Origin of the sequence: Microbacterium sp. VKM Ac-2870 (assembly GCF_015350795.1) — a bacterium.
Classification (GTDB): Bacteria; Actinomycetota; Actinomycetes; order Actinomycetales; family Microbacteriaceae; genus Microbacterium.
In genome coordinates this window covers 399,548-457,218 of sequence record NZ_JADKSH010000002.1, presented here as the reverse complement: position 1 = coordinate 457,218, position 57,671 = coordinate 399,548, and the positions used below count along the sequence as shown (strand labels likewise).

The 57,671-nt window shown below is 67.0% G+C and carries 50 protein-coding genes (2 of these 50 running past the window's edge); 15 read left to right on the top strand and 35 right to left on the bottom strand.

The genetic code is table 11. From position 1 onward, the window contains the following. Window positions 1–151, bottom strand: the start of a protein-coding gene (manA, locus tag ITJ43_RS06045; RefSeq protein WP_194582918.1) for a mannose-6-phosphate isomerase, class I. The gene continues 1,007 nt to the left of window position 1, outside the view; only the first 151 of its 1,158 coding nucleotides appear in the window; it begins with the start codon at window positions 149–151; the stop codon falls past the left edge of the window. A 42-nt stretch (window positions 152–193) separates the two neighbouring features. On the opposite strand from manA, the gene ITJ43_RS06040 reads away from it, so the two are divergent. Together ITJ43_RS06040 and ITJ43_RS06035 are read left to right on the top strand one after the other, a co-directional pair. Further along, window positions 194–1,597 carry an O-antigen ligase family protein gene (locus ITJ43_RS06040; protein WP_194582917.1) on the top strand — a complete coding sequence of 468 codons (1,404 nt, stop codon included), beginning with the start codon at window positions 194–196 and terminating at the stop codon, window positions 1,595–1,597. Window positions 1,598–1,630: 33 nt separating this feature from the next. Continuing rightward, complete coding sequence (locus ITJ43_RS06035; protein WP_194582916.1) at window positions 1,631–2,623, top strand: glycosyltransferase family 2 protein; 993 nt, start codon at window positions 1,631–1,633, stop codon at window positions 2,621–2,623. Window positions 2,624–2,647: 24 nt separating this feature from the next. On the opposite strand, the gene ITJ43_RS06030 is transcribed toward ITJ43_RS06035, so the two are convergent. Next, a complete protein-coding gene (locus ITJ43_RS06030; protein ID WP_194582915.1) occupies window positions 2,648–4,516 on the bottom strand; it encodes a hypothetical protein in 1,869 nt (622 codons plus the stop codon). Then, window positions 4,513–5,649, bottom strand: coding sequence for a UDP-galactopyranose mutase (gene glf / locus ITJ43_RS06025; protein ID WP_194582914.1), 1,137 nt, complete (start codon window positions 5,647–5,649; stop codon window positions 4,513–4,515). The genes ITJ43_RS06030 and glf overlap by 4 nt, the downstream gene beginning before the upstream one ends. A 97-nt stretch (window positions 5,650–5,746) precedes the next feature. Here glf and ITJ43_RS06020 point away from each other — a divergent pair, with 97 nt between their 5' ends. Continuing rightward, entirely contained in the window at window positions 5,747–6,622 is an 876-nt protein-coding gene (locus ITJ43_RS06020; RefSeq protein WP_194582913.1) for a glycosyltransferase family 2 protein, read from the top strand. Here the strand turns inward: ITJ43_RS06020 and ITJ43_RS06015 are convergent. The 3 genes from ITJ43_RS06015 to ITJ43_RS06005 are packed head-to-tail and all read right to left on the bottom strand — an operon-like array spanning window position 6,602 to window position 9,013. Next, complete coding sequence (locus ITJ43_RS06015; protein WP_194582912.1) at window positions 6,602–7,861, bottom strand: hypothetical protein; 1,260 nt, start codon at window positions 7,859–7,861, stop codon at window positions 6,602–6,604. The genes ITJ43_RS06020 and ITJ43_RS06015 overlap by 21 nt on opposite strands. Beyond that, window positions 7,845–8,321, bottom strand: coding sequence for a DUF2304 domain-containing protein (locus ITJ43_RS06010; protein WP_194582911.1), 477 nt, complete (start codon window positions 8,319–8,321; stop codon window positions 7,845–7,847). Before ITJ43_RS06010 ends, ITJ43_RS06015 begins: the two co-directional genes overlap by 17 nt. Beyond that, window positions 8,318–9,013: a glycosyltransferase family 2 protein gene (locus ITJ43_RS06005; RefSeq protein ID WP_323741140.1), complete on the bottom strand. Its 696-nt coding sequence runs from the start codon at window positions 9,011–9,013 to the stop codon at window positions 8,318–8,320. The genes ITJ43_RS06010 and ITJ43_RS06005 overlap by 4 nt, the downstream gene beginning before the upstream one ends. A 115-nt stretch (window positions 9,014–9,128) precedes the next feature. On the opposite strand from ITJ43_RS06005, the gene ITJ43_RS06000 reads away from it, so the two are divergent. Then, window positions 9,129–10,661, top strand: a complete 1,533-nt coding sequence (locus ITJ43_RS06000) for a DUF2142 domain-containing protein (RefSeq protein ID WP_194582909.1) — start codon at window positions 9,129–9,131, stop codon at window positions 10,659–10,661. Here the strand turns inward: ITJ43_RS06000 and ITJ43_RS05995 are convergent. The 7 genes from ITJ43_RS05995 to rfbB all read right to left on the bottom strand — a co-directional run bounded on the left by ITJ43_RS05995 (window position 10,625) and on the right by rfbB (window position 18,222). Next, window positions 10,625–11,863, bottom strand: a complete 1,239-nt coding sequence (locus ITJ43_RS05995; protein WP_194582908.1) for an ABC transporter ATP-binding protein — start codon at window positions 11,861–11,863, stop codon at window positions 10,625–10,627. The two genes, ITJ43_RS06000 and ITJ43_RS05995, sit on opposite strands and share 37 nt — an antisense overlap. After that, complete coding sequence (locus ITJ43_RS05990; protein ID WP_194582907.1) at window positions 11,863–12,777, bottom strand: ABC transporter permease; 915 nt, start codon at window positions 12,775–12,777, stop codon at window positions 11,863–11,865. The genes ITJ43_RS05995 and ITJ43_RS05990 overlap by 1 nt, the downstream gene beginning before the upstream one ends. A 111-nt stretch (window positions 12,778–12,888) precedes the next feature. Further along, on the bottom strand, window positions 12,889–13,794 hold the full coding sequence (locus ITJ43_RS05985; protein ID WP_194582906.1) for a glycosyltransferase: 906 nt from the start codon (window positions 13,792–13,794) through the stop codon (window positions 12,889–12,891). Continuing rightward, window positions 13,794–14,711: an NAD-dependent epimerase/dehydratase family protein gene (locus ITJ43_RS05980; RefSeq protein WP_194582905.1), complete on the bottom strand. Its 918-nt coding sequence runs from the start codon at window positions 14,709–14,711 to the stop codon at window positions 13,794–13,796. Before ITJ43_RS05980 ends, ITJ43_RS05985 begins: the two co-directional genes overlap by 1 nt. Next, window positions 14,708–15,712, bottom strand: coding sequence for a GDP-mannose 4,6-dehydratase (locus ITJ43_RS05975; RefSeq protein WP_194582904.1), 1,005 nt, complete (start codon window positions 15,710–15,712; stop codon window positions 14,708–14,710). The genes ITJ43_RS05980 and ITJ43_RS05975 overlap by 4 nt, the downstream gene beginning before the upstream one ends. Before the next feature lie 89 nt (window positions 15,713–15,801). After that, entirely contained in the window at window positions 15,802–17,223 is a 1,422-nt protein-coding gene (locus tag ITJ43_RS05970) for a sugar nucleotide-binding protein (protein WP_194582903.1), read from the bottom strand. Next, window positions 17,224–18,222, bottom strand: coding sequence for a dTDP-glucose 4,6-dehydratase (gene rfbB / locus ITJ43_RS05965; RefSeq protein ID WP_194582902.1), 999 nt, complete (start codon window positions 18,220–18,222; stop codon window positions 17,224–17,226). It lies immediately after the preceding gene. Between the two features lie 125 nt (window positions 18,223–18,347). Between rfbB and ITJ43_RS05960 the strand changes: the two genes are divergently transcribed. The 3 genes from ITJ43_RS05960 to ITJ43_RS05950 are packed head-to-tail and all read left to right on the top strand — an operon-like array spanning window position 18,348 to window position 22,236. After that, complete coding sequence (locus tag ITJ43_RS05960; RefSeq protein ID WP_194582901.1) at window positions 18,348–19,280, top strand: FkbM family methyltransferase; 933 nt, start codon at window positions 18,348–18,350, stop codon at window positions 19,278–19,280. Window positions 19,281–19,318: 38 nt separating this feature from the next. Then, window positions 19,319–20,779: a glycosyltransferase family 4 protein gene (locus tag ITJ43_RS15300; RefSeq protein WP_194582900.1), complete on the top strand. Its 1,461-nt coding sequence runs from the start codon at window positions 19,319–19,321 to the stop codon at window positions 20,777–20,779. Continuing rightward, window positions 20,776–22,236 carry a glycosyltransferase family 4 protein gene (locus ITJ43_RS05950; RefSeq protein WP_194582899.1) on the top strand — a complete coding sequence of 487 codons (1,461 nt, stop codon included), beginning with the start codon at window positions 20,776–20,778 and terminating at the stop codon, window positions 22,234–22,236. The genes ITJ43_RS15300 and ITJ43_RS05950 overlap by 4 nt, the downstream gene beginning before the upstream one ends. A gap of 23 nt (window positions 22,237–22,259) precedes the next feature. Here the strand turns inward: ITJ43_RS05950 and ITJ43_RS05945 are convergent, their stop codons facing one another. The 9 genes from ITJ43_RS05945 to rfbF form a co-directional block, all read right to left on the bottom strand. Continuing rightward, window positions 22,260–24,596 carry a glycosyltransferase family 4 protein gene (locus ITJ43_RS05945; RefSeq protein WP_194582898.1) on the bottom strand — a complete coding sequence of 779 codons (2,337 nt, stop codon included), beginning with the start codon at window positions 24,594–24,596 and terminating at the stop codon, window positions 22,260–22,262. A gap of 1 nt (window position 24,597) precedes the next feature. Beyond that, entirely contained in the window at window positions 24,598–26,424 is a 1,827-nt protein-coding gene (locus ITJ43_RS05940; RefSeq protein ID WP_194582897.1) for a rhamnan synthesis F family protein, read from the bottom strand. 74 nt (window positions 26,425–26,498) lie between these two features. After that, a complete protein-coding gene (locus ITJ43_RS05935) occupies window positions 26,499–28,409 on the bottom strand; it encodes a rhamnan synthesis F family protein (RefSeq protein WP_194582896.1) in 1,911 nt (636 codons plus the stop codon). Beyond that, entirely contained in the window at window positions 28,406–29,278 is an 873-nt protein-coding gene (gene rfbA, locus ITJ43_RS05930; RefSeq protein ID WP_194582895.1) for a glucose-1-phosphate thymidylyltransferase RfbA, read from the bottom strand. Before rfbA ends, ITJ43_RS05935 begins: the two co-directional genes overlap by 4 nt. A gap of 86 nt (window positions 29,279–29,364) precedes the next feature. Next, window positions 29,365–31,461 carry a hypothetical protein gene (locus tag ITJ43_RS05925; protein WP_194582894.1) on the bottom strand — a complete coding sequence of 699 codons (2,097 nt, stop codon included), beginning with the start codon at window positions 31,459–31,461 and terminating at the stop codon, window positions 29,365–29,367. Window positions 31,462–31,778: 317 nt separating this feature from the next. Continuing rightward, window positions 31,779–32,741 carry a PDR/VanB family oxidoreductase gene (locus ITJ43_RS05920; RefSeq protein WP_194582893.1) on the bottom strand — a complete coding sequence of 321 codons (963 nt, stop codon included), beginning with the start codon at window positions 32,739–32,741 and terminating at the stop codon, window positions 31,779–31,781. A gap of 12 nt (window positions 32,742–32,753) precedes the next feature. Then, complete coding sequence (gene rfbG / locus ITJ43_RS05915; RefSeq protein WP_194582892.1) at window positions 32,754–33,797, bottom strand: CDP-glucose 4,6-dehydratase; 1,044 nt, start codon at window positions 33,795–33,797, stop codon at window positions 32,754–32,756. A gap of 2 nt (window positions 33,798–33,799) precedes the next feature. Next, complete coding sequence (gene rfbH, locus ITJ43_RS05910) at window positions 33,800–35,101, bottom strand: lipopolysaccharide biosynthesis protein RfbH (RefSeq protein WP_323741139.1); 1,302 nt, start codon at window positions 35,099–35,101, stop codon at window positions 33,800–33,802. 118 nt (window positions 35,102–35,219) lie between these two features. Next, on the bottom strand, window positions 35,220–35,993 hold the full coding sequence (rfbF, locus tag ITJ43_RS05905; RefSeq protein ID WP_194582891.1) for a glucose-1-phosphate cytidylyltransferase: 774 nt from the start codon (window positions 35,991–35,993) through the stop codon (window positions 35,220–35,222). A gap of 127 nt (window positions 35,994–36,120) precedes the next feature. Here rfbF and ITJ43_RS05900 point away from each other — a divergent pair, with 127 nt between their 5' ends. Both ITJ43_RS05900 and ITJ43_RS05895 read left to right on the top strand, forming a co-directional pair. Next, window positions 36,121–36,657, top strand: a complete 537-nt coding sequence (locus ITJ43_RS05900; protein WP_194582890.1) for a dTDP-4-dehydrorhamnose 3,5-epimerase family protein — start codon at window positions 36,121–36,123, stop codon at window positions 36,655–36,657. After that, window positions 36,654–37,532, top strand: coding sequence for an NAD-dependent epimerase/dehydratase family protein (locus ITJ43_RS05895; protein WP_194582889.1), 879 nt, complete (start codon window positions 36,654–36,656; stop codon window positions 37,530–37,532). The genes ITJ43_RS05900 and ITJ43_RS05895 overlap by 4 nt, the downstream gene beginning before the upstream one ends. Window positions 37,533–37,538: 6 nt before the next feature. Here the strand turns inward: ITJ43_RS05895 and ITJ43_RS05890 are convergent, their stop codons facing one another. Then, entirely contained in the window at window positions 37,539–38,387 is an 849-nt protein-coding gene (locus ITJ43_RS05890; protein WP_194582888.1) for a glycosyltransferase family 2 protein, read from the bottom strand. Then, window positions 38,384–38,908 carry a GtrA family protein gene (locus tag ITJ43_RS05885; protein WP_323741138.1) on the bottom strand — a complete coding sequence of 175 codons (525 nt, stop codon included), beginning with the start codon at window positions 38,906–38,908 and terminating at the stop codon, window positions 38,384–38,386. The genes ITJ43_RS05890 and ITJ43_RS05885 overlap by 4 nt, the downstream gene beginning before the upstream one ends. 140 nt (window positions 38,909–39,048) lie before the next feature. Between ITJ43_RS05885 and ITJ43_RS05880 the strand changes: the two genes are divergently transcribed. After that, the gene (locus ITJ43_RS05880) at window positions 39,049–40,095 is read left to right on the top strand and encodes a glycosyltransferase (RefSeq protein WP_194582887.1); all 1,047 of its coding nucleotides are present in this window, start codon (window positions 39,049–39,051) and stop codon (window positions 40,093–40,095) included. Further along, window positions 40,088–41,008, top strand: coding sequence for an NAD-dependent epimerase/dehydratase family protein (locus tag ITJ43_RS05875; protein ID WP_194582886.1), 921 nt, complete (start codon window positions 40,088–40,090; stop codon window positions 41,006–41,008). The genes ITJ43_RS05880 and ITJ43_RS05875 overlap by 8 nt, the downstream gene beginning before the upstream one ends. On the opposite strand, the gene ITJ43_RS05870 is transcribed toward ITJ43_RS05875, so the two are convergent. The 7 genes from ITJ43_RS05870 to ITJ43_RS05840 form a co-directional block, all read right to left on the bottom strand. Then, window positions 41,001–43,346 (bottom strand): hypothetical protein, encoded by a 2,346-nt coding sequence (locus ITJ43_RS05870; protein ID WP_194582885.1) that lies wholly within the window; start codon window positions 43,344–43,346, stop codon window positions 41,001–41,003. The two genes, ITJ43_RS05875 and ITJ43_RS05870, sit on opposite strands and share 8 nt — an antisense overlap. Window positions 43,347–43,477: 131 nt before the next feature. Next, window positions 43,478–44,596 (bottom strand): glycosyltransferase, encoded by a 1,119-nt coding sequence (locus ITJ43_RS05865; RefSeq protein ID WP_194582884.1) that lies wholly within the window; start codon window positions 44,594–44,596, stop codon window positions 43,478–43,480. Between the two features lie 2 nt (window positions 44,597–44,598). Beyond that, complete coding sequence (locus tag ITJ43_RS05860) at window positions 44,599–46,062, bottom strand: LCP family protein (protein ID WP_194582883.1); 1,464 nt, start codon at window positions 46,060–46,062, stop codon at window positions 44,599–44,601. Then, window positions 46,059–46,526, bottom strand: coding sequence for a 5-(carboxyamino)imidazole ribonucleotide mutase (gene purE / locus ITJ43_RS05855; protein WP_194583192.1), 468 nt, complete (start codon window positions 46,524–46,526; stop codon window positions 46,059–46,061). Before purE ends, ITJ43_RS05860 begins: the two co-directional genes overlap by 4 nt. Before the next feature lie 129 nt (window positions 46,527–46,655). Further along, the gene (locus ITJ43_RS05850; protein ID WP_194582882.1) at window positions 46,656–47,795 is read right to left on the bottom strand and encodes a 5-(carboxyamino)imidazole ribonucleotide synthase; all 1,140 of its coding nucleotides are present in this window, start codon (window positions 47,793–47,795) and stop codon (window positions 46,656–46,658) included. 75 nt (window positions 47,796–47,870) lie between these two features. Further along, entirely contained in the window at window positions 47,871–48,446 is a 576-nt protein-coding gene (locus tag ITJ43_RS05845; protein WP_323741137.1) for a PH domain-containing protein, read from the bottom strand. A gap of 89 nt (window positions 48,447–48,535) precedes the next feature. Then, window positions 48,536–49,315, bottom strand: a complete 780-nt coding sequence (locus tag ITJ43_RS05840) for a biotin--[acetyl-CoA-carboxylase] ligase (protein WP_194582881.1) — start codon at window positions 49,313–49,315, stop codon at window positions 48,536–48,538. 150 nt (window positions 49,316–49,465) lie between these two features. On the opposite strand from ITJ43_RS05840, the gene ITJ43_RS05835 reads away from it, so the two are divergent. Next, complete coding sequence (locus tag ITJ43_RS05835) at window positions 49,466–51,067, top strand: acyl-CoA carboxylase subunit beta (RefSeq protein ID WP_194583190.1); 1,602 nt, start codon at window positions 49,466–49,468, stop codon at window positions 51,065–51,067. Then, complete coding sequence (locus ITJ43_RS05830; RefSeq protein WP_194582880.1) at window positions 51,064–51,324, top strand: acyl-CoA carboxylase subunit epsilon; 261 nt, start codon at window positions 51,064–51,066, stop codon at window positions 51,322–51,324. The genes ITJ43_RS05835 and ITJ43_RS05830 overlap by 4 nt, the downstream gene beginning before the upstream one ends. A gap of 255 nt (window positions 51,325–51,579) precedes the next feature. Here the strand turns inward: ITJ43_RS05830 and ITJ43_RS05825 are convergent, their stop codons facing one another. From ITJ43_RS05825 to ITJ43_RS05810, 4 genes are all read right to left on the bottom strand, one after another. Then, window positions 51,580–52,611 carry a hypothetical protein gene (locus ITJ43_RS05825; RefSeq protein ID WP_323741136.1) on the bottom strand — a complete coding sequence of 344 codons (1,032 nt, stop codon included), beginning with the start codon at window positions 52,609–52,611 and terminating at the stop codon, window positions 51,580–51,582. Between the two features lie 8 nt (window positions 52,612–52,619). Further along, window positions 52,620–53,858, bottom strand: a complete 1,239-nt coding sequence (locus ITJ43_RS05820; RefSeq protein ID WP_194582878.1) for an ATP-binding protein — start codon at window positions 53,856–53,858, stop codon at window positions 52,620–52,622. Further along, the gene (locus ITJ43_RS05815; RefSeq protein ID WP_194582877.1) at window positions 53,848–54,516 is read right to left on the bottom strand and encodes a response regulator transcription factor; all 669 of its coding nucleotides are present in this window, start codon (window positions 54,514–54,516) and stop codon (window positions 53,848–53,850) included. Before ITJ43_RS05815 ends, ITJ43_RS05820 begins: the two co-directional genes overlap by 11 nt. Before the next feature lie 81 nt (window positions 54,517–54,597). After that, complete coding sequence (locus tag ITJ43_RS05810; protein ID WP_194582876.1) at window positions 54,598–55,929, bottom strand: class I SAM-dependent RNA methyltransferase; 1,332 nt, start codon at window positions 55,927–55,929, stop codon at window positions 54,598–54,600. 59 nt (window positions 55,930–55,988) lie between these two features. Between ITJ43_RS05810 and ITJ43_RS05805 the strand changes: the two genes are divergently transcribed. Both ITJ43_RS05805 and ITJ43_RS05800 read left to right on the top strand, forming a co-directional pair. Next, entirely contained in the window at window positions 55,989–56,666 is a 678-nt protein-coding gene (locus ITJ43_RS05805) for a Maf family protein (RefSeq protein WP_194582875.1), read from the top strand. Between the two features lie 78 nt (window positions 56,667–56,744). After that, window positions 56,745–57,671, top strand: the 5' portion of a protein-coding gene (locus ITJ43_RS05800) for an acetyl/propionyl/methylcrotonyl-CoA carboxylase subunit alpha (protein ID WP_194582874.1). It continues 870 nt past the right edge of the window; the window shows 927 of its 1,797 coding nt (coding positions 1–927); its start codon is at window positions 56,745–56,747; its stop codon lies beyond the right edge, outside the window.

Below are 57,671 nucleotides of genomic sequence, written 5' to 3'. Positions count from 1 at the left end.
CGTCCGGCGTACGAGACGGCGAGCCCGGGTGGTCGCCGTACCAGATCTCCGCTTCCGGAGTGCCGGTCGGAATGCGGCCTTCCAGGGTGGCGATGAGCGTCGTGGAGCCCCAGGAGTAGTCGCGTGGTTCGTTGGCGATCGGCGTCAGCATGCCCCCAGCCTAGGACTGCTCCCGCGCTACTCTGATCAGACCATGGCCGTCCACACGAAGCACCCCGTCGGGGCGCCGCCGACCGCCCCGATCCGTGCCACGTCGGGTCATCTCCTTCTGCGCGGATGGTGCATCTTCGTCATCGCCGCTGCCCTCGCCGGCGGGTCATGGCTGATGGTCGCGGGCGTCGTCGGGACCGCCGTGACGGTCGTGGCGGCGGGCGTCGCGTCGGGAGTGTTGTGGATCACCCTCCGACCGCCGGTCCAGTGGCGACGACTGCCCTGGTTCGCCGTCTCGTATGTGATCTTCGCGATCGCCTCGCTCCTGTGGAGCGCACACCCGATGGCGACCGCGGTGACGCTGGTGCTGCTGGTCGTCACGACCGTGCAGGCGATGTTCGTGGGCTCCGTGCTGACGTGGCGAGAACTCGTGCGGGCGATCGCATCGGCTCTGAAGTGGGTGCTGGCACTCTCGGTTCTGTTCGAGCTGTGGGTCTCGCTGGTGTGGAGAGGGCCGGTCCTTCCGGGCTTCCTGCGCCCCGGCCCGTCGACCGGCGATTCGTCCGCCGTCTGGTCGGGCGACCACCTGTTCGACGGCGGCCGCGTGCAAGGGATCTTCGGTGACCCCACGGCCCTCGCCTACGTCGCGCTGCTCGCGATGGTGGTCTTCGCGATCCGCTTCGCATCGGGGGCCCCGCGGCGCTCGCTGCTCGCCGCGTGGTTCGTGCTCGCGGCCCTCCTGTTCGTGCGCGCGGGGTCGGCGACCGGGTGGCTGGCCGCCGCCACCGTACTCGTCGTGCTCGCGACCGTGCTCGCCATGCGTACGACGCGGCGGGCGGGTGAGCGCACCCGGTACTACGTCGTGTACGCCGTGGTGGCCGCGGGCGGCCTCGTCGCGTTCTGGCTGTCACGCGGGCCACTGTTCTCGGTGCTGGGGCGCTCCGCCGAGCTCACCGGCCGCGAGGGGATCTGGGCCATCGTCGCGGCGACGGCAGCGCAGCGGCCGTTCGCCGGGTGGGGCTTCGCGTCGCCGTGGCTGCCGGACGACCCGGCATTCGACGGGTGGATCGTCGAGCAGGGACAGACCGTCGTGCAGGCGCACAACATGTGGCTGGACGCGTTCTTCCAGCTCGGTGCGATCGGGCTGGCCCTTCTGACACTCACCTTCTTCGCGTATGTCTGGCGTTCCTGGTTCTTCGCCGTCGACCGCCCGCGATGGGACCTGGTCGCCGATCGCCCCTACTCCGCCGTCACGCTGCTGCCGACCCTCGCCGGGGCGATCCTGCTCGTTCAAGGTCTCGCCGAGTCCTCCCCCCTGATCGGATGGGGATGGCTGATGATCGTCCTGCTCGCCTTCAAGATCAAGCAGGCGCCGCTGCTCGGCCGGGGCGCGTCGGAGCAGCGGCTGGTCGGTGAACAGGGCGAGCCCGAGCGCGCGCCACGGTGAGCGCGAAGGTCGCCGGGTTACACTGCTGAGGCCATGGCCTCCACTTTTTCGCGCCCCGACGCGGCGCCGAACGATACCTTCACGCCTGCCAGCGCAACGATCGCAATCGTCACCTACAACCGCTCCGCTCTGCTCACGAAGCTCCTCGAGAGCATCACGGCGATGGACCCGAAGCCGGGCCACGTCGTCATCGTCGACAACGCCTCCACCGACAACACGACCGAGGTCGTCGAGTCCTACCGCGAGCGCCTCGGCGCCGAACTCGTCTACCGTCGGCTCGACGAGAACACCGGCGGCTCCGGCGGGTTCAGCGAAGGCATGCGAGTGGCGTACGAGCTCGGTTCGACGTGGATCTGGCTGATGGACGACGACGTCGAGGTTCTGCCGGACGGGCTCGCCAAGATGGGGGCGTGGGCGCCGCGGTTCAAGTCGATCCAGGGACGACGCTACGACTTCGACGGCAGCGAGTTCTACTGGCAGTACCGGGTCGCCGAGGCCCTGGCCATCCCGATTCCGTTCGCTCCGAGCGGCTTCGACGAGTCGGGCTACAAGGAGATGAACTCCGGCTGCTTCGAGGGCATGTTCATCCACCGCGACATCGTCGGTCAGATCGGACTGCCCGATCCGCGCTTCTTCATCTACTGGGATGACCAGACGTACGGCTGGCTCGCGTCGCGCCTGACGACGTCCGTGATCGTCAACGAGTTCGTGCTGCGCCGCACGCGTGAGATCAAACAGTGGGACATGGGCATCCGACACATGAACGCGTCGAGCAACGCCTACCGGTACTACATCATGCGAAACCGCGCGATCATCAAGCGCTACTACCGCTCCGCCGGCGTCTACAACCCGGTGCTCTTCGGGCTGGGCACGACCCTGACCTTCGGCAAAGAGCTGATCCGGCTGCTGCTGGTCGAACGCACCGTCCGCGGCACCTCGAACCTCTTCCGGGGGCTCCGCGACGGACGCAAGATCGCGCGGGATGCCGCGTGGCAGCCGATGCCGCCGCTGGTTGCTGCGGGGTAGACCGCTCCCGGGCAGCGCCGGCGGTCACCCTCCGCCCGGCGCCGCCGTGTCACGGAGATCGAAGCTCAGATCGGCGCCGGCGCAGAGGGCGCTGAAGCGGTCGGGCATTGCGGGATCGCTGGAGACGATGCGCACCGGCGCGTTCCAGGCTCGCACCGCTTCGCATGCCTGCGCCTCGTTGCGCGGATCCATGATGTACGAGTAGGTCCGGATCGGATCGGCCGACGAGGTCGACTCGAGTTGAAGGAGCCAACTGTTGAGGAAGGCGTCTCCGGACGGGCTGAGATAGGACAGCGCCATCGTGCGCACGCCGGGTTCGGCGAGATCGAAGAGCCGCTGTGCGGCAGGATTCCCTGCGGCGACGCCGGTGTTGGTGACGATGGCGATGGGAGTAAACACCGAAGCGATGCGGTCTGACGTCGGTGGCACCTGCGCCATGAGGACGAACGGGGTGGCAACGGAGATCGCGGCGACCCCGATGGCGGTCCATCGGCGTCCCCTCGTGCTCGCCAGCTCGGAAAGCAACGCGGCGGTCAGGATCACAATGAGCATCGATGAGATGAGCCAGGCGAACTTCGCGGGGTAGTACCCCCACCAATGTGCCGCGCCCGCGCGCTGAGCGACGAGGTAGGCGCCGACGACCGCCGAGACGGCGAGAACGATCAGAAGGCCATTCATCGGGTGACGTTGGTGCAGATGTAGGGCGGTCAGAACCGTCACGACGAGCGTCGCAACGACGATGACGGCGACATGCACGGGAAGCAGCTGCATGATCCCGCCGTCCACCGCGAGGGCGGCTCCCTCCCGTCGAAGATCGGGCAGCGTCACCGCGACGATGTAGATCGGCACGGGGAGAACTGCGAGCACCAGCAGAGAGACCTCTCGCAAGCGAAACCCCTCACGAGCAAGAGAGGCGGCACGGGAGCCGAGTGCGAAGACCGCGAGAGCGAAGGGCACCGCGGCGACCGGCGCCCAGGTCGCGAGCAAGGCAACGGCCGCAAGGCTGAGCACCGCCGCGCCCACCACCGGAGTGACACGCGTCTCAAGCCAGGCTAGCCACGAGGCGAGCAACAACAACAGCGTCAAGGTCGCGTTGTAGAAGCCGAACTGCGCCGCAAAGCCGAAGACAAACCACGTGAAAGGGATCGCGGCGACGATCGCCGCTGCGATGACGCGCAAGGTCCGTGCACCTCCGTGCACGCTGCGGGCGCCGATGAGAGCGCCGAGGAGTGCTGTCGTCGAGGTCGCGATGAGCCAGAAAGCAGCGAACGCGCCGACATCGTGCCGGAGGAGATTCTGCGGGAGCACGGAATCGCGACCGACCGCGGCGGCGATAGCCAACAGTCCGGGAGTGAGCGGCGACGCGTTCGGGTGCGCGATCGCGTTGAGCCCGCCGTCGGCGATCAGCATTCTGGTGGTCACCAGATTCCACACGGCGTCGTTGTGCATCGCCCATTCGAGGTCGCCGGTGCCGACCGTGGTCATCCCCACCAGCACAAGGGCCAGCGTGGGAACAGCCAGCAGGGGGACGACGATGCGCAACTCACGGCGGCCCACCAGGCGCAGGGTTCCGGATCGGGTCGTGGCCACGACAGCGACCAATCCGAGAATCGCGAACATGAGCGAGGCCACGCCGACCAGGGTGAGGCCCGAGTCTGGCATGAAGCGGAGCATCAGAGCGAGCAGCGCGATCTCCACGATCATCGCCGCCGCGAGAGCGAAGGGCCACGACGTTCGCTGGCCGATCGCGAGCGTCAGTGCAATCAGCACGGCGAAGGGCGCCGCCCACGGCGTCACACCGGTATACATCAGCAGCACGCCCACCAGAACAGCGGCTGCGGTGGCGCCGACCCAGATCGCGCGCACGCGGCGCGAGGGAGCCGCAGGTTTCATGCGAGCCGGTTGTTCCACAGGGAGAGTGCGGATCCGATGGCCATATGCATGTCAAGGTACTGGTAGGTCCCCAGACGTCCGCCGAAGTGCACGTCCCTCTGCCCCTTCATCAAATCTCGATACGCGAGCAGTCCGGCGCGATCGCCGGGTGTGTTGACGGGATAGTAGGGTTCGTCGTCTCGCGTCGCGAAGCGCGAGAACTCCCGCATGATCACCGTCTTGTCGGTCGGGTAGCGGTCGGCGCGCTCCGGGTGGAAGTGCTTGAACTCGTGGATCCGGGTATACGGGACATCGGCATCCGCGTAGTTCATGACGCTGGTGCCCTGGAAGTCGCCGACGTCGAGCACCTCCTCCTCGAAGTCCAGAGTCCGCCACGAGAGCTCGCCCTCGGCGTAGTCGAAGTAGCGGTCCACGGGGCCGGTGTACACGACCGGCAGTTGTCCGACCGTCGCCCGCTTATTCAGCGGCTGAGACTCGTCGAAGTAGTCGGTGGAGAGCTTGACCTCGATCTTCGGGTGGTCGGCCATTCGCTCCAGCCACGCCGTGTACCCGTCGATCGGCAGACCCTCCCACGTGTCGTTGAAGTACCGGTTGTCATACGTGTACCGCACGGGAAGGCGGCTGATGATCTCCGCCGGCAGGTCTTTCGGATCCGTCTGCCACTGCTTCGCGGTGTAGTCCCGGATAAAGGCCTCGTACAGCGGGCGTCCGATGAGACCGATGCCGCGCTCCTCGAGGTTCCGAGCCGAGGTCGGGTCAAACTCCCCCGCGAGCTCGAGCACCCGTGCGCGCGCCTCATCGGGCGAGTACGCAGCTTGGAAGAACTGATTGATCGTGCCAAGGTTGATCGGCAGCGGGAACACGACCCCCCTGTGGTTCGTGTATACGCGGTGAACATAGTCGGTGAATGTCGTGAACCGGTTCACGTACTGCCATACGGTCGCGTTCGATGTGTGGAACAGATGGGCTCCGTACCGGTGTACCTCGATGCCGGTTGTCGCTTCGTCCTCGCTGTACGCGTTGCCACCGATGTGGTGGCGTCGGTCGATGACCGTCACTTTGCGACCGGACGCCGCAGCCCGCTCGGCAATCGTGAGGCCGAAGAAGCCGGAGCCGACGATGAGGAGATCCATGTGAACCGATCTGAAGGTCGCTGGGCCCGACCCGCACGGGCTCCGCCATCGATCTTATCGGGCGCTGCCGAACGCGCTCATAAGCGAGGATGGGGACATGGACCTGGACATCTGCGTGCCGTACTGGGGCGACCCGGACCAGTTCTTGTCGACCATCGCGTCTGTTCAGGCCCAGACCGACCCGCGGTGGCGTCTGACGATCATCGACGACTGCTACCCCGGCACACGCGTGGCCGACTACGTCGCCACTGTGAACGATCCTCGAATCCGCTATCGCCGAAATGAACGCAATGTCGGCATCACAGAGAACTTCCGCCGTGCCGTCGATGCGGCGGAGGGATCGCATGTCGTCGTCCTCGGATCAGACGATCTGCTGCTGCCCGACTATGTCGCGCACGTGCGCGAGACGATCGCCGCCTTCCCCGACGTGGACGTCATCCAACCCGGTGTCCGTGTGATCGACGGAGGTGGTGCGCCGGCGCGCACACTCGTCGACACGATCAAGCAGCGGCTGCTTACCCCGCGCCGAGCGGCGACTTTTCGAGGCGAGCGCATGGCGGCGACTCTTCTTCGGGGCAACTGGCTGTATTGGCCGTCGCTGGTGCTCCGCGTCGATGTGGTGCGCTCGATCGGCTTCCGCGACGGTTTGCCGATCATCCTCGATCTTGCGCTCCTGGTCGACATCGCCTTCTCCGATGGCACTCTTCGCTACACCCGAGTCCCCTGTTTCGCCTATCGGCGCCACAGCGAGAGCTTGTCCCAGACGTCCCTGCGTGACGGTTCACGATTCGAGGACGAACGACGCTTCTACCGCGATACGGCCATCGCAGCACGCGCACGCGGATGGAAGCGAGCCGAACGGGCCGCGCGTCTGCGACTCATGTCACGCTTGCACGCACTGTCGCAACTGTGGCCGCTGGGCGCGTCGGACACTGCCCGACGCGCTGCGTGGCTACTCGCTGTCGGGCGCTGACTTCCGGACCGCCGGCCGATGCCCCCACCGCACCGCCGCCAGGTGGACGATCAGCCCGATCGCCGGGGCGAGCACAAGGGCGGTCACGACACGCGGTTGCGCGGCGAGTGGCAGAAGAGCCAGGAGGACGATCGTCGAGACGGCTGCCCACAGCCAGCCCGCGGCGTAGGCACGGTGTTGCTTCCTCGCCAACAGAAGAGGTCCGGTCACGCAGAGGCTTCCCACGAGCACGGCGCTCACGACGATGATCGATGACGTCCACGGCGAGACCGCATAGCGGCCGACCGAGATGAGCTCGATCGCCCACGGCACGACGAGCCACGCCAGAGCGCCCGCGGCGACCGCGGCCGCCGCGGCGACGGCGAGGTAACGGAGCATCCGCGGTTCCGCCCGTGCGGGGGCGTCGCGATAGACGACGGTCAGATAACTCTGTAGTGCCATCAGGGGAATGATGAAGGGCGCTCGAGTGAGGGTGATCACGAGCGTGAGCGCCGCTACCGTCGAGACGGTCGCGTCGGCGAGGGACAGACGCAGCAGTAGAGGCATCCCGGTGACCATGACACCCGTCGCAGCCGCCGCGGCGACGGTGTGGGCGGTGTTGCACGCGAGTCGCACCGGGCTGACATCCAGGGCGTACATGCCACGGACACGAGGGCGGACCATCACCCACACCACGAGCACAGCGATACCGAAGGGCATCGCCACGGCCAACGCGACCACGTCGGGCGGCGCGCTGAGCGCGAGGGCAAGAGTCACCGCTGCAGCGCGCAGAACGGCATCGACGACGATGAGGGCGGCGACGGACGGCAGACGGTGCAACCCATACAGCAGGCCGGTGAGCACGGAAGTGGCGACGTACCCGAGCAGCCCGACGGCGAGCGCGCCAGCCATGCCCGCGCCAGTGCCTGCGAAGGCGATGGGAGCAACACTCACGCCGACGAGTACCGCGACAGCCACCACCACCACACTCGCCGCCGCAACGAATCCCCTGAGCGCGCCGGGGGGCGCTTCCGGCAGTACGGGCGCCGCCGCGCGGGCCACCTCCTGCTGGATGCCGCCGACCGCCGAGCCGATCAGGTACATGGTCGACCAGAAGACCGAGAACGACAAGTAGTCGTGTGGGTCGGCGAGAAGACGCGCAGCCAGCAACTGGATCGCGTAGCCACTGGCCCCCGCGATCGCCGTCGCTCCGAGAACGGCGACGAGGCCTCTCGCAGCCGGTTCAGGCGGTCGAACCATCGGCGTCCCGCACGTCGAGGTGTCCGGGGGCCGGCGAACGTAGATCAAGTGAAGCGGCGTCCGCGCGGCCGGGAAGCACCGGATCGGAGCTCGCAGCCGTGGAAACCGATGCGGCGGTGAGCAACGTGTCAAGTCGCTCGGTCTCGGCTCGCAGAATCGCGACTTCCTCCGCGACGCGACGGATCTCGTCCTCGGCCGTCGAAAGCTCGAACGATTGGTGCAGAGTGACGCCGATGAGTAGCGCGAGGGCGAGGATGAACAGCAGGTTGGCGGGAAGTTCGACCCCGACAAGGTCTGCGAGGCCGTTCAGTACGCCCGGAAAAACCGTCAACACAAGCATTGCGACGCCGATCAGCAACCACAGAAGTGCGTACTTCTCGCGCAGCTTGCGCGTCAGCAAGAGCCAGAAGATCACCGCGAGGATGATGAGCGCGAAACCGAGGCCGAGCCAGACGATCATGACCGTAGCCCTTTCCTGAGTCCGCCGCGCAGAAGCGCGAGTCCCAAGGCGAAGACGGACCTGAAGAGGTAGAGGGTCGATCCCAGGGGACCCTGGCTGGGACGGCCGTATCTGCGCGGGCGCATCGCAACGGGCACCTGAGCGACCGTGAGCCCGGTGTGTAGCGCCGCGACGAGCGAGTCGATCGTGTCCCCGAGGTATTCGGCCGGGTAGTAGTGCACGTACTGATCGATCGCTCGGCGATTGGCGGCACGGAACCCACTCGTGACGTCCGTCAACCGCGTGCCCGCAACGCGAGACAGCACAGCAGCGAGGAAGGTCATCGCCCAGCGGCGCGGCCCTCGAGCTTCGTAGCTGCCCACCTCGGCGAAGCGTGCGCCGATCGAGATGTCTGCGCGCTCCAGTCCGGACAGGACGAGAGCGATGTCGTCCGGATTGTGCTGGCCATCGGCATCCACCTGCACAGCGCGGTCGTAGCCGTGCCGCTGCGCGTATGTGAAGCCGGTCTTCATGGCCCCACCGACACCCATGTTGAACGGGAGGGAGACCACCGCGGCACCGGCTTGGCGGGCGATGTCCGCCGTGTCGTCCGTCGACCCGTCGTCGACGACAACGACGTCGTAGTCGCCGTCTGCCGTCCGAATCTCACGAACGGTCTGGCCGACGTTCTTCTCCTCGTTCCACGCTGGCACGATGACCAGAACAGATTCTCTTTGTGGCGCCACAGTCTCGTAGTCTACTGCCGCGCGATTCCGGGACCCGGGGATGGCGCCCGGCCGTCGCAGCGGCGAGCACTACGATGGCGAGGTGAGTTCTGCCGTTCGCCCCGTCCGTTCCTGGATAGCGATCGTCGCCGTCCCCCTTTTCGCCTTCCTCACCCTGTGCGCGTGGTCTTTCGCGTCCCCGGTCGGTTCGAGCCCCGACGACGACTTCCACCTCGCCTCAATCTGGTGCGGCCTCGGGGAGCGTCCCGGTCTGTGCGAGACCGCGCCCGACTCCGCCGATGCCGCGCCCACCGCGCGGATGATCCCGGCCGCACTGGTGAATGCGCCCTGCTTCGCTTTCCGGCCGGAGCAGAGCGCGGGTTGCTGGGATCCCGCGGCCAGCGGAATGGCGCTCGTCGCACGCGCCAATGTCGATGGCCTGTATCCACGGCTGTTCTATACGGCGGCGTCCGTGTTCGCAAGCACAGACCCTCAGTTTTCGGTCATCGCGATCCGCCTCGCGAACTCGGCGTTCGCGGTGGGGCTCCTCACCGCGGTCTTCTTCGCCCTCCCGCGCAGAGTGAGACCGGCGCTGCTCATATCGGTCATCGCCACGAGCGTGCCGTTGGGCGTGTTCGTCTTTGCATCGACCAACCCGTCATCGTGGGCGATGCTGTCTGCCGCGACAGTGTGGACGTCGCTGTACGGCGCGACGAGGGCGACCGGCAGGCGACGATGGGTCCTGTGCGCACTGGCGATCTTCGGTGCCATCGTCGGAGCCGGAGCGCGAGCAGACGCGGCGATCTTCGCCGTGTACGCAGTCGCGCTCGCACTGATCCTCGGCGTACGGAGTCTGCGCCAGCAACGCTGGCCTATCTCGACCGCGCTCGTGATCTGCGTGATCAGCGCCGCTTTCTATATGAGTGCGCGGCAGGGCGGAGCAGCCTTCGGGGGGCTCGACCCCTCAGCGCACGCTTTAACGCTGTCCCAGCACATCTCGAATATGTTCGAAATCCCTTCGCTCTGGACGGGAGCTCTCGGAGGTTCCAATCTCGGGTGGTTCGACACACGCATGCCCGCGATCGTCTGGGTTCCGGCGACCGTCGTCTTCGCCGGCGCTCTGTTCGTCGGCATCCACCGCCCGACGCGTCGACGGATGACCGCGGTGACACTGGCGCTGCTGGCACTGTGGGCGGTGCCGTTCGTCATGCTCGCGCAGTCGAACGCTATGGTCGGAAGCACAGTTCAGCCCCGCTACCTCCTGCCGTTGATGCTCATCGCCGTAGGCGTCGCAAGCCTCCGACCCGATGCGGAACGCGCATGGGATGGACCCCGCTATGCCGTTGCGGCGGTCGGCCTGTGGGTCGCGATGACGGTAGGGCTGCATCAGAACCTGTCCCGCTACATCTCCGGGGGCGGCGGCCGGATCGATGCGGGTGCTCCCGGCAGCTGGTGGTGGCCGGGTGTGCCCGACCCCCTTTTCATCTGGATGGCAGGCTCCGCTGCGTTCGCGGGGATGCTCCTGACGATCTGGATCGCCACGAGAGGGCGGGGACGACGCGCTCCCGACGCAGCGTTGTTGCGCGCGCCGCGCGGCTCTCAGCCGACCGAGATCACCGGGTCGGCCAGCACATAGCCGGTCTGCGTCGGCGAAGCAGGGACCAAGAACGTCGCGCCCTGCCACTGAATGTCGAACGGGCTGCCATCCGCAGCGAGCACCTCTGCGTTGACGAAGTACTTGCCCCCGGCGAACGGAAGTCGCGGGAACGTGTAGTTCACGGTGACGACTCCCGCTGACGTCGGCCCGTGGCTCGTCTCATGCCGACGGGTGCTGGTACCGAACACCTGCTGGCCGTTCGGAGTGTCGATGCTGAGGCTCGAGTGCCACTGGTCCAGTCCTTGCGGGAGGTCGACGGCGACTTCGATGGTCAATTGCTCCCCGGGCTGCACGCCGTCCACGATCTCGCCAGCGGCATTGCGCACGGTGATTCCCGCGATCTGCGGAACAGAAGCCGGCGCGCCCGCCGCTGCTGCCGCCTCCGCCTCCGCCTCGGCGTTCGACCGCCGCTTCCCCTCGAGGATTTCGCGGTGCACACGCGTAGCGTCGGCAGCTGACCCGATGAAAGCCACCTCACCGTGGTTGAGGACGAGTCCACGATCGCACACTTCCATCACCTGCTCGGCGGAGTGAGAAACGAGCACGATGGTGCGCCCCTCGCGCTGGAACTGCCGGATCTTGTCCATGCACTTGCGCTGGAATGCCTCATCACCGACGGCCAACACCTCGTCGACCAGGAGAACGTCGGGGTTGGTGTGCACGGCGACGGCGAAAGCCAACCGCACGTACATGCCGGAAGAGTAGAACTTCACCTGGGTGTCGATGAAGTCGCCGATCTCGGAGAACGCGAGGATGCTGTCGAACTCCGCCGCCGTCTCATCCTTCGACAGACCCAGGATCGCTGCATTGAGATAGACGTTCTCACGTCCCGAAAGATCGGGGTGGAACCCGGCTCCCAGCTCGAGGAGGGCGGCGAGACGGCCTCGTCGCTGCACCGTTCCCGACGAGGGATCGATGATGCCTCCGATGACCTTGAGCAGTGTGCTCTTTCCCGAGCCGTTCGACCCCAGCAGGCCCAGTGACGACCCGGCACGGATCGAGAACGAAACGTCTTTCAGGGCGGAGAACGACTCCTGGTGCACACGACCGCGCCGCCCGAACGTGACGACCCGCTCTTTGAGCGAGTTGTCCTTGCGGATCACGAACGACTTCGAGACACCCTCGACGCGGATGACTTCCGGTCCCTCGGTGTTCGGACGGGGACTGACAGACGACACCATTACAGCTCCTGCGCGAAGTTTCCCTGCAAGCGTGCGAACACGCGCTGGCAGATCCAAAGGACGATCAGACCGACCACGAGCGCCGCAAGCATTCGAAGACCGAGCTCGGGGGGATAGTCGGCCACGGTGCCGGACGTCCAGAAGGCACGGTGGAAACCGAGGACGGCCAGGGTGAGCGGGTTGTTCGTGTAGACCTCGAGCAACCAACTGGGCAGGTTGAACCTCTTGAAGACGTCGGCCACCATTGTCCAGCCGTAGACGATCGGCGACGCCCAGATCGACAGTGTGAGCAGGATCTGGACGAGGTACTGCACATCTCGGAGATAAACGTTGATAGCCGAGAAGAGGATGCCGAACGCAGCCCCGTAGAGCACGATGAGTGCGACGGAGGGGAAGAAGTAGAGGAGCCCGGGCGTCCAGGGCGGCGACTCGAGGATGAAGCATCCGACGACGAGCACCAGGACCTGGACGGTGAAGGTGAACAGTGCGGAGCCCATCGCCGCGAGGGGGAAGACCTCTCGCGGGACGTAGACCTTCTTGACAAGCCCTGCGTTCGCGATGATCGAGGCCGTCGTACCGGTGAGCGATTCCGACAGCAGGCCGAAGATCGTCAAGCCCGAGAAGACATAGATGGCAAAGTTGTCGATGCCCCGGGCCGCGCCCAGAATCTGACCCATCACGACGTAGTAGACGGCCAGCTGCACAATCGGGTTGATCAGAGTCCACAACACTCCAAGCGCACTGTCTTTGTAGCGCGCCTTGATGTCTCGTCGCACGAGAAGACTGAGCAACTGACGGTGGTCGAACACCGCCTTCAGCGAGCCCCACGTTCCCGTGATCCCGACCTTGCCCAGGGGCGCGGAGAACGGTTGGGAGTCGAGTCGCTGAAACCGGGCAACCGCACTATCGGTCAATGGACACCTTGACTTTCTTGCTGAGACCAGCGACTCACTATACCTGCATGGGGGTGCGAGTCCCCCGGACTCGCGAGCGACGCGACGCGCCCCCGGCGCGTCGCCGACCGATCACCATCGACGTTCGCGAGCCGGGTATCTGAGTCCGGCCCACATGCCACGCAGCGCAGCTGCAATCTTGGCGCCCCGGTCCTTTTCGAGGAGCAGAAGTTTGACCCACGCCTTCCACGTGAACCAGGCGTCCTCCCAGAACCAACGGCCGAAACCATATCGACGCACAACGATGAGCCGATTGCGCGCGGCGTGAAAGTGACGCATGGTCGAGTAGTTGGCGAGGTACACCCGACGGCCGAGAAGTCGGACGGCGTCGGCGTCTCCAAAGCTGTGATCGAGGATCGCGTCATACACCTTGAGGTTGCGAAATCCGCGCGCCCGGGCACGCAGGCAGATGTCGTGATCGACGTAGTCGATGAACAACGGCTGATCATGCAGCCCGATCGCGTCCAGGAGCGCGCGCGAGAACAGCGACCCCGAACTGATCAGCACCTCTGCCCCACGGGCGCCGGTGCCGGACTCCCGTGCATAGATGATGCCCGTGGCATTGGAGCGCAACGCCGGCCCGACGACGCCGACCAGCTCTCCCGAGGCCTCGCGGGCGACGCGCGCTTCGAGCAGCTGGCGCAGCGAGCCCGGCGTCACTCGGCTGTCCTGATCGAAGATCCAGACATCGTCGAATCCTGCGGCCAGAGCGGCCCTGATTCCTGCGTTGAACCCCGTCGCGACGCCGACGTTGCCCGCCTGGTCGAGGACGACGACGTCGTCACGCTCCGCGGCGAACGCGAGGATCCGGGCGGAATGCTCGTCGGGCGAGTTGTTCACGACGTACACACGCCCGACCTGTGCCGCGACGGCATCGACGTTCACGACGACCTCTGGGTCGGGGTGGTAGGTCAGCACGACGGCCGCGACGCGAGTATTCGGCGCGGCGTCGAGAGGAACATCGCTGGAGATCGTCATCAGAGTCCCGCGGCGACGGTATCGGCGATCGTCGACCGGAAGGACACTGCCGGAAACCAGCCCGTGTCGGACCGAAGGCGCGAAGAGTTGCCCACGATCAGCGCGGGGTCGGTGACCCGGATTCGCGAATCGTCCACCTCCAGAGGAGGGACCGGCTGTCCGAGCGCCTCGTACAGAGCCTCAAGGATCTCGCGTCCGGAGCGAGCCGTTCCTGACGCGACGTTGTACACATCGTGTGCGAGTCGGGGCGCGGTCGCGAGCGCGAGATATGCCCTCGCGACGTCGCGGACATCGGTGTAATCCCGACGCGTGTCGAGGTTGCCTACGCGCAGAGGTCGCTCGGGAGCCGACGCGAGGTGCTGCCGCAACAGATCGGGCAGCAGAAACCCCGGCCCCTGGTTCGGGCCGATGTGGTTGAACGGGCGCGCCACGACGGTGCGCAGGCCACGGCGCGCATAGTAGGCGAGTTGATTCTCCGTGAGGACCTTGCTCACGACGTACGGTGATGTGTAGGCGACCGGATCGGTCTCGATCCGGGCGACCTCTTCCTCCTGGGCGTAGACGGCCCCCGTCGATACACCGACAACGCGCCCCGTGAACCCGGCCGACAGGAGAGCCTCGCACATGCTCGTCACCATGGCGCTGTTGCCGTCGATGTACTCCTGTGGGCTATCGAACGATGGCCCGACGGCCGCGAGCCCGGCAAGATGCACCACGTCGGCGTCGAGCGGAACGCCGACCGGCCACCCCCGACGCAGATCCGCGGATGCATAGCCCGTCAAACTCGCGAGTGCCTCGGCATCCGGCTGCGCGTTGCGCGAAATACCGAAGACCTCGAATCCAGACTGAGCGGCGACGCGGGCGAGATGTCTCCCGACGAACCCATCGACCCCGGTGACGACCAGGCGGCGCGTCATGCCGACGGTCGTTGCGCTTCGGCGAGGGTCAGGTCGTGTGCGACCATCCGAGCCACGAGGCCCGGGAAGTCGACCTTGCGCTCCCATCCGAGCACCCGCTCCGCCTTGGACGGGTCGCCGAGGAGGATGTCGACCTCCGCCGGACGCATGAAGGCCGGATTCTGCGTGACGTACGGACGCCAGTCGTCGATGCCGATCTCGGCGAAGGCGAGCGTCAGGAATTCCTCGATCGAGTGCGTCTCTCCGGTGGCGAGCACGAAGTCGTCCGGCTCACTGTGCTGCAGCATCCGCCACATTCCCTCGACGAAGTCACCGGCGTATCCCCAGTCGCGCTTGGGCCACAAGTCTCCGAGCTCGATGTGCGTCTGCAGGCCCAGCTTGATGCGCGCCACGGCGTGCGTGATCTTGCGGGTGACGAACTCGACTCCTCGACGCTCGCCTTCGTGGTTGAAGAGGATGCCGCACGAGACGAACATGTCGTAGCTCTCGCGATAGTTCTTCGCTATCCAATGGCCGTAGAGCTTCGCAACGCCGTAGGGGCTGCGCGGGTGAAAGAGCGAGTTCTCGTTGTAGCCCGCACCGGGACGGTTGTAGTCCAGACCACCGAACATCTCGGAGGTGGATGCCTGGTAGACGCGCGTCGATTGTGCGCGACCGGTGACACGCACCGCTTCCAGCACGTTGAGCACACCCTTCGCCGTCACATCGGCGGTCAGGGACGGATTCTTGAACGAGTAGCCGACGTGGCTGACGGCAGCCAGGTTGTAGAGCTCGCCGGCGTCACTGACCTCAACAGCGCGCACGAGCGAGGTCGGGTCGGTGAGATCACCCTCGATGAGCTGGACAAAGGGCATTTCGGCCTCGACCTCTGCCCGTCGCGGGTTGTGCTGTCCACGGATGAGTCCGAAGACCTCGTATCCCTTGTCGTGGAGCAGCTGCGCAAGGTGCCCGCCGTCCTGTCCCGTGATGCCGGTGATCAGCGCGCGAGGTGTCTGTGCCATGGGTATGTCTCCGAACTCGAATCTGCAGGAATAATCCTAGCCGTGGCGGGCTGAGCGCCCCGTGGGCGGCCGGCACGGCCCGGTCTCCGTCACTCCGCGCGTCGGGCGAGAAGTGTATCCTCCAGTGCGGCCAGGTGATCGCTCGGGACGAATCCGGATGCCTCGATCTTGGCGAGGTCGAGCACGCTGTTGCCGGGGCGAGGCGCCACCGGCCCGTCAGCTGTCGCGAAGTACTCCTGCGTGGCCACTCCGTGAACGCGACTGGGGTCGTTGCCCGTCAGGACGAAGACCCGACGCGCGATCTCCGCCCACGACAGCGGCTCTCCCGAACCGGTCAGGTTGTACACCCCGGGTGCCGCGCCGGAAGACAGAAGATGGCGGATGCCGCGGGCGATGTCGCTCGCAAACGTGAGTCGCCCGGTCTGGTCGGCGACCACACTCGGATCGACGCCACGTTCGGCGAGCGAGGCCATCGTGGCGACGAAGTTCTTTCCTTCGCCGATGACCCACGACGTCCGCACGATGAAGTGGCGCGGAACCGTCGCAACGACGGTGTCTCCCGCCGCCTTCGTCTGACCGTAGACACCGAGGGGCGATAGCGGCTCGTCCTCAGGGTGCGGCAGATCGGACTGCCCATCGAAGACGTAGTCGCTCGATACGTGGACCAGAGTGAGATCGTTCGCTGCAGCGACCCGTGCGAGAGCGGCCACGGCGACGACGTTGACCCGCCACGCGGCTTCGCGCCCCGGCGACGCCTCCGCCGCATCGACGGCCGTGTACGCCGCAGCGTTGATGATCGTGTCGTAGTCGCGCCACCGACGCGCGGAATCCAAGCGGTCCGAGGTGAGATCGAGTTCCCCGCGCGACGCAAACTCAACGTGTGCGACGTCGGCGTACTCGGCGCGAAGCGCACGTCCCAGCTGGCCGTTGGCGCCCAGCACCAGCGTCTTCCGTGGCGTCATCGGCGAGACGTCTGCCAGCCGCGGATGTGCGAGATCCTTCGCCGAGATCTCCACGCGATCCAAGGGAATGGGCCATTCGATCGCGACGGTCTCGTCTGCCAGATTCAGAAAGGTGTACTCCGCGTCCGCAGACCAATGGTCGTTGACGAGATAGGTGTAGGCCGTATCGGCTTCGAGGGTCTGGTAGGCGTTGCCCACGCCTCGAGGCACGAAGATCGCGCGGGACGGGTCGATCTGCGTCGTGAACACGGCCCCGAAACTGGGCCCTTCGCGCAAATCGACCCAGGCTCCGAAGATCCGTCCGGTCGCGACCGAGACGTACTTGTCCCAGGGCTCCGCATGGATGCCGCGGGTCGTTCCCACCTCGTCGTTGAACGAGACGTTGTTCTGGACCGGGCCGAAGTCGGGCAAACCCAGCGCCGTCATCTTCTCGCGCTGCCAGTTCTCCTTGAACCAGCCCCGTGCGTCGCCGTGAACAGGCAGATCCCACACCATGAGGCCGGGAATGGGCGTCGGTGTCGCGGAAAGAGCCTTGCTGAACTCGACCACCTACTGACCCTTCGCCGAGTAGAACGCCTCGACGCCATCCTTCGAGCCCGCCCACCACGACTCGTTGTCGCGGTACCACCGGACGGTGTCGGCGAGGCCGGCTTCGAAGTCCTGGAATTTCGGCGCCCATCCGAGTTCGGAACGCAATTTCGAGGAGTCGATCGCGTACCGAAGGTCGTGGCCGGCGCGGTCTACGACGTGGTCGTACGCGTCCGAAGGCTGCCCCATGAGGTCCAAGATGAGCTCGACGACCGACTTGTTGTCCTTCTCCCCGTCGGCCCCGATCAGGTACGTCTCGCCGATGGCGCCCCCGTCGAGGATCGCCAGCACTGCGGACGAGTGGTCCTCCGCGTGAATCCAATCGCGGACGTTCTCGCCCGTCCCGTAGAGCTTCGGTCGGATGCCGCGGATCACGTTGGTGATCTGTCGCGGAATGAACTTCTCGACGTGCTGGTACGGCCCGTAGTTGTTCGAGCAGTTCGAGATGGTCGCCGGCACGCCGAACGACCTGACCCACGCGCGCACGAGCAGGTCACTGCCCGCCTTCGTGGACGAGTAGGGGCTCGAGGGGTTGTACGGGGTGGACTCCGTGAAGCGCTGCGGATCGTCGAGCTCGAGATCGCCGTAGACCTCGTCGGTGGAGATGTGATGGAAGCGAGTGCCGTGGCGTCGCGCGGCTTCGAGCAGCGTGTAGGTACCGATGATGTTCGTGTCGAGGAAGGGGCGCGGGTCGTGCAGAGAGTTGTCGTTGTGGGATTCCGCGGCGAAGTGGACGATCGCGTCGGCCTCACTCACGAGCGCATCAACGACCTCGGCGTCGGCGATGTCGCCCTCAACGAGGTCGACACGGCTCCCGGAGAGCCCTTCGAGCGAGGCGCGGTTTCCGGCGTAGGTGAGCTTGTCCAGCACGGTCACGTGGTCGTCGGTGTTCTCGATGACATGGCGGACGAAGTTGGAGCCGATGAACCCGGCCCCTCCGGTGACGACGAGATTGCGCATCGCCCCAGACTACCGAGGTCATCTACGGAGCGCGTGCGCGCGAGGTCTCTCACGACAAGGAGAGGACCACCCGGTGCGACCGCGCACCGTCAGAGCTCACAACCGCGGCGGATAAGATCGAGGTCATGTCCGACGGTCAGTTTGTCTCATACGCGCAGAATGCGGAAGACGTCGTGCTCTGGCGAGCCCTGGGCCATGTCAAGGACGGACGTTACGTCGACGTGGGCGCGAACCACCCCCGCGTCGACTCGATTTCGCGCGCGTTCTACGAACGCGGTTGGAAAGGCATCACCGTCGAGCCGGTCGCCAGCCTGATCGAGCTGCATCGCAGCGAGAGGCCGCGAGACATCCAGGTCGAGGCCGCCGCCGCCGAAGCCGACGACGTATCGGTCACCCTTCACTCCGTTCCGGGAACCGGCCTGTCGACGCTCGACAGCGACGTCGACGAACGCAACCGCAAGGAAGGGCGCGTCGTCGAAGACGTAGAGGTCGACGCATCAACACTGACGCGGATACTCGAGGATGCCGGCGACGAGGTCCACGAGATCCACTTCATGGTGATCGATCTCGAGGGTGCCGAGGAGCGGGCGATCGAGGGGCTCGATCTTCAGCGTTGGAGACCGTGGGTGCTCGTCGTCGAAGCGACCAGGCCCAACTCGACGATCCCTTCGCACCAGGCATGGGAGCAGTCGGTGATCGATGCGGGCTACTCTCTCTGCCTCTTCGACGGGCTGTCGAGGTTCTACGTCGCCCGTGAGCATCGCGAGGCCCTCGAAGCGTCGCTGTCGTATCCGGCCGGCGTTTTCGACGACTACGTCCCCCTGGCACAGGTGCAACTCCTCGACGAGATCGCCGCGCTGCGAGAGCAGCTTCACGATGCCGAGCGGCAGACCATTCAGTGGCGCCATCGCGCGCTCGTCGAATGGGCGGAGATCACCGTGTCCTCGACCGACAGCGAAGGCCTCGCCCGCGAACTCAAAGCCATTCAGGAAAGCCTGTCGTGGCGTGTCACCGAACCCCTGCGCTCGGCGCGCCGAGTGATCGGCCGCGTGCTTTGACGTCGAGACCGTCCGCGGCAGAACGCCTTCTTGTCGCGGTGGATCAGCGCGTCGCGGCGGCATCCGCTGTGCTGTTGCCCGCGGTGCCGGCCATGGGGGCAGACTCCCCCGGTCTTGCGACCGCGACCCTCTTGCCCAGACTGCTGGAGCACGCGCGCGACGCGGCAAGCCAACCGGCGATGTGGCTGATTCTCACGGCGGTCGGCGGCCGATTCCCCACCGTAGACATGGTGCAGCGGGTGCGCCGGTCGTTGCAGCTCGACCCGATCGAAGAGGTGGAGCGCATCGTGCTCACCCTTGCGACCGAGACCGCGAGCCAGAGCCGGATCGATCTTCCCATGCGAGTCGTCACCTGTCCTGTGATCGACGTCGACACGTCGGGTCGAACGGACTACCAGTCCGGAATCCACCGCGTCGTTCGCGAAACAGTGTCACGGTGGGCTCACGATCACACGGTCGAGTTGGCGATCTGGGACGACAGGCAACAGGTCATGCGCTCCGCAGCCCCGCGCGAGATCGGGCGGGTCACCCGCTTCGGCGCGGACTTCATCGTCGGGGTCGACGACGCCCCGTACGAGCAGGAGCTGATCGTGCCGTGGAATACGGTCGTCGTTCTGCCCGATGTGCCGATGGGGGGACCGGCTGAGGTCCTCACCGCAATCGCACAATGCTCCGGCAATCTGCTCACCGCGATCGGCTACGACCTGATCCCGATCACGAGTGCCGAGACGAGGCCGCTGCACGACTCGGCAGCGGCGGGAGAGTGGCTCGTGCCGCTGAAAAGCGCGCGGCGGGTCGCGGGAATCTCGAGTTCCGCAACCGCCGAGTTCGCGGGCTTCGCCAGTGCTCTGGCCGCCCAAGGATTGCGGGGGCCGGATGTCGAGGAGATCTCGATTCCCGCCATCACGCCGCCGAACTGGTTCACACCAGCCGAGCGCACTGGCCGTACCCGCCCGCACATCGTCGTATCCGGCACACGCGAACCGCACAAGAACCACGACGCCGTGCTCTACGCCGCAGAACGCCTGTGGAGCGAGGGGCTGGACTTCGAACTGCGCTTCGTTGGAGGTAACGGATGGACAGATCGCCACCTCCACGAAACACTCGCCCGCATCAAGGAGCGCGGTCGGCCGCTCGTCGATCTCGGACGTGTGACAGAGGAGCAGTTGTGGAACGAGCTCGCCGACGCAGATGCCGTCGTCTTCGTCTCGCTTCACGAAGGCTACGGGCTCCCCGTCGTCGAAGCGCTCGCGGTCGGCACTCCGGTGCTCACCGCTTCATACGGTAGCCAGGAGGAGATCGCCCGCGACGGCGGCTGTCTGCTCGCCAACCCACGGGACGAGGAGACGATAGTGGAGGCTCTGCGGCGTCTGGTCTCGGACGACGATCTGCGGCGCTCTCTCGCGCAAGAAGCACGGGAACGTCCTCTGGGCTCGTGGGATCAGTACGCGGCGCAACTGTGGGACTTCCTGGTCGCGGATGTCGAGGTATCGGCATGAGCGGTCGTAGCGTTCCCGCGACGACGACCGCGGCGTGGATATCGCGCGTGTCGACGCTTGCCGACGCGTTGGGGCGACCCCGTCCGTCCGACGTCGACAAGCGCTCCCTCGCAGCCGCGATCGGCGAACTGGTCAATGCACGAGATCGCGAAGAGATATGGCTCGCGCTCGCGGTGCTCACGGGACGGTTCCCCAACGAAGAACTGGTGCTGCAGACCGCCCGCTCTTCGGAGTTCGATCCCACAGCACTCTTCCGCGCCATCCGAGACGAGACAACTCCCGAAAGCGCGGAGTGGACAGTAGTCGTCGAGCGCAACAAGATCCTGGTAGACGTCGCCGATACGTCGACATCGACAGTGTCCACCGGCATCCAACGGGTCGTTCGCGAGGTAGCCAAGCGCTGGATCGCCAATGACACCGTGAGGTTTGCCGGGTGGACGCCCGGCTGGCAGTCATTGCGCGAGCTCCAGCCGGCCGAACTCTCCCGCGTGAAGCAGGGAGTTGCGCGGGCCAGGGACGAAGAGGACCCGGCGGCGAATGCCGTCGTCGTCGTCCCCTGGCGTACGACCTACCTCCTCCTCGAGGTTTCGGCCGAGCCGCCGCGCGCGGAGCGAGTGCGCGCGCTCGCCCGCTTCAGCGGATGTCACACGGCGGCGCTGTGCTACGACGTGATCCCGATCACGTCGAGTGAGACGTCGTCGCCGGGTATGACCGGCGTCTTCGCGCACTACATGGCAGCCCTCAAGTTCTTCGACCGGGTATCGACCATCTCTCGCGCCACCGCGGTGGAGTACCTCGGCTGGCGAAAGATGCTCCCCGCGGCCGGTCTGACGGGGCCAGAAATCGTGCCCGTGCTGCTGCCGGCATCGGTGGGCGAGTCCGACGAGAACGCGTTCGCAGCAGCCCGAGACAGGCTCACAATCGGGCAGATGCCCCTCGTTATCGTCGTCGGAAGCCACGAACCGCGCAAAAACCATCTGGCGATCCTCCACGCTGCCGAGGTCCTGTGGCGAGAAGGCCACGTCTTCTCACTCAGCTTCATCGGGAGCCGCTCGTGGAGGAGTGAGCAGTACCACGATCGCATCCGGCAGCTGCAGGATCGAGGGCGCCCCGTCGAATCCGTGTCGCAGGCCGACGACACCCTGCTGTGGGCCGCCTACCGGCTCGCCCGGTTCACTGTGTTCCCGTCGCTCAACGAGGGTTTCGGACTGCCCGTCGCCGAATCGTTGGCGGTGGGAACGCCCGTGATCACGTCGCAGTTCGGTAGCACGGCGGAGATCGCCGAGCATGGTGGTGCTCTGCTCATCGACCCCCGCGACGACGACGATCTCACCGCGGCCATGCGCACGTTGCTCACCGACGAGGACACTCTGGGCCGCCTGCGCGCCGAAGCCCGTGCACGTCCGCAGACCAGCTGGGATCAGTACGCGCGCGACGTGTGGGAAGCGCTCGTCTAGCGCCGCATCGGCACGCCGGGTTGTCAGCGGTGCAGGCGAGACCAGGCTCTTCTGGGGAGTGAGCGCACGCGGCTGAGCGCTGTGTGAACGCGAAGCGCGCTCTGGCGGCGCCACGCGTCCTCGAGTGCCTCGCGGACGCGTTCACCCGAGGCGGCCGGGGAATGAAGAACGCGGATATCTTCTGCCGCGCGTTGTCCCACGGCCCTCGCGGTGTCGGGATCGGCGAGGATCCGGCGCAATGCCGAGGCCGCTTCATCGAGGTCGGGATCTGCCCACGGAGTTCCCGCCGGGTAGGGGTCGGCGCCGACCGGGATGGGGATCTTCGCGCACGGGACGAGGAACGCATTGCGCTCATTGGTGAACTGCATGCTGCCCGAGTATGCGCTCACCACGACCGGTCGACCCCACGCCATAGCCTCGGCGATGGTCAGACCGAGCCCCTCCGCGCGATGGAGTGACACGTATGCCGTGCATCTCGCCATGAGTGCGGTGAGCTCGTCGGATTCCAGGTAGTCGTCGATGATAAGGACGTCGGTCCTCGCCGAAGCGACGATACGAAGACGCTCGGCGTCTGCCACTCTCAGATCGGCGTTGAGCGTCTTGATGACGAGAATCGGACCGTCATCGTGGTTCGCGGGGAAGGCTCGTGCGAACGCCTCGATGAGACCCAGCGGGTTCTTTCGTTCCATCGTGCTCAGATAGTCGAAGGCGAAGAAGAACCATGGTCTCCCCGCCGGAATCCCCACGCGGGCGGGAACGTCGGCAGCCTCGCCCGCTGACCTCTGCGGGAGGGGCGGCATAACGGTGCGCACGGGGACCGGGGCTCGCTGAGCAACGGCATCGCGGATGAAATCGGTGGCCACCCAGACCTCGTCGACGACGGCGTAGGCACCATCGCTCGACGCGGGGAAGGACTCGACCTCCCAGTACCACATTCCGATGCGGTAGCTTCGGGCGACCACATCCGCCATCGACTCCGTCACGGCTTTGGCCTGATCGGCATTGACGGCGATCACCGATGTGTCATAGCGGGTCGCAGTCGACCGCCGAAAGCTCGCCGTCGCTCGGGACTGGAGGTCGACGCTGGCCGCGAATGTGCTCGTCGGAATGCGTGCCGCGACGAGCGCGGCATCCATCAGGCGAGCCGATGTACCGATACCCAACGCGCCCGAGAGGTATCCCACGAGGTTGACTCCGCGAGGGCGTCGTCCGGCGCGCTGCGGGGACGGCGGCTGAGCGGCGATCGTGACCGCCGCGGCTCTGCGCACCAGTTCGCAGTCGTAGCGCGCGTCGTTGACTCCATATTCCAGAGCCCAGTGCGCAAGGGCGTCTGAGTCGCGACCGGGAACCTGCGGAAAGACGTGAGCGAGATCGGTGCGCGAGCGATGTATGCCGGCGAGATAGCGGGCGACCGGAGTCCGAGCCCCGCTGGGGAGCAGTTCGACGAGCCAGTCGTCGAGGTCGGCCACCGCCGCCTCGAGGGAGTCCCCCCGCTCAGAAGCGAACCTGGCGATCTCGCGGACGAGGCCCGCGTCCGCACGAACAACGAATGCCGGCGCGACGATGGCGCGCTCCCGTTCGGCGACGTCGCGCACGTATTGCGCGAGGGCGCGGTTGCGGCTGAGGAGCGGACCAGAAGACGGCCCCTTCCGCGCGTCGAACAACGAGGGAGCGTCAGGATCGAGGCCCACGAGGTCGAATGCCACGACCGGCTTACCATCCACGGCGAAATGACCGTCTTCGATAGGGATGAGGGTGTCCGGGCCCGCGTTGGCACGCGAGACGAGCGCAGCGTCATCCACAATGATGCGGTGCGGCACGCGCGCGATGAAGAGGTCGAGCCAGCGACCGGCAGTCCGCCAATCGGTGACGAGTTCGTGGAGGCTCCTGCGGTGCGCGGTCACATCGGTGCCCAGAAGGTACAGCTCGGTCGCGAGAACAGACGTGTCGGGGTCAAGGGGGCGCACCGGCGCCGCCGCGCGCACCACCGCGACGGTGGTGCGCGGGTCCTCGACCGGCTGCAGCGGCGTGTGGAGGGCAATACCGGCCACGAGTGCGAGGACCGGCTCACCGTGATCGAGAAGATGAGCGCCCCACAGCGCCGTGAGCGCGGTGAGCATCGTCGAGTCGTCGTGCGTGAGCCGGATTTCGTCGATGAGAAGGTCCGCCTCGGACGCCGTCCGCACCTTCTCAGTCCCGCAGGGCAGGTACACGCCGTCCACATCGAGGACTTCGCACCGAACCCCCGGCATCACGCTGTGAACCGATCGCACCGTTTCCCGGGCGGCACCGGCACACGACGCCGTCGCCACCACCGCGATGATCACGCGTCCTCCCGACCCCACGGAGGATTCCACCATGTCAGCCTCTTCTCGACAGGATGCGGCGCACGGCGCTGCGTCCGCGAATAGCCCAATCGACGCTCCAGCCGAGGAGGCGTCCGACGCGTGGATGCAGTCCGAAGTACATCCGCACGAAGTCGCCCACGCGACCAGTCCCGGTGTACCCGGCCTGCTTGAGCAACATGATCCGGTCCACGGCGTCACCGGGAACGGTGGCCGAGAGATGGTCGAAGTTGAACTCCATCGACGTGTAGCTGATCGACAAATACTCCGTGGTGGAGACGGTGCGCGTATGGTAGCCGAGCTCGCCCGCCGCATACGAGGGCATCCGTTCCAGGACATGCGCCAGGCCACCGTCGCGATACGCCTCCACTCCCCCGAAGTCGGCGTATGACCACTCGTGTTGAACGAGAAGGCGCAACGCTTCCGGGCGCGCGATATACATCGAGCCGTAGGGCGCCAGCGGAGAGATCTCGTCGAGCGGAACCTGGATGCCGAGTCGATCACAGTATCGTGCGAAGTCTTCCTTGTTCGCCCACCAGGCCCTCCCCATCGTCGGGTAACCGATATGGATCATCGGCGGATAGACGAGTCCGAGTCCCGGTTCGTTCTCGAACAACTCCAGCAATTGAGCGACATGACCGCGGCTGGCGAGGAGGTTCTCGAACTGCTGCCTGCGGAAGTGCCGTCCGATGTTGAACCCGTCTTGGGGGGTCTTCTTGGAATGCAGTTTGACGACGAGGTCATAGTCATCGCTCATGAGGATGTCGCGACAACCGATGAGGAATGCACTTTGGTCTCGGCCATCGTTGGAAGGCAGGACGCGGATCTCGAACCTTCCGCGCGCGTGCCGGTGCGACATGATTCCGGAGATCTCAGCTGCCCGCTCGGCATCCGACGTGGTGATCACGAGATCGTAGTCACCGGGAAGATTGTCCACCAGGTCGACCATCTCGTTCGTCATCTCCGGATAGAAGATGTGTAGGAGCGCCACGATGCGCAACGCAGACGCGGGTGCCTTCGGTGGAGCTGGCTCGATGTCCGCCCCATCAAGGACGTTGTGGAGGGCGGCATTGGTATTGAGTACCCGCGGTTCGACCGTGCGGGCGAGGTTTCGGAGGATCAGTTCGACGGGGTATCCGTACCGCTCGGCCTGCGCGATGAGCCATCGGCCTATGACGGCATGCCGCACGAGAAAGGGTGGCCAGTGGAAGAGAGGTCGCCGCTTGAGTGTCGGGCACCCGTCTCGCATGAGCAGGTCGGGGTTGAACAACGCGGGGTGACCAGTGGGGTAGTCAGCCGAGGGGAACGCGACATCCGCCGTGAATCCGCGGCCGGTGAAGTGCTCGGTGAACAACGCTTCGTGACTCAGCACGGCATCGAAGTAGCTCGGCATGGCCGGAAGATCGCGCCAATACGATGCCCAGGCATCGGAGCGGAGCATGCGCTGCCGGACAGCGATCCAGTACGACTGCAGGTGATACGGCAGTACACCGTTCGACGTGAAGGGGTTCGGAACTTCGCGCGGGTGGTCGGTCATGCCCCAGAAGTCCGCGGAGCTGCCATCCATCCGATCGAATAGGGCATCGAAAGGTCGCACAGGGCCGAACCACGTGTCATTCGTGAAGATCACTTCGTCGAAGTCGCCCAGTTCGGGTCCGAGGTGATCTATGACGTGCTTGTGTGCCCAGATGTCGTAGCCGACGTTGGCCCGGACGAGCACCTCGTCCGACACCTCCCGCACCTTCGCTCGTCCCTCTTCGGTGAGCGATCCGTTCACGACGACGACGATCCGCTCGGCATGCGGACGCAAATTTTCCAGCGCGTAGGGGACGAAATCCTCCATGCCGCCGCGGCTATCCCAAACGGCATAGACGACGAGGCGCCGAGGCCGGGTCTGAAGCTGATCGGTCATGTCGGTCAGGTGCTCCGGTGTCGACGAGCGAACATCTTCAGGCGTCGAGTCGCCGTGTGAGCGAACGAGATGAGCCGCCGCGTCGCCGTCGGGTGGTTGAGTCGCATGTACATCCGGACGAAGTCGAGTGCGCTGGCGTTGCCGATACGGCCCACTCGATGCAGGAACTGAATCTGCTCGACCGGATATCCCGGGGTTGTCGACGAGAGCTGATCGAGAGTGAACTCAAGGGCGGGGTGATTGATGTCGGCGTGTTCGCTCGTGAGAACGGTTCTGCAGTGGAAACCCAGCTCCCCCATCGCGTAGGAGACCATCCGCTCCTGTGTGTCCCCGAGCGGGGCGTCCGGATGGGCGGCGTCAGGACGCGTGTAGTCGCCCTCGGTCCAGGCGCGCTCCGCCATCACTCGCAGAGCCTCGGGCCGGAAGACCATCATGCCGCCGTACGGTGCGAGCGGTGAGACGTCATCTAGCGGGACCCGGATGCCCAGACTCTCGGCAAGCGCCTCGGCGCGCCCCCGCGTCGAACCCCATCCGGCGCCCAGCGGAGAGCTGCCGAACAGGTTCGTCGGCGGAAACACCGCCCCCAGACCCTCCTCTCGATCGAAAAGGGCGAGGAGGTTGGCGACCGATCCGGGCGAGCCCAGCAGATTGTCGAGCTGGTATCGCACGAAGTGACGGTCCGCGTTGAACGAGTCGCGGCGAGGGTGCGCCGCGACGACCCTGAAGATCAGGTCGTACGTGCCGTCCAGCAGGGTGTCTCGACAGCCGATGAAGAGCGCACACATGGCATCCGCCCCACCCACGGACAACACGCGAACGTCTGCCCGCTCGATCCTCGCATCACGCTGGTGTGCGATCAGCGCCCGCACACGCGACGAATCCGCCTCCGATGTCACGGTGACGATCAGGTCCGTCGGCTGCGGGAGATTTCGCGCGTATTCCAGCACCTCGCCGAGTGCGTCGACGTCGGCGCAATGCACGACGACGGCCAGGCGCCGTGGTTCGCGAACCGCATCGACCGGCCACGGCCGGTCCGGGAGTACCTCAAGCGCGGCGGTGTTCGCGTTCGCAACCCGCGGCGCGACGTTTCGTGCGATGTCTTCCCAGATCAGCGGAGTGGGATAGCCATGGCGTTCCACCTCGCGCAGGATCTCGCGTCCGATGACCGCGTGGCGATCGAGAAAGGGCGGATAGTGGAAGAACGGCCGACGCTTGAGGAGCGGGCATCCGTCCTCGAGAAGAAGGTCGGGGTTGAAGAGTGCCGGGTGGTCGGTCGGGTAGTCCTCCGAGGGGAAGGCCACGTCATGACGGAAGCCGGCGTCGGCGAAGTGCTGGGTGAACACGGCCTCGTGTTGGAGGACGGCATCGAAATAATCCGGCATGGCGGGCAGGTCTCGCCAGTACGCCTCCCACGCCTGAGACGAGAACATGCGGCGTCTGACCGCAATCCAGAACGACTGCAGGTGGTAGTGGAGCACGCCCACCCCGGTGAAGGGGTTCGGCTCTTCGCGGGCGTGGTCGGTCATGCCCCAGAAATCCGCCGGGCTCGCCTCCATCCGCGCGAAGACCGGTCCGTACGGGCGCACCGGTCCGAACCACGTGTCGTTCGTCAGAAGTACTTCATCGAACTCGTCGATCCGATCGCCAAGATGATCGAGTGCGTCCTTGTGCCCCCAGATGTCGAATCCGCGGTTCTCGCGGACGAGGATCTCGTCGGCGAGAGGCTCGAGTGTCGCCCTACCCGCGTCGGTCAACGAACCGTTGACCACGACCATAAGCTGTGCGGCGTGCTCGCGAAGCCCCTCCAGCGCGTGAGCGACGTAGCGTTCGACGTCCCCGCGACGATCCCAGACGACGTAGACGATCAGCCTGCGAGTGGCGACCGCGGCGGGCTCGTCGTTCGGCCGCGCCGTCACACCCGACCTTGTTCGAGCGCCTTCAACAGGTACTGACCGTATCCGCTCTTCACGAGCGGCTCGGCACGCTCGCGCAGTTCGTCGTCCGTGAGGAAGCCCATGCGCCACGCGACTTCCTCCGGGCATCCGATGGAGAGACCCTGGCGCTTCTCGACGGTGCGGATGAAGTCTGTCGCTTCACTCAACGAGTCGAAGGTGCCCGTATCGAGCCACGCGGTGCCACGCGGCAACAGCTCAACCTTCAAATCCCCGCGGTGAAGGTATGCGAGGTTGACATCGGTGATCTCGAGCTCGCCACGAGGAGACGGCTTGAGGCTCTTCGCGATCTCGATCACGTCGTTGTCGTAGAAGTAAAGCCCCGGAACGGCGTAGTTGCTCTTAGGCTGCGCGGGCTTCTCGGCGAGCGACACCACTCGACCGTCGCTGTCGAACTCGACGACTCCATACGCCGTGGGGTCGTCGACCCAGTACCCGAACACCACGCCTCCCGAAAGGGAGGTGTACTGCCGTAGCCGCGAACCCATGCCTTGACCATAGAAGATGTTGTCGCCGAGGACGAGGGCGACCGCGTCGGAGCCGATGTGGTCTTCGCCGAGGATGAATGCTTGGGCGAGCCCGTCCGGCGACGGCTGCGTCTGGAAGGTGATCGACACCCCGAACTGCGACCCATCGCCCAACAGGCGCTGGAACTGGTCGGCATCCTGGGGAGTGGTGATGATCAGGATGTCACGGATACCCGCCAGGATCAGCGTCGAGAGCGGGTAGTAGATCATCGGCTTGTCGTAGACGGGCACCAACTGCTTGGAGATAGCCCGCGTGATCGGGTGAAGTCGCGAGCCGGTTCCACCGGCGAGGATGATTCCGCGCATCTCTCTAGTGTCGATGATCGACGCGGCATCACCAAACCCGGATCACCCGCGACGCACGCGTCACCGTGGTGATTGCGCGATGCCAATCACCGAGTGGACTGCACCACAGTGGGTGCCCATTTCGGCCCCTGCAGACCCAGCCACACAGGACTCGGCTCGCCGCCGATCGTGCACGACGTAGACGAGGCGGTGATCGCTATGGATCCCTTACCGTCGGCGTCGAGCTGGACGTCGGTGTCGTACGTCTGCGATCCGGTCACGGTGACGGGCGCGCCATCGATAGACGCCGTCACGGGTCCGCACGGCGGGGCGGACAGCGTCAGAGAGGCACGTACCCGAGCCCCCGGAGTCCCCTCGACGCGCAACGTCGACTGCTCGCTGAGCATCCACCACGACACCGGCAGCGAAGCAGTCTGTGTCGCCACCGTGAATCCCGTCTCCGGCGAGACCACGTCATCGGCCGGCTGCGGACCGTCGAGATCGAAGAACGCCCAGCGCCCCGAGCTCGAAACGATCTCTGGGCTGCCGAACGCGCGCTGAGCGCCGACGGCCTCCGCCAAATTGCCGTACGCCCACGTATCCACTTGGATGCCGCAGAACCCGGCTGCTCGGGCGCGCTCGAGCAGCTGCTGCGGATCGTCCTTGACGTCCATCCCCCAGTCCCCCAAGGAGGTGCCCTTCATCGCTCCGTAGCTCCATCGCAGGGTATCGCTGTAGATGTAGGTCCAGAGGTGGCTGTAGTCACCCATGCGGTTGATCGGCGGCGCCTCGGGGTAGAGCATCAGCGGAAGCTCCAGAACCGCGCAGCCGTCCGGCACGTGCTCCTCGACGGCGTCGACGTAACCGCGAAGCTCCGAGTCCATCGCGCGGCCCCAGCCGATCGGCAGACGCTGCCCGCCTGCCGACAGATCGACGACAGCGGACAGGGCCATCACAATACCCAGTGCGACCGCCCCGATGCGGACGAGTTTCTTCGCGCTCGAACGCCAACCGCTGAGCATGAGCCCCATCACCAGGAACGCCGATCCCGCGACGAAGACGGAGAACCGCCCCCAGGCCCGGATGTCGTTGCTGATCCAGAACGAGAACAAGGCGCCGAGGCCGCCCATGACGAAGAACGCTGTGGTCAGCAGGAAGATCCCCGGCCAGAAGGAAGCCCGGCCGACGGCACCGTTCAGGTCGCCCCGCGATCGCGCCGCCCATCTGAGAGCCACGACGACGCATGTCACCAGGATCGCCAAGACGCCCGCGGACGAGAGCAGCGCGCTTCCTTCGAAGGTGCCGTTGGTCGGGAAGTCGAGATCCAGGAAGCGGTCCGCGATCCGGCCGGAACGCGTCGTCAGGGCAGGAAAGAACAGGGTGGCCGGATTGCCGCCGTAGAGATAGGACTCGGCCGGGTAGCGGACGACGCTGACACCCGTTGACGGAGACGAGATCGACAGTGCGTTGATCAGCACCGCGACGAGAGTCGTCAACGGCACGAGCGCGATCACGAGGAGCGTGCGCCACCCCGGCCAGGATCGCCGTGGCCACAGTCGCGTCACGACGAGCACAACCATCATCAGGATCGTCGTCATCAGCGCGTAGTACACGCCGTTCGCACCGATGATGACCGCCGCGACGACCGCGATCGGCAGCACCCAGCGGGGGCGAGGACGTTCGAGACGACGGCGCGCGATGAGGCTCACCAGGAACAGCGCAAGCGGTACGGACACGTAGCTCGCGAGGAAGACGTGGCTGGAGGCGCGGACGAAGTGCCAGGGAAGCACAGCGAAAGCGATGGCCATCGACGCGGCGAACACACGGTCCACCGACTCCCATCGGAACACCAGGTAGGTGGCCACGGCAACGGTGAAGAAGGTGCCCAACGCGAACACATTCACGGCGGCGATCGCCGACGGCGTGAGGTGGGCGAGCACGGCGATCTGAAGCATCGAGAGCAGGTCGGTGACCGGGAAGTGTCCGTGATCCTGGAAGCCCGGGAACCCCAGATCAGGGTTGATCAGGAACCAGTGCCCGCGGCGGAGGCTCTCCGCGTAGGAATAAACCGGGATGAGATCCCCGTCGCCCCAGGGCACGTCGAGGCTCCCGAGACGCACACCCGTCGCCCACATCGCAATGGCGACGGAGACGAAGCCGATGATGACCGCCAGCACCGGGTCGAGCCAGCGCGCCCGACTCACCCTGTGCCACATCGTCGAGGCGCGTGCGCCTCGTGGCACGCTATCCGCTTGCAGTGCGGTCACGATCCCTCAACCCGATGTTCCACGCCCACTCCCGTCGACCGTCGACCGTCGACCGTCGACCGTCGAAGATCGAGTCGCGACTGTCCGCTCCGTGCGTCCGACACTCCCGCGGTCGCAGCCCGGTGCCGGAAGAGCCCGACACACGAGCATCCATCCTACGGTGAAGTCCCGGCACCCCCAACAAGGGAGGCGCCTGCGCGCCGCACTCACCCTTCGTGGACCACCGGAGGGTGATTTGGTTCGGTCAGGTCAGGTCAGAGATCCAGCTCGAGACGGTCACACCCGGGCTTCGCTCGCGACACGCAGATCATCATGGTGCGAGAAGACAGCCGGTCCTGCGGCCGGAGGATCGAGTCGCGATGCTCGACGTCGCCGAGCAGGACACGCGTCTCGCACGAGCCGCAGGTCCCCTCCATACAGTCGCCGGGCACCACGACTCCCGCGAAATCGGCCGCCATCAGGATGCTCTCGTCGGTCGGCACGACGAACTCGATGTCGGAGGCCGCCGCATAGACCGTGAACTCCTCGTTCTCTGTCGAAGCCGCATCCTTCGGGTGAAAATGCTCCAGATGAAGGAACGGAAGACGATCCGGCCCCGACATCTCCGCTTCCACCGCCGCCATGAGGCGGTCGGGACCGCAGCAGTACACGCGCGTTCCCGCATCGAGGCTCGCGAGAGCTTCGTCAACGTCGAACCGCTGCCCATCGCTGGACGCGTAGACCTCGACGTGTTCGGGGAACTCGGCCTGCAGCTGAGCAACATACGCCATCGTCTCGCGTGAACGCCCCAGGTAGACGAGTCGCCACGGCACTCCTCGTCGTTCCGCCGCGCGGCACATCCCGATCATCGGCGTCACCCCAATGCCGCCCGCAACGAAGAGATAGGAGTCCGCGTCGACGACGGGGAAGTGATTGCGCGGACCGCTGGCGTTCACCGACGCCCCGACCTGCAGGTTCTTCTCGATCAGTTTGGAGCCGCCGCGTCCGTCCTGCTCGATGAGCACGGCGACGACCCACTCGGTCGATTCCGCATCGGGCTCCACGAGGGAGTACTGGCGGACCATGTCGGCACCGAGACGCAGATCGATGTGTGCGCCGGCCTGCCACGGGGGCAGGGCAGTACCGTCGGACGACGCGAGCCGCAGCTCGATGATCGCCGGCGTCAGCTGCCTGCGTGCCGTGACACGGAGTGAACGGATCGGCTCAGTCGACGACATGTCGCGGTCTCCTCAGAACCGTCGCGTCCACGACGCGTCACCCGCGCGCTCGGTGAAGCGCTCGATCTGCGCCAGCGTCACATCGCGAGCGTCGGCGCCGCCCCGCACTGCGCGCTCCCACTCGATCGTCCACTCGAGACCACCGGGGAAGGGGAGCGTGTTGTGCCAACCGAGCTCTCGCTTCGCCTTCGACGAGTCGAGCGTCAGCAGAGCAGCCTCGTGCAGGTGGCCACCACTCTCGTCGACCCAACGTGCCCCGTCACCCCACAGCTCGGCGCCGGCATCGGCGATCTGTCGCACGGTCTGGAAGCTGTCCGGGTCGGGGCCGAAGTTCCATGCTCCCGTGCCGGCCCCTGCGAGCAGGGCGTCAGCAAGGGTCAGGTAACCGCTCAAACAGTCCAGCACGTGCTGCCACGGGCGCACGGCGTCGGGGTACCGGATACTCACAGGTGTGGCGGCTTCGAACCCGGCCACGAGGTCGACGAGAAGGCGGTCCTTGCTCACGTCGCCGCCTCCGATCACATTCCCCGCGCGCGCGATGGCTGTCGGGGCTCCGGGGAAGCTCGTCATCCACGAATGGGTGAGGATGTCCGCCATCGCCTTGGACGCGCTGTAGGGATCGTCGCCGCCCAGAGCATCCGTCTCCACGTACCCTGCCCGCTGACCGATGTTGCGGTAGACCTTGTCGGTCGTCACGATGACTGCTGCCTTCGTCGCGGGCGTCGCGGCGATCGCCTCCAGCACGTTCAGAGTCCCGTCGACGTTCGTCTCGAATGTCGTGCGGGGATCGCTGTACGACTCGCGGACGAGCGGCTGCGCAGCGAGGTGCATGACGAGGTCAGCCCCCGTTGCGCCCACGGCATATTCGAGGCCCGCGCGGTCTCGAATGTCGAGGCGAATATCGTCCCGCAACAGCGAGGCAATGTCCGCACGCTCGAACAGGCCGCCCGGGAGCGGATCGAGCGCGATCCCACTCACGTCGTGTCCACGAGACGCCAGGATCAAGCTGAGCCACGCGCCCTTGAAACCGGTGTGCCCCGTGACGAGGATGTGCATACTTACGCGCTCTTCGCCGTCATGAACTCGCGGATCGACTCAGCGACGAAGTCGAGCATCGGGCGCGTCAGACCGGGGTAGGTACCCACCCAGAACGTGCGGTTCATGACGATGTCGGTGTTGGTCAGGTCGCCCACGACACGGAAGTCGACGTTGCGGTAGGCGGGCTGCTTGGTCAGGTTGCCGGCGAAGAGCAGACGCGTACCGATCTTGCGCGCACCGAGGAACGCCATGAGCTCTTCGCGGTCGGCGGGGTGCGCCGGATCCAAAGTGATCGGAAACCCGAACCACGACGGGTCGGAGTTCGGGGTGGCGACGGGGAGGATGAGTCCCTCCGTGCCCGCGAGCTTCGATGTCAGGTAGCGGAAGTTGTCCCTGCGAGCGTCCGAGAACCGGTCGATCTTGTCGAGCTGCGAGACACCGAGCGCCGCCTGGATGTCGGTGGCCTTGAGGTTGTAGCCGATGTGGCTGTACGTGTACTTGTGGTCGTAGCCGAAGGGAAGATCACCCAGCTGCCATCCGAAGCGCTTACCGCAGGTGTCGTCCTGACCGGTTTCGCAGTAGCAGTCTCGACCCCAGTCACGGAACGACTCGACCTGCTTGCGAACGAGGGGTGACTTTACGAACACCGCGCCGCCTTCGCCCGTTGTGATGTGGTGGGCGGGGTAGAAGCTGACGGTCGCGGTGTCGCCGAAGCTGCCCGTCCGCTGTCCGCGGTAGGTCGATCCGAGGGCGTCGCAAGAGTCCTCGACGAGCCACAGTCGGTGCTCCTTGCAGAGTTCCTGGACGGTGTCGAGGTCGAAGGGGTTACCCAGGGTGTGCGCCATCATGATCGCGCGCGTCTTGGGTCCGATCGCCTCGCGAAGCCGGTCGGCGATGGCGTCGTAGGTGCCCAGCTCGATGTCAACGACGACGGGCCGCAATCCGTTCTGGATGATCGGGTTGACCGTCGTCGGAAAGCCTGCAGCCACCGTGAGGACTTCGTCCCCGGGCTGCAGGGCGCGGCGGCCGAGCTTGTGGCTCGTCAGACCGCTCAGGGCAACGAGGTTGGCGCTCGAGCCGCTGTTGACGAACAGTGCGCTGCGCGCGCCGACATACGTTGCGAGCTTCTCCTCGAAGTCTCGGTGGAACCTACCCGATGTCAACCATCCGTCGAGACAGGCGTCTACGAGGGCCGCATAGTCCGAAGGGTCCAAGACCTTACCGGAGACGGGAACGGTGCTTTCGCCGGGGATGAACGGCTTCTTCGCGAGCTCCTCCGCAGCGAATTCTTCGACTAACCCGAGGATCTGTTCTCTCGACACGCTCACGATGCTCCTTCTCCGCCTGTCGGCATGTGGACCGACGCGGTAGTCTACCGCCTCGCCGAGGCACAGCCCGGCGGACGGGCTGTGGGGCTCCCGCGCTCGCGCGTGTGAGCGATCAGTCCCAGATCTTCCAGGGGGCGCCCTTTTTCCACAGATCGTTGAGCATCTGAGACTCACGATATGTGTCCATCGGCTGCCAGAAACCGTCGTGTCGGAAAGCCGAGAGCTGCCCGAGGTCGGCCAGCGTGTGGAGGGGGCGCTCCTCGAGAGGCATCGAGTCCGGCCCCATGTACTCGAAGACAGCCGGCTCGAAGATGAAGTAGCCGATGTTGACCCAATCGTCGGTCTGCGGCTTTTCGCGGAATGTGGCCACGCTGCCGTCGGCATCCATGTCGATCACGCCGAATCGGCTGTAAGGGCGCGTGGTGGTCATCGTCGCGAGCTTCCCGTGCTCACGGTGGAAATTCTGCAGGGCGACGATATCGACGTTGGCGATTCCGTCACCGTACGTGCAGAGGAAGGGCTCATCTCCGATGTACTTCTGTGCCCTCTTGATGCGACCGCTCGTCATTGTTTCGGCACCGGTGTAGGCGACCGTCACCGTCCAGTCGAGTTCCTCATGATCGCCGTGGTAGACGATCGACGAGCTGTCGCTGAGGTTGATGGTGAAGTCCTTGCTGACCGCACCGTAGTTTGCGAAGTAGTTCGCGATCTGCTCGCTCTTGTAGCCGGTGCAGATGATGAACTCTTTGATCCCCTGCGAACTGAGGATCTTCATGATGTGCCAGAGAACGGGCCGTCCGCCGACTTCGACCATGGGCTTCGGACGGAACTCGGTCTCTTCGCGCATGCGGGTCCCGAGGCCACCCGCCAGGAGTACGGCTTTCATGTTTACGGTTCCACTCTGTGCGTCGGACTCGCCCGGGCGAGGGCTCGATCAGTCTATCCCACGGCCGTTTCGCATACCGTTGACCTATGTGCGTGAGCCGTCGTGCGCGAGAGCCGAGGAGAAGCAGATGAGTACGCCCCACGAGCCTGTCCTCTTGGACACCTTCCACGTGGCCGACCAGCGAGGGACGTTCTCCAAGCCGTACAGCTACGCACTCGGCGAGGTCCCTTTCGTCATCCGCGAGCTGTTCTGGAGCACCTCAAGCCCCGGCACGGTTCGTGGGATGCATCTCCAGCTCGCGCCTGCCGCAGCGGCAAAGCTCGTGTGGGTGTCCGCGGGCGAGATCGCCGACGTGCTCGTCGATGTGCGTCCAGGGCCGAGCTGGGGAACGATCAGCCGGTACCACCTCGCCGCGGCGGAAGGCACGGCGCTGTTGGTACCGGCCGGCTTCGCACACGGGTTCCAGGCTCTGACCGAGGACACCATCGTCAACTACGCGCAGGACCGGGAGTTCTCTCCCGCACACGATGCGGGCATCAACTGGCGTTCCGTGCCCATCGACTGGCCGCTGCCGGTCACGTCGACGTCCGCGCGCGACGACGCCTTGCCGACTCTCGCCGAGTTCGGCGCCAGACGCGACGACTCGGAGGCATCGGGACGATGAAGGTAGCGGTCACCGGGGCCACCGGATTCCTCGGACGTGGGCTCGTGCGCACGCTGCGAGCGCGCGGATGGGAGGTCGATGTCCTCGTCCGTGATGGTACGACCGAGGTCGTGTCAGAGCTGACGGCGATCGGCGCGGGGGTACGTATCGTCGACGGACCGGCGGGGGCCTCGGCGGCCGTCGAGGCGAGCGGCGCGGATGCCGTGGCCCACCTGGCGACGCACTACCTCCGCACCCACGCGCCCACCGATATCGGCCCGCTTATCCGTGCGAACGTCGAGTTCGGGACGGGTGTCCTCGACGCCGCGGCTGAACTGTCGGTTCCCGTCGTCACGGCCTCGAGCTTTTTCCAATTCTCACAGGGGCAGGCGCAGCCGAGCTCCCTGTATGCCGCCACGAAGCAGGCATTCTCAACGATCGCGTCGTACTACCGTCGAGAGCGGGCGGTCGATGTGCGCGAGGTCGTCCTCTACGACACGTACGGGCCCGGCGATACCCGCGACAAACTGATCCCGCTCCTGGTCGGCGCCGCCCTCAGCGGCGACGAGGTGCGCCTCGGAGTCAAGGACCAGCCCCTCAACCTGACCTACCTGGACGACGTGACCGACGCGCTCGCGATTCTGCTCAGCGCGCCGTCACCGGCGCTGACGACGATCCGCACGGAGTCGGTTCACACCGTGGGCGAGATCGTCGATGCGATCGGAAAGCTCGCGGGAAGACGACTCGGTGTCCGATACGCCGACGGCACCACGGTGAACGATCGCCCCCTCACCGCGGGCGACTGGCCGACGCCGCCCGGTTGGGTGCCGCAGGTCAGCCTCGTCGACGGGCTCGCACGTACGCTCGCGGCGTCCCGGATGACCGGCGGGGCGTGAGCGCGATCACGACCGCGCAGCGGCCCGCCTCGCGGCGGCGCGGCTGGAGAACTCGTTGACGATCCTGCGCGCGACGAATTTCGCCGGAATCATGACACCGGCTTTGGCGCGCTGGGTGCGCGTCAGTGTCAGGCCGCCGTCGACGATCCTGGCCTCGACCCATGATCGGAACTCGCGGAGCTGAGCGTTGCCGACCGCGCTCGACCACGACGTCGCGCTGATCCGGAAGCCCGCATCGACCGAAGCGAGCCCTACGAACGTGCCCTGCGCGAGCACGCGCGCGTACAGGTCGAGGTCGGTGAGATAGGGGAACTCTGAGGTGAAGGGAAGCGCGGCCAGCAGTGCGTCGCGCCTCATCAGCACCGCAGAGGGCTCGCCGAACGCGTTGGTTCCCGAGCTCACGGAGTGAGCCAACGCCCGGCGGCCTTCGTGGATCCCGATCAACCCTCCGAGGCCATGGGATGTCATGACGACACGATCGTCGCCATCGACGACTCGGCGCCGCGATGCGACCATCGTCGCGCCCGTCTCGCGCGCTGCGGCGAGCTGGCGCGCAACACCACCCGGCGTGACGAAGTCATCGGCACACAGAAGCTTGACGAAGGTTCCGCTCGCCTCTTTCGCAACTGCCGTCCAGTTCTGCCCCGCGGTGAGGTCATCGGTTCCGGTGATGACGCGGAGCCGGGGATCATCGACCGCCGCCAGCCACGCTGCCGTGCCATCGGTCGAGCAGTTGTCTCGCACGACGAGCTCGCCGTCGGGGGGCAACTCGGCCAGCGCCGATCCAATGGCATCCGGGAGATACGGCATCCCGTTACGCACGGGCACGACGATGGAGAGCTCCGGCACGGTCATCGCCCGTCCTCCGAGGGTGCGTTCGATGCGGCCTCGCGACGGTCGTGCGCGAAGGCCTCGGCGAGGGGATCACGCGCGGGTTCCGAGGCGTCCGCGCGCCGGAACGAGAAGAAGCGATGCCCGAAGTAGCTGAACAGCGTGGTGACGACGATGATGCAGCCCTGAGCGGCGATCCGCGGGATTCCCACGGCCACGAGAACCGGGAGTACCAGGATGTTGATGGCAAGCGGCACCGCGTAGACGCTCTCGAAGCGGAGGAAGTCGATGAGGACGTTACCCGTGACGCGAAAGACGAAACGCCGATAGAGCGCGAACGCCAGCAACGACGCGATCGCGTGGGCGATCAGCAGCGTCGCGATCGAGGCGACCACCCGCAGGCCCGCATTGTCCAATGCGCGGCCGAGAGTGAGATCCAGGACCACGAAGACAAGGAAGCCGAATGCCGTATTGATCCCGCCCACCAGCAGAAACCGGAATCGGTGATCGCGAACGATCCTTCCGGCCGTGTCTTTCACCGGCACGTGGGCTTCCTCTCAACGGCTTCGGCGGTCGGGGCGACCGCCGCGTTCTACGTTACGGGATGCCTCCCGAGCACCGGCTGTGCATGCCGCCCGCCTCGACAATGCCGGACACGCGGTCGGTCGCTGACACAATGGAGCACATGCAACCGCTCACCGAGTCCGCCGATGGACACGAGGTGCCGGACGACGTGCCGCCTTTCGTCCACCGCATCTCCATCGTCATCCCCGTGTACCAGGGCGAGCGGACGCTGGGCGCGATCATCGAAGAGATACGTCCCCTCACCAAGCAGTTCGTCACCGGCGCCGGACACCTCGCCGTGGTGGAGGAAGTCGTACTCTCCTACGACCGCGGGCCGGACCGGTCGGCCGTTACCATCCGGAGCCTGTCGGCCCAGTTCCCCTGGATCAAAGCCATCTGGCTGAGCCGCAACTTCGGCCAGCATGCGGCGACTCTAGCGGGGATCGCCTCGTCAGGCGGCGATTGGATCGTCACTCTCGACGAGGACGGCCAGCACAACCCCGCCGACATCGCCTCGATGCTCGATCACGCGCTGCGTGAACAGGCGGATGTCGTCTACGCCAAACCCACCAATTCCCCGCCCCATGGCGCGATACGCAACGCTGCTTCACGCCTGAGCAAGCGGCTGCTCGAAACAGTGTTCGGAGGACGCGACGCCGAGAACTTCAACAGCTACCGGCTCATCCTCGGCGAGATCGGACGCAGTGTCGCCGCCTATGCCGGAACCGGCGTCTACCTCGACGTGGCGCTCGGTTGGGTGGCCGCGCGCGTGATCACCGCCCCGGTGGCGTTGCGCGAAGAGGGCGATCGACGCTCCGGGTACTCGTACCGCCGACTCATGGGCCACTTCTGGCGCATGATCCTCACGTCAGGGACGCGAGGACTGCGCCTGGTCGCCGCCGTCGGCTCGCTGTTCTTCGTGGGCGGAATTGTCTACGCCCTCGTCCTGGTCTCGATGCGTCTCGCGTCAGGTGACATCCCCGAGGGATGGACGTCGCTGATGGTGATGGCGTCGGTCGGCACCGGCATCATCCTGATGTCGCTGGGAATCGTGGCGGAGTACGTCGGCGTCTCCGTGAACATGGCGTTGGGCAAGCCCGCGTACCTGATCGTGCGCGACCCCGACGCGGGACCACTCGGACGAGGAGAAACCCGCCGCCGTGAATAGGTGGATCATCGGGCGTGGGCTTCTGGGTAACGCGGTCGCCCGCGCGCGCCCCGATGAGCCGTTTCGCATCGACATCCCGTGGTCCGACTCGGCCGAGGCGAGCCGCTCTCTTCATGCAGGGCTGAGTCGATTCCTCGCGCAGACCACGGGACCGGTCGAGATCTACTGGTGCGCGGGCAAGAGCGTCACCTCCACCCCTCGAGAACAGCTCGACCGCGAGGTAGGCGTCTTCCGCGACTTCGTCTCGTCCCTCAGCGACGTGTCGGCTGGGGACCGGGAAAGAGTGACGTTCTTCCTTGCGTCCTCAGTGGGCGGCGCGTACGCGCATTCCACACGGCCGCCGTTCACCGAGTCGACCACCGCGGTCGCCGGCTCCGACTACGGCAGAGCGAAGCTGGAGATTGAGCAGATCCTGCGCGACGGCACCGCCGCCGGGGGGTGGCGCTCCTTCATCGGTCGCATCACGAACCTCTACGGACCCGGGCAGGACCTCGGCAAAGCGCAGGGCCTGATCTCCGTCGTCGCACGCACTTTCCTCACCGGAACGCCCGTCTCTATCTATGTCTCCCTGGACACGCTTCGCGACTACATCTTCGAGGACGACTGTGCCCTCGTCGTCGACGCGGGAGTCCGCCGCGCCGCCGCGCTCGATGTTGGGAGCGTCGTGACGAAGATCATCGGAGCCATGACGGCCGTGTCGGTCGGGGCGATCCTCGGGGAACAGAACCGGCTACGCCGTCGTCGATCGCCGGTCATTCTCGGCGGCGGCGACCCGCGCGGGCAGTCACGTGATCTCCGTGTGAGATCGGAGGTGTGGACAGACCTCGACGGTCTCGTCAGCACCACCTTCAGTGCCGGACTCGATGCTGTCTTTCGAGCGCAACTCGCGAGCTACGCCCGCGGAATCAACTGACCGGAGCGCCCTTCGACAACCCGGCGAACACGTCGTCGGACATGACGAGGATCGGCGGAACCGTTCCCCCGGTGACACGCAGCAGCGTCGCCCAATCGGGCACCAGCCGATACACGCCGCCATCTGCCATGTAGACCTGAGGACCGCCCTTCGCCTTGACGAAGACCTTCGGAAGAGGCGCGGAAGACGAGGATACGGGAATCCGACCACACGTCGCAGACGAGAGCGCGGCAGGCGTAAACCCGGTCGCGGCCTCAGCGGTGACCGCTGTGCGACCTCCGCCCCCGACGAACCAGGTGGAGTCACCGCAGCGCACCCATTGCCCGAGAGTCGCGCCTGCGGCCAGGGACGCGCCGTCGGCATCAGATACAGCGGTGTAGTCGAGCACGATCCCCGCGTCGGCCGCAGCAGCGGGCGACGCGATCGCGTTCCGGGTCGCTCCGCTGACCAGGGAGAGAGTGGGCCCCGTTCCGATCTTGACGATGAGGCCGTCCATGACGGGAGCACCGACGGACAGAGCTGCGATGAACTGATCCGGAACGGTCAGAATCGTCGGGACGACACCTCCGGATGCCGCCAGCAGCGCGGCCCACGCGGAGACTCGTCGGGTGGCGCCTTGTTCGATCAGATACACCCAATCGGCGCTGGTCGACTTCACGAACAGTGGACCGTCCACCGGGGTGGCCGCGATCGGGAAGGCCGCACACGTCACCGCGGTGACATCCGTGGTCGGCAGCCCTGCGCGCGCCGGATCGGTGAGACGGACGAGTTGTCCCGACGAGGCGATGTAGGTCACTCCATCGCACCGGAGGGTGGGCGTGACCGTGCCTGCCGGCGAGTATCCGGCGAGCAACTGGGCTTGGGGCACGAAGGCGATGTTGGATGCCGATCGACCATAGGCGGCGACGTCCGACCACGCATTCACGGCGAGGAGTTTGGACGAGTCTGCGGTGAAGTAGACCTGAACGTTCTCGTTGCTGCGCACCAGCTGCCCGGGCGCGAACTGGAGCGCCTTTTTCGTCTTCTTCCCGTACAGGGTGGGGCTGATATCGAATGCTGTCGGAGTGACACCCCCGTTCACCGAACGAGCAGCAGCAGCATCCCACAGAGGGGTGACGACGCTGGCCGATTCCATACGCCCCCACTGTGTGGTTCCGCGGACAGTGAAGAAGTCAGCGACATCCGCGCCGATCGGGATGAAGTTGAGCATCGACGACGACACATTGGAGGGGGCCGCGCAGGTGCTCCCCCATTCCTGGACTGACGCGCAGGTGAGGAGCTTGTGGCGTTGCCCCCCCTGGATCAACCACATGTCTTGCGTTGTCTCGTCTCGAAGCAATGCGGTGACCGGGCCGGCGTCCGTCACGAAACTCAGATAGGAATCGGAGACGACGGCGGCCGCGCCGTACACCCTCGCGAGCTCGACGTAGTCGCCGACGTCGGTCACGGTGTATCGCTTGGTGCCCGTCGCGAGGTAGACGGTCGGGGCGGAGGCGCTGCGGATCAACGCGGAGGGCACGGCAGTGGTCGAGCCGAACCAGCTCGTGTAGTAGTTGAAGAAGTTGCGGTTGCCGTAGCTCGAGCATCCGTCGCCGAGCCCCCAGCCCGCAGCAAGCGATGCGGCGTTCGGCTGGTAGGGCGTGTAGTTGTACAGTGCCGCGGTCGCGTAGTTCTGGATGTTGAGGTTCGTGCCGCCGCACGAAGAGTTCGGGCTATAGCCGATGAAGTTGACGCCCGGTTGTTTGGCGAAACGTCCCGCCTTGTAGATCTTGAGCTGACGAACGCCCTGCACGATCTGCGGGCCGACGCCCGAGTAGGCGGGATCACACGGCGCCGTGTCCGGGCAGGAAGCCCCCATCGCCGCCTGGAGGTTCCAGTCCGACGGCGCGCTGCTCGTGGTGAGTCCCTGCTCCTTCTGAAGCGTGACGAGGATCACCTTTGCGGAGATGCCGCATGCGACCTGAACCCGATAGATGAGCTCCGACACACGCATCGTGCCGCCTTGGAGCGCGGAGCACACGAGATCGCCCGTCACCGCCGAGTACCACGCATCGCGCGAAGAGATGCTCGCGTTCAACACGTTCAAGCACTTGCCGTTGCCGCAGCCACCGATCCTGGCGTCGAGGAACGCCTGGATGTCCGCTGACGACATCGCATTGCCGTCGTAGAAGAGTGCGTCCGAGATGATGTTCTCAGGATTGAATCCGGTGACCGCAGCGGCCTTGACGATCCCGGCATCCACGGCCGTGGACAGCGCCTGCGGCGCAGCCTGAGCCGGCGCAGCGAGCACGAGAGACCCGAGCAGCGCCGCAGTTGCAGCGACGACCCCGGCGAACATCCGCCGCCGTGTGGGCCGAGCGGGGCGGGGGGACCGGCTTCGGATACGCACGTGACCATTGTTACTGATGTCACGTACTGATACCACCGGGGTACCCCAGACACGCCGAAGACACGCGAGGTAGCGCGTCCTCACAGGTCCGCGTGCAGCTGCCAGACGCGCTCCGCGGCGCCGAGCCAGGAGAACGCTCGTCCCCGGTCGGCAGCGAGCACGGCCTGACGCTCTACGGCGGCGGCAGAGCCGAGCAGAGCGGTGAGCGCATCCGTGAATCCTCCGTCTTCGGCGGACGCCAGCACTCCACCGTCCCACACGATCTCGCGGAGCGAGGTCGACTCCGCCGCGATCACGGGCACGCCGATCGCGAGTGCTTCGACGACCCGCCACGGGAACCCGCTGAGCCGTGAGGGCGCCAGAAGGGCCACCGCACCGCCGAACACGGCTGCACGATCGGCGTCTTCGAGAGCGCCGCGCACATGCACGCGGCCCTCCGCCAGACCGGATGCCGCGGCCAGCTCCACCACGGCCGGCTCGTCACCCGCCGGGGCGTCGAGCACGACGACCGGCAGGTCGGAGCCCGATGACGCGACCGCGCCGAAGGCCTCGGCCAGCCGCGACGAGTCGGCCGACGATCCGGCGACGACGAGAACTCCGTCAGGGATGCCGAGGGCGCGGCGGCGGCCCACTTCGTCGGTCGGCACGGCGAACGCAGCCGGCGCTGCCCCGGCGATGACCCGCACCCGGTCGCCGAGAACGGCGATCTCCGCGAGCCGCTCAGCCAACGCATGGGTGGGAACGACGATGGCGTCGGCGTGCTTGACGGCGCGCTTGAGCATCGCCTTGTGCCAGGTGACCGCCGTGCGCGGCATCTCCCCCGCCCGCTCCCACGCGTCGAGATCCCACATCGTCACGACGATCTGATCGTTGTCGTGCACACGATCGTGCTTGACCAAAGGCGCAAGCGACGTCGGCGAGTGGATCATCCCCCCGCCGATCCCGGGCGCGATCCCCAGCTGCCACGATGCGGCGAGCTCCCGTCGCTGCAGCGACGAGCGTGTCACGTCGACCAGACCCGGTACAGCGCTCTCCAGCGCCGCGGACGCGTCGGCCACCGATGGCACGATCGCCGCGACATCGCAACCGGAAGGGGCAGTGGAGATCACGGCGCGAGTCAGCTCTCGCGAAGCCATGCCGAGATCGGCATGGGTCGGAGCGACGATCTGATCGAGCACGACACGCAGGGTGGTGGTCATGGTCAACCCTCCGGTGTCGGAGAGGGCGAGGGCGGGTACAGCATTTGCTGGATGACGTCGCGCACGTGAGCGTACTGGTCGGGCGTCGGGTCATCGGTGAGAATGCCCGCGCCGTCCGGTGTGAGCTCGAGGGTCTGCACCGGCTGTTCCTTGGCCTTGACGCCGAGCTGGACGAGGTAGCCCAGCATCGAGTCGGGGATGTCGGTCTTGACGAGGTCCGATCCGGCGGCGGCGACAGCCTGGAAGCGGCTGAGAACATTCGCCGGATTCGCCTGAGCGAGGATCGCCTGCTGCAGTTCGCGCTGGCGGCGCATGCGGTCCCAGTCGCTCGTCGTGTAGCGCGAGCGGGCGTACCACTGCGCGGTGTCACCGTTCATGTGCTGCGGGCCGACCTCGATCCAGCCGATCGCCCAGTCCTCCGCCGGCTCACCTTCGTAGGTGGGTCCCCCGCCTTCGGGCAACCGCTCCTGCACGGTGATGTCGACGCCGCCCAGCGCATCGACGATGTCGGCGAAACCCTTCATGTCCACGAACACGTAGTACGGGATCTGGATGCCGAGAATGCCCTCCGCGGCATCCTTGGTCGCCTCGATCGCGGGCGTGGAGCTCTTCGCCGCGGCATCCGGATAGATCTCCTTGCCGTCTTCGGGCTGGCAGATCTCGACGGCGTTCATGAGCTGGTTGATGCCCGGGCCCCACCCGCACGACTCCGAGGGGTGCCCCTCGAAACCGTCGGGGTAGCGGTCGTGCATGGGTCCGTCGGCGAACGGCGCGTAGGCGAGGTCACGCGGGATTCCGGTGATGTGCACCGCTCCTGTTTCGGCGTTGACGGAGACCACCGAGATGCTGTCGAACCGCATCGAGTCGCGGCCGAGACCGCTGTCGGCGCCGAGCAGCAAGAAGTTGTAGTAGCCGTTGGACGGCGGCACGGGCGGCGCATCGTTCGTGAAGATCGACGCGATCGCCTCACGGGCGGGCGCCAACAGCTGCTGGGCCGCGTACACCGCTCCCCCACTCCCGACAACGAGACCGAGGATCGCGAGCGCCGCCGCAACCGGACGAGCCCCGCGACGCACGTTCACGAGACGGATCAGACGCAGGGTGTCGACGGTGAGCACCACCCAGAGTAGGGCGTAGGCGAGCAGGACGAGCTGGATGACCAGAAGAGCGAAGCCGTTGGTGCCGACCGAGAACAGCAGAGCGGGCCAGATCAGCGCCGCCACCAGCGCGAGCACGACCACGACCCAGAACAGCAAGGTCGCGGCAAGACCGACGCGACCGAGGCGGCGATTTCCCGCCAAGAGCTGCGCCGAGCCGGGAATCAGGAAGTTGAGCACCAGCAGCCACCAGGCCCGCCGGGTCATCAGCTGCGGCGAGCGCGTGTCGGGGCGCCGCATCGGCTGCTCGCCGACGATCACCCCCGCACTGTCCGCGCGGGGAGGACGCGGTGGAGCGGCAATGCTCACAGCGACTCCTTCAGCCGCAGGTTCTTCTCCTCGACCTGCTCCTCCAGGGTGCGCGCGTACTGCTCGACGCGATCGGCCAGACGCGGATCCCCCGCCCCCAGGATGCGCACGGCCAGCAGCCCGGCGTTCTTCGCCCCGTTGATCGACACCGTCGCGACGGGGATGCCCGCGGGCATCTGCACGATGCTCAGCAGAGAGTCGAGTCCATCGAGCGTTGCGAGCTGCACCGGCACGCCGATCACCGGCAGCGCCGTGACCGACGCGAGCATTCCGGGCAGGTGAGCGGCCCCACCGGCGCCGGCGATGATCACCTTGAGTCCGCGGTGCCGCGCCTCGCGGCCGTAGCGCAGCAGTTTGTCGGGCGTGCGGTGGGCCGAGACGACCTCCACCTCATGCGCCACCGTGAACTCACTCAGCACCTGCGACGCATCACTCATGACCCGCCAGTCGGAGTCCGACCCCATGACGACGCCGACGAGAGGGGATGCCGAGGAATGCAGGGGCCTTGTCACGCGTCAAGGCTAGGGCGACACCCTGGAAGAACCCCGCAACGCCACGCGTCGCGCCGGGGCCTGAGCCGGTCGTGGCTGTTCTCAGCCCGCGAAGAACGCCGCCGCGGCGCGCGCCTCGTACACGACGGCATCGAGGTCGTCGCCGACGGCGTTGATATGCCCCACCTTGCGGCCGGGGCGCGGAGCCTTGCCGTAGGTGTGCACCTTCACCGCCGGATGGGCCGCGAGAACCGCGGGGAAGCGGCTTTCCAGGGTGTCGCGTTCGGGGCCGCCGAGGATGTTGACCATCACCGCCCACGACTGACGCACCGCGGTGTCGCCCAGCGGAAGATCGAGCACCGCACGCACGTGCTGCTCGAACTGGCCCGTCACCGCACCGTCCTGACTCCAGTGGCCGCTGTTGTGCGGGCGCATCGCCAGCTCGTTGACCAGCAGGCGCTCATCCGTCGTCTCGAACAACTCCACCGCGAGCATCCCCGTCACTGCCAGACCGTCGGCGATCGCGATGCCGATCTCGGCGGCGACCTCGGCCAGTCGGGCGGCGCCATGGGGCGCGGGGGCGATGACCTCCGCACACACGCCGCCGCGCTGCACCGTCTCGACCACCGGATAGGCGAGCAACTCGCCCGACGGTCGTCGCGCGACCTGCTGGGCGAGCTCGCGGGAGAAGTCGACGAGCTCCTCGGCAAGCAGAGCGCCGCCGTCGAACCAGTCGGCCACCTCGGCCGGATCGGCGACAACCCGAACCCCCTTGCCGTCGTATCCTCCCCGAGGCGTCTTGACCACGGCGCGGCCGCCGTGGGCGTCGAGGAAGTCCCGAAGGGCGCCCGCGTCGGTGACGGCAGCCCACTCGGGCTGCGGCATGCCGAGTTGCTCGAGACGCTCGCGCATCGCGAGCTTGTCCTGTGCGAACTGCAGGGCGTCGGGGCCGGGGTGCACGCGGATGCCGTCGGCGACGAGAGCACGCAGCACCTCCTGCGGCACGTGCTCGTGGTCGAAGGTCAGCACGTCGACGTCCTGCGCGAACGCACGCACCGTGTCGAGGTCGCGATAGTCCCCGACCGCGGTCGCCGCGATGGCGGCGGCCATCCCCGGCTCCTCGGCGAGGACGCGCACCTGCACGCCCAGTTCGACCGCCGGGGCGATCATCATCCGCGCCAGCTGTCCGCCGCCCACGATTCCGAGCGTGAGTGCCATGCTGCTCCCTTTCGTCGGCTCCATCTTCTCAGGTGCCGCAGGCGCAGGCTTCTCAGGTGCCGCAGGCGCAGGCTTCTCAGCTGCCGCAGGCGCAGGCTTCTACGCGCGTGACGAGCGGTCGGCGTCGACGGGCACGGTCGCGCCGTCCCACGGTGCGTCGCGGTGGGCGAGGATCTGGCTGACCTCGACCTGGTCGGAGAGCACCTCGTGCACGAGGCGGACGGTCGGCACGTTCACCAGGCGCAGCGGCTCATCCACTCCGTTGGAGAGCACCAGGGTGCCTGCACCCCAGAGCCGCTGCAGCGGTCCGCGCCGCTCCACGATCGTGTAGCCGCGGGCGTGCGACAGTTCGCTGCGGCGGCGTCCGAACGCTCCCGACTGCTCGATGACGCGACGCGTGGTGATCGTGTAGGTGTGCGACAGCCAGCGCAGATACGGAAGAACCACCAACAAGAGCACGACGAGCGCGGCCGCGGCCCACAGCATCCAGTCCTGCAGCGGGTTGGGAAGATTGCCGGTGAAATACCCGACCGCGCCTGCGGCGGCCACCAGCACGGCGGCGGACCAGAACAGGCGACGGGCATGCGTGTGCACCCGCGCGATCCTCCGCTCGGGCATCGGCGCACCGGGAGCGGGCGCGGCGGGACGCCCGGGATAGGCGGTCGGCGAGGTCACGCTCTCATTGTGCCGGTCGACGACGAGAAATCCGGCACAACCGGGCCGATGTTCGCGTTTCGATCGCGTCGGTGAGGCGAACGGCTCGATCAGCGCACGTGGACGACGTCGCCTGCTCCGACGACCGTCTCCTCGCCGTCGGGCGCACGGACCACGAGGCGCCCATCCATGTCGAGGCGGACCGCTGTCCCTTCCAGGAAAGACTCATCCGGGAGCGAGACCCTCACTGCGGCGCCGATCGTCGTGCAGCGCTGGGCGATCGCGTCGGCCACGGCGGCGGCGCCGCCGACAGCCAGCTCGGCGATCCGGTCGCGCAGACCGGTCACGAAGTCGGCGACGAGACGATCTTCGTCGGCCACGGTGTGCAGAGCAGCAAAAGACGTCGCCGTCGGAACGGGAAGATCACTCGCGGCCATCGTGGTGTTGACGCCGGCACCGAGGACGACGGTCTGCGGGTCGTCGGGCAGCACCTCCGCCAGGATGCCGCAGATCTTCCGCCCGTCGACGAGCACGTCGTTCGGCCACTTCAGTGCGACCTCGTGCCCAGGCAACTGCGCGCCGAGGGCATCCGTCATGGCTGCTCCGGCGATGAGCGGGATCCACCCGCGGTCGTGCGTCGCCACCGCACCCACACGCAGCAGCACCGAGACAGCGAGCGCCGATCCGGGCGGGGTCACCCAGGTACGACGGAGCCGCCCGCGTCCCGCGCGCTGGTCGCGCGTGAGCAGCAGCGCGAGGTGAGGGTGGGAGTCGGGGTCGTCCTGTGCGTCGCGCATGAGCTTGGCATTGGTCGAGTCGATGGTCTCGACGACGTGCACCCGAGGCGACACCGCGGCGGACAGAGGGTAGCCCTCGCGAGGAATCGACATAGCGTCACCCTACGCCGGGCGACCGCGATGAGGTCGGGGATGCCCGCGCCATCCCACAATCGAATCGCCATCTCATTGTGAGCGTCAGCCAACGGGCCGTGCGATGCGGTCGCTAGGGTGGAAAGCGTGCCAAAGCAGCCAGATCAATCCGTGCAGCCAGATCAATCCGTGCAGCCAGATCTCTCCACGACCGCCGGCAAGATCGCCGACCTCCGGGCCCGGTACCAGGAGGCGGTCGTCGATGCCGAGGTGATTGCTCAACAGAAGCAGCACGCCAAGGGCAAGATGACGGCGCGCGAGCGCATCGAGCTGCTCGTCGACCCCGGCACCTTCGTCGAGTTCGACGAGTACGTGCGCCATCGCACGAGCGCCTTCGGGATGGACCGCTCGCGCCCCTACGGCGATTCGGTCGTCACCGGCGTGGGCACCATCCACGGCCGTACGGTCGCCGTCTACGCGCAGGACTTCACGACTTTCGGTGGCTCGCTCGGCGAAGTCGCCGGCGACAAGATCATCAAGACCATGGAGTACGCGCTCCGCGGCGGCATGCCGATCATCGGCATCCTCGACTCCGGCGGCGCGCGCATTCAGGAGGGCGTCGTCGCCCTCGGCAAGTACGGCGAGATCTTCCGCCTCAACACGGCGGCCTCCGGCGTCATCCCGCAGATCTCGATCATCATGGGCCCGGCGGCGGGCGGCGCCGTGTACTCCCCCGCCCTGACCGATTTCGTGATCATGGTCGACAAGACCAGCCAGATGTTCGTGACGGGCCCCGACGTGATCAAGACAGTCACCGGCGAAGACGTCGGCATGGAAGAGCTCGGCGGCGCCTACACCCACAACACCCGCTCGGGTGTGGCGCACTACCTCGCCGAAGACGAAGACGACGCGATCGACTACGTCCGCTCGATGGTGGGCTACCTCCCCGACAACAACATGGCCGAGATCCCGGTTTATGAGAGCGAGTTCGAGTGGGAGACCACCGACGCCGACCGCACGCTCAACACGGTCGTCCCCGACTCGCCCAACCAGCCCTACGACATCCACCAGGTGATCTCGCACATCGTCGACGGCGGCGACTTCCTCGAGGTGCAGCCGCTGTTCGCTCCGAACATCGTCATCGGCCTCGGCCGAGTCGAGGGCCGCACGGTCGGCATCATCGCCAACCAGCCGTCGCAGATGGCCGGCACCCTCAACATCGAGGCTGGCGAGAAAGCCAGCCGGTTCGTCCGCTTCTGTGATGCGTTCTCGATTCCGATCCTCACGTTGGTGGATGTGCCCGGCTACCTCCCCGGCACCGACCAGGAGTGGACCGGCGTCATCCGCCGCGGGGCGAAACTCCTGTACGCGTACGCGGAGGCGACCGTGCCGCTCGTGACCGTCATCCTTCGCAAGGCCTACGGCGGCGCGTACATCGTGATGGGTTCCAAGCAGCTCGGAGCGGACGTCAACCTCGCCTGGCCCACTGCAGAGATCGCCGTCATGGGCGGCCAGGGCGCCGTCAACATCCTCTACCGCGGAGAGATCCGCAAGGCCGAAGAGGCGGGCGAGGACGTCGCCGCGGTACGTCAGCGCCTCGCGAACGAGTACACCTACAACGTCGCGTCACCCTTCCTCGCCGCCGAACGCGGCGAACTCGACGGCATCATCGAGCCTGCGCAGACCCGCGTGGCCGTTGCCAAGGCTCTGCGCTCCCTGCGCGGAAAGCGTGCCAGCTTGCCCGCGAAGAAGCACGGTAACATCCCGCTATGAGCGCCTCCGTCCCTCCCGTTCCGGCGGCGGACGCGGCCTCGGCGGCGGCGGATGCCGTTCGCATCGACGTCCTGCGTGGTGAGCCCACGGCGCAAGAGCTGGCAGCCGTGATGGCCGTCGTCTCGGAGGCCTACTCGCGCGAAGCCGCCGACGCGATCGCCGAAGAAAGCCCGCGTCGCTCCGCCTGGGAGCTGTCGGCGCGCGGTGTGCGCACGCCGCTTCAGCGCGACATCGGCTGGGGACGCTTCGCCGGCTGAGATCGCCATGCTCGGCGTTCTTGTCCCCCAAAATACCTACAGACAACGCCTCCCAAGCCCGGAAGAATCGATATCGCTGGAACGCTTCTGCGTTCGGTCGCATCTGCTCCAAGAGCGGGTTCGGCCCTTCGCGAGTCGGTTTTCGGGTAACCGCTCGCATGGCGAGGGGCGGGCGGCTTCGCCGCCCCTCGCCTCCTCCTTCTTCGCGGCATCCGGAGCGTCTCGGGACCGCTCGGTACCGCCGCAGACGTGCGCTCAGTCCTGCGGGCGGCGAGGGATCTCGCTCCAGAGGTCGACCTCGTCTTCGCCCTCGTCGGACGCGGTTCTGCCGACGACGGTGACGGCGATCTCCTCGTGGGTGGAAGCCCGTACGTAGACGCGCTCCGAGTCGGCCTCGGCGAGGACCTCCGCCAGGCGAGCGCGGATCAGCGCCCGCTCACGCGACGACAGCCCGTCGAGACCCCCTTCGTCCAGCACCGACACGGTGGTTCCTCGTTGCCGTGCAGCCGCCAACGCCGCGCGCACCCGCTCGTCGAGCAGCGCCGAACCGCGCAGCTCGTCGCGGAGCGCCTCTTCGGCGATGTGCGCCTCGCGCCGTTCGGCATCGCTCAGATTCCCCCCGGTCTCGATGGTGCGCGTGAGCACAGGCCCGGCGAGCGCGAGCGCACGGCGCACCAGTGTGCGTCGCTCGCGTCGAATGCCCTCCTGCGCGGCGAGCCATTCCGATGCCGCACGCTGCAGCGCAGTCAGTTCGGCCGTATCGGCAGCGGCACGGTCGACCAACCACGTCAGCAGCTGCGCCACTCCCACCCACAGCACCGCACCCACGACCCCCAGGGCCAGGGCGTCGGTGGGGCCGATCCAGAGGGTTGCCTCGACCGCCAACAACGCGACACCCGCCCACGCGACCCAGGGACGGCGGCGCACCATCACGATGGTCAGCAGCGCACCGACGGCGCCGACGCTCCATGTGCCGAAGCCGGTGCGCCTCGCGGCGAGGCCGACGGCGACCCACGAGGCGTTCGGCACGAGGACGGCAGCGGCGAGGGCGAGCACGGCCGCCCACGCCGGAAGCACGGACCGGCTGCCCAGCTCGCCCGTGATCGGATGTCTCCGCAAGGGCACGGCGGTGGCGTTCCAGAAGAGGCACAACCACGTCGTCACCAGGTAGAAAGCGACGGTCGCCACCTGCAGCATCGGGTACAGCGGCGGCGTCGTCCACAGCAGAGCACCGACGGCCAGGTACGACGTGAAGGCGACCGCCAGCACCGAAAGAGTGGTGCGCACCCGAAGGTTCATCGCGGGTGCTGCCAGTCGAGAGTGACGAGGGTGCCGGCCGCCGCGGTCCGCACTCGCGCCCGACCACCGACGGCCGCCATCCGCGCGACGATCGAGCCACGGATGCCCAGGCGGTCTTCGGGGATGTTCGCCGGGTCGAACCCCGGTCCGCGGTCGATGACCTGCAGGCGCACGCCCGCCTCATCGACGCGGAGCGACACCCGCAGCCCTCGCGCCTGCGCATGATCGATCGCGTTCCTGACGGCCTGCGCCGCGGCCAGGACGAGCGCGCGGGCGACACGGCCCGGCACGGCCGGGACGCCGATGCCGATCTCGGCCTCGACGGGGATGTCCGGGGCGAGACCGGCCACGACGGTGCGGAGACCGGCGGCGACTGCCGCCGCATCGACCGGCTCGTCGGGCCCCTCACCCGAATCCTGATCGGCGTTGGCGAGACGGGTCAGCGCCTCGCGCGCCATGGCCGACGCCAGCCCCTCCTCGCGCGGCGTCTCGGCGCGCTCGGCGGCGATGAGGGCAGCGAGCACGCTGTCGTGCATCAACGCGGCGACGGCCACCCGCTCCGTCTCTGCGGCATTGGCGGATGCGGCTTCGGCATACGAGGCGACCGCGTCGCTGCGGGCCCGGTCGATACCCACCGCCACACTGCGCAGCAACCATCCGAGGACGATTACCACCGCGCCGAGGATCGCCGCGAACGTGGCGTCCAGCGCGACGCCGACCGTCGCCGAGGATCCGATCCCGAGCTGCAGCAGCCGGGCTACCGCGTACAACACGGGAATCAGTGCCGCCCACACGATCTGCATCGCCAGAGGGAAAACGAGCACCGCCGCGGCTGTCGCGACGTTCAGCAGATACCAGATCCACGGGGCGCCGCCGGCGTGCAGACCGCGCCCCTGCACCATGAGAGGCCAGCACACCAGCACGAGCGGAAACACCACGGCGAAGACGCCCGCCGCGGCGCGGACAGCGACCCCCGCCAGGCACGCGGCGACCATCATGCCGAGCGGGATGAAGACAACGAGCAGCAGCGGCAGATGCACCGCAGGAGACTCCTGGCGGGAGCCCCACGCGTTGAGGAACGCCTGGACCCCGAGCACCGCGCACCCGAGCGCCACGACCACACGAATGATCCGCTCGACGCGTGCCTGCGTGAACTGCTCCGCCCCGGCCGCGATGTCGCCCAGCGGTCGTCGCACCGCCGGATCGACGGCGATCGGCAGAGACTCAGTCGTCACCGCTGCCCGCTCCGGCATGGCCGGGCATGAGACCGTCCTCCATGGCGCGACGCAGCAGATCGACTTTCGTCGGCGCGGGCCGCCCCACCTCGACGTACTTCACCCGCACCCGAGTGATGTTCTCCTTGGCGGTGGAGTACGCGATACCGAGCCGGTCGGCCACGGCCTTCAGCGGCAGCCCCGCCGCGTAGAGGCGGAGCACGTCGCGCTCACGCTTGGACAGCTGCGCGTCGGCGAACGCACGGTCGCCGTCGACGGCGCTCGCCCACTCGATGTTGTCGAGCGCCTCGCCGCGGGCGACGGTCCGGATGGCCGCGATCACATCGTCGATGCGAGAAGCCTTGCTGATGACGCCGGCGGCACCGGCGGCGAGCGCCTCGCGCACCGCGGCGGGGCGGTCGGCGACGCTGTGGATCAGCACGGGCGAGCCGTCGCCGACCAGGCTGGTGACGTTCTCGGTGACGGTCGTGCCGTCACCGAGAGTGAGGTCGAGCACGACGATGTCGGCGGGGGGCGATCCGGAGCGCAGCCGCCACTCCAGGTAGGCGCGCACGGTGCTGCCGGAGAAGACGACGTCTTTGGTCACCGCGCGTGCACACGCCGCCTCGAGCCCGAGGCGCACGGACTCGTGGTCATCGATGAGAGCCACACGCGTCATGGGCTCAGCCTAACCAGGGGGCTGAGCCGCGGCATCCGTCGAACGGCTACGTCCGTCCGCTCCGCCCCCGGAGACCCGGCATCAATCGGTGCGCTGCAGCAGGGCCACGGCCTCGACATGGTGCGAGTGCGGGAAGAGGTCGAGGGCGTCGATGCGGCGGGGCTCGTACCCGTGCTCGCGGAAGGTGCCGAGGTCACGGGCCAGCGCCACCGGGTCGCATGCGACGTAGACGACGGATGCCGGGCTCAGCGCCGCGACGGACTCGACGACGGCCCGCCCGGCCCCCGCGCGAGGCGGGTCGAGGAGAGTGACTCCTCGCGCCAGCCGCGCGCGGTCGGTAGACCCAGCCTGTGCGATGAGCCTGGTGAGGAATCGGTCGGTGCGGTCGGTCTCTGCGCGAGCTCCGATCCAGTCGGCGAGGTTCTCGCCCGCGTGCTCGGTGGCGCGGGCATCGGATTCGACGGTCGTCACGCGCGTCGCCGGACCGCCCAGAGTCGCCAGCGTGGCAGCGAACAGCCCGACGCCGCCGTACAGGTCGAGGTGGTGTGCATCGGGGTCGACGCCCCCGGCGTCGCGGAGTGCGGCCGCGACGACATCGGTGAGGGTGTGCGCGGCGAGCCGGTGCACCTGCCAAAAGCCGCCTGCATCGACGCGGAACCGCCTCCCGTCGACCTCTTCGACGATGACCTCGCGCGCTGCGGAACCCGCCGCCGACAGGGCCGCGGGCGGGGAAGCTACTCGCCCGCGACCTCGGCGCGGGCGGTCGGTGTCGGGCCGGGGCACCACGCGGACGCGGCCGTCTGCCGGCTGCACGAGGTCGATCCGACCCGGCCGCCCCGACAGCGTGCGCGCCACCTGCTCGATCTCGGCTGTCGCGAGCGGCAGATCGTCGACGGGAATGACGCGGTGGCTGCGCGCGGCGAAGGGCCCGACGATGCCCTGATCGTCGACGTGCAGGCTCACCCGGGTGCGCCAGCGCGACCCATCGGGCACCTCCGCCGACGTGGAGCTCCCATCGCCGACGACGATCGGCGCGGGCTGCGCGACCGTGACCGTCGGGTCGGTGACACCGCCGAAACGGATCAGGGCCTCGCGCAGGACCTCCTCCTTGAGCGCCCGCTGCCGGTCGAGGGCGATGTGGCCGAAGTCGGCGCCGCCGGGGCGGAGATCGGGGACGACATCGACATCGGCGGCCGCCCACACGTGCGGACGTCGATCGGCAGACGCATCGAGCACGTCGACCGTCGCCGCGCGCCAGAACGACGACTTCGCGGTGTCGGTGAGCTGTACGCGCACCCGTTCGCCGGGAATCGCATCGGCCACGAACACCACCCGTCCGTCGTGACGGGCGATGAACACACCGCCGTGCGCCACATCCGTGATGTCCAGATCGAGCAGATCGCCGGGTTGCATCCTTCGATGCTGTCACGGATCGTCTCGGCGGATGGCGCCCGAACCGTACCCTGGAGGGCATGCGCGTGTGCCTGGCATCCACCTCCCCCGCCCGTCTCATGCTGATGCGGCAGGCGGGGATCGAGCCGCTTCTGCGCTCGCCCGGCGTCGATGAGGAGGCGGTGGTCGCCGCCGTCGAGTCCTCCGCGGGCCGCACCCTCGCGCCGGACGAGCACGTCCTCCTGCTGGCAAGGCGCAAGGCCGCCGCCGTCGTGGCCACGCTTGCCGACAGCGACCCCGACTTCGACGGCGTTGTCGTCGGCGGCGATTCGATGTTCGAGATCGACGGCCAGGTTCTCGGTAAGCCGCTGGAGCCCGCCGTTGCCGTCGCCCGCTGGGAGCAGATGCGCGGCCGCACCGGGGTACTCCACTCCGGGCACAGCGTCGTGCGCGTGAGCCCCGGGATGCCGCCGCGCGAGGAGCATGCGGTGGCTGCGGCATCCGTGAGCTTCGTCGCCGACATCACCGATGCCGAGATCGCGGCGTACGTCGCCACCGGTGAGCCGCTGCAGGTCGCCGGAGCCTTCACGGTCGACAGTCTCGGCGGCCCCTTCATCGAGCGCGTCGACGGTGACCCGTCGACGGTCGTCGGGATGTCGCTGTCGACGGTGCGCCGACTGTGCGCCCAGCTCGACATCGTGTGGACGGACCTCTGGGTGGCGCCGACCGATCCGCAGAGCGACCGCGTGTCTTCGTAGCCTGTCGCACACGATTCGACGTCGATCTTGTGCGAGTGATCCAAAGTCAGGGGGGTCGGCGTGGGTAGGCTGACATCCATGCCACGCTCACTGGACCTGACGGTCGCGCGCCCGCAGATCACCAAAGTGCTCATTGCGAACCGCGGTGAGATCGCCGTCCGAGTGATCCGGGCCGCCCGCGATTCGGGCAAGGCATCGGTCGCCGTCTACGCCGACCAGGATCGCGACGCGATGCACGCCAAGCTCGCCGACGAGGCCTACGCCCTCGACGGGTCGACCTCGGCCGACACCTACCTCTCGATCGAGAAGATCCTGTCGGTGGCGCGTCGCGCCGGCGCCGACGCGGTACACCCGGGCTATGGATTCCTCGCCGAGAACGCCGAGTTCGCCCGCGCCGTCATCGGCGCAGGGCTGATCTGGATCGGCCCCTCTCCCGAGGCCATCGAAGCCCTCGGCGACAAGGTGACCGCTCGCCACGTGGCCGAAAAGGTCGGCGCACCTCTCGCCCCGGGAACGCCCGGCCCCGTCGCCGGAGCCGACGAGGTCATCGCTTTCGCCCAGGAGCACGGCCTGCCCATCGCGATCAAGGCGGCGTACGGCGGCGGCGGACGCGGCCTGAAGGTCGCCCGCGAGCTCGACGAGGTCGCCGAGCAGTTCGAATCCGCCACCCGCGAGGCGATCAGCGCCTTCGGGCGCGGCGAGTGCTTCGTGGAGAAGTACCTCGACAAGCCCCGGCACGTCGAAACGCAGTGCCTCGCGGATGCCGAGGGCAACGTCGTGGTCATCTCCACGCGCGACTGCTCGCTGCAGCGGCGCCACCAGAAGCTCGTCGAAGAGGCACCGGCGCCCTTCCTCACCGACGAGCAGAACCACACGCTCTACGAATCGTCCAAGGCGATCCTGCGCGAGGTCGGCTACGTGGGCGCCGGCACGTGCGAGTTCCTGATCGGCGCCGACGGCACCATCTCCTTCCTCGAGGTCAACACCCGTCTGCAGGTCGAGCAC

Coding starts and splice junctions, on each gene's coding strand:
- ITJ43_RS06040 (WP_194582917.1), top strand. CDS start 194: ATGGCCGTCCACACGAAGCACCCCGTCGGGGCGCCGCCGACCGCCCCG.
- ITJ43_RS06035 (WP_194582916.1), top strand. CDS start 1,631: ATGGCCTCCACTTTTTCGCGCCCCGACGCGGCGCCGAACGATACCTTC.
- ITJ43_RS06030 (WP_194582915.1), bottom strand. CDS start 4,516: ATGAAACCTGCGGCTCCCTCGCGCCGCGTGCGCGCGATCTGGGTCGGC.
- glf (WP_194582914.1), bottom strand. CDS start 5,649: ATGGATCTCCTCATCGTCGGCTCCGGCTTCTTCGGCCTCACGATTGCC.
- ITJ43_RS06020 (WP_194582913.1), top strand. CDS start 5,747: ATGGACCTGGACATCTGCGTGCCGTACTGGGGCGACCCGGACCAGTTC.
- ITJ43_RS06015 (WP_194582912.1), bottom strand. CDS start 7,861: ATGGTTCGACCGCCTGAACCGGCTGCGAGAGGCCTCGTCGCCGTTCTC.
- ITJ43_RS06010 (WP_194582911.1), bottom strand. CDS start 8,321: ATGATCGTCTGGCTCGGCCTCGGTTTCGCGCTCATCATCCTCGCGGTG.
- ITJ43_RS05995 (WP_194582908.1), bottom strand. CDS start 11,863: ATGGTGTCGTCTGTCAGTCCCCGTCCGAACACCGAGGGACCGGAAGTC.
- ITJ43_RS05985 (WP_194582906.1), bottom strand. CDS start 13,794: ATGACGATCTCCAGCGATGTTCCTCTCGACGCCGCGCCGAATACTCGC.
- ITJ43_RS05980 (WP_194582905.1), bottom strand. CDS start 14,711: ATGACGCGCCGCCTGGTCGTCACCGGGGTCGATGGGTTCGTCGGGAGA.
- ITJ43_RS05975 (WP_194582904.1), bottom strand. CDS start 15,712: ATGGCACAGACACCTCGCGCGCTGATCACCGGCATCACGGGACAGGAC.
- rfbB (WP_194582902.1), bottom strand. CDS start 18,222: ATGCGCAATCTCGTCGTCACCGGAGGGGCCGGGTTCATCGGCTCCAAC.
- ITJ43_RS05960 (WP_194582901.1), top strand. CDS start 18,348: ATGTCCGACGGTCAGTTTGTCTCATACGCGCAGAATGCGGAAGACGTC.
- ITJ43_RS05950 (WP_194582899.1), top strand. CDS start 20,776: ATGAGCGGTCGTAGCGTTCCCGCGACGACGACCGCGGCGTGGATATCG.
- ITJ43_RS05945 (WP_194582898.1), bottom strand. CDS start 24,596: ATGGTGGAATCCTCCGTGGGGTCGGGAGGACGCGTGATCATCGCGGTG.
- ITJ43_RS05940 (WP_194582897.1), bottom strand. CDS start 26,424: ATGGAGGATTTCGTCCCCTACGCGCTGGAAAATTTGCGTCCGCATGCC.
- rfbA (WP_194582895.1), bottom strand. CDS start 29,278: ATGCGCGGAATCATCCTCGCCGGTGGAACCGGCTCGCGACTTCACCCG.
- ITJ43_RS05920 (WP_194582893.1), bottom strand. CDS start 32,741: ATGTCGTCGACTGAGCCGATCCGTTCACTCCGTGTCACGGCACGCAGG.
- rfbG (WP_194582892.1), bottom strand. CDS start 33,797: ATGCACATCCTCGTCACGGGGCACACCGGTTTCAAGGGCGCGTGGCTC.
- rfbF (WP_194582891.1), bottom strand. CDS start 35,993: ATGAAAGCCGTACTCCTGGCGGGTGGCCTCGGGACCCGCATGCGCGAA.
- ITJ43_RS05900 (WP_194582890.1), top strand. CDS start 36,121: ATGAGTACGCCCCACGAGCCTGTCCTCTTGGACACCTTCCACGTGGCC.
- ITJ43_RS05895 (WP_194582889.1), top strand. CDS start 36,654: ATGAAGGTAGCGGTCACCGGGGCCACCGGATTCCTCGGACGTGGGCTC.
- ITJ43_RS05890 (WP_194582888.1), bottom strand. CDS start 38,387: ATGACCGTGCCGGAGCTCTCCATCGTCGTGCCCGTGCGTAACGGGATG.
- ITJ43_RS05880 (WP_194582887.1), top strand. CDS start 39,049: ATGCAACCGCTCACCGAGTCCGCCGATGGACACGAGGTGCCGGACGAC.
- ITJ43_RS05870 (WP_194582885.1), bottom strand. CDS start 43,346: ATGTTCGCCGGGGTCGTCGCTGCAACTGCGGCGCTGCTCGGGTCTCTC.
- ITJ43_RS05865 (WP_194582884.1), bottom strand. CDS start 44,596: ATGACCACCACCCTGCGTGTCGTGCTCGATCAGATCGTCGCTCCGACC.
- purE (WP_194583192.1), bottom strand. CDS start 46,526: ATGGGGTCGGACTCCGACTGGCGGGTCATGAGTGATGCGTCGCAGGTG.
- ITJ43_RS05850 (WP_194582882.1), bottom strand. CDS start 47,795: ATGGAGCCGACGAAAGGGAGCAGCATGGCACTCACGCTCGGAATCGTG.
- ITJ43_RS05840 (WP_194582881.1), bottom strand. CDS start 49,315: ATGTCGATTCCTCGCGAGGGCTACCCTCTGTCCGCCGCGGTGTCGCCT.
- ITJ43_RS05830 (WP_194582880.1), top strand. CDS start 51,064: ATGAGCGCCTCCGTCCCTCCCGTTCCGGCGGCGGACGCGGCCTCGGCG.
- ITJ43_RS05815 (WP_194582877.1), bottom strand. CDS start 54,516: ATGACGCGTGTGGCTCTCATCGATGACCACGAGTCCGTGCGCCTCGGG.
- ITJ43_RS05810 (WP_194582876.1), bottom strand. CDS start 55,929: ATGCAACCCGGCGATCTGCTCGATCTGGACATCACGGATGTGGCGCAC.
- ITJ43_RS05805 (WP_194582875.1), top strand. CDS start 55,989: ATGCGCGTGTGCCTGGCATCCACCTCCCCCGCCCGTCTCATGCTGATG.